The sequence below is a fragment of the Thiothrix lacustris DSM 21227 genome (genome assembly GCF_000621325.1).
Classification (GTDB): Bacteria; Pseudomonadota; Gammaproteobacteria; order Thiotrichales; family Thiotrichaceae; genus Thiothrix; species Thiothrix lacustris.
Window position 1 is genome coordinate 115344 of sequence record NZ_JHYQ01000003.1, and the last position, 57332, is coordinate 172675.

52 protein-coding genes (2 of these 52 cut by a window edge) are annotated in these 57332 nt (G+C 53.5%); 38 read left to right on the forward strand and 14 right to left on the reverse strand.

All coding sequences use genetic code 11. The features are described 5' to 3' along the window. On the forward strand, positions 1-376 hold the end of the coding sequence (locus Q394_RS21260) for a hypothetical protein (protein WP_156946722.1). 626 nt of this gene lie to the left of the window's left edge; the window shows 376 of its 1002 coding nt (coding positions 627-1002); its start codon lies off the left edge, out of view; the stop codon is at positions 374-376. Here Q394_RS21260 and xseA read toward each other — a convergent pair. Both xseA and Q394_RS0103230 read right to left on the reverse strand, forming a co-directional pair. Next, positions 369-1571: an exodeoxyribonuclease VII large subunit gene (xseA, locus tag Q394_RS0103225; RefSeq protein WP_028488012.1), complete on the reverse strand. Its 1203-nt coding sequence runs from the start codon at positions 1569-1571 to the stop codon at positions 369-371. The two genes, Q394_RS21260 and xseA, sit on opposite strands and share 8 nt — an antisense overlap. A 66-nt stretch (positions 1572-1637) precedes the next feature. Beyond that, on the reverse strand, positions 1638-2030 hold the full coding sequence (locus Q394_RS0103230; RefSeq protein WP_028488013.1) for a hypothetical protein: 393 nt from the start codon (positions 2028-2030) through the stop codon (positions 1638-1640). A gap of 146 nt (positions 2031-2176) precedes the next feature. On the opposite strand from Q394_RS0103230, the gene guaB reads away from it, so the two are divergent. The 5 genes from guaB (at position 2177) to Q394_RS18935 (ending at position 12158) form a co-directional block, all read left to right on the forward strand. After that, a complete protein-coding gene (gene guaB, locus Q394_RS0103235; RefSeq protein ID WP_028488014.1) occupies positions 2177-3637 on the forward strand; it encodes an IMP dehydrogenase in 1461 nt (486 codons plus the stop codon). A gap of 57 nt (positions 3638-3694) precedes the next feature. Next, the gene (guaA, locus tag Q394_RS0103240) at positions 3695-5272 is read left to right on the forward strand and encodes a glutamine-hydrolyzing GMP synthase (RefSeq protein WP_028488015.1); all 1578 of its coding nucleotides are present in this window, start codon (positions 3695-3697) and stop codon (positions 5270-5272) included. Between the two features lie 255 nt (positions 5273-5527). After that, positions 5528-6253, forward strand: a complete 726-nt coding sequence (locus Q394_RS18930; RefSeq protein ID WP_245606723.1) for a formylglycine-generating enzyme family protein — start codon at positions 5528-5530, stop codon at positions 6251-6253. 23 nt (positions 6254-6276) lie between these two features. Continuing rightward, a complete protein-coding gene (locus Q394_RS0103250) occupies positions 6277-7965 on the forward strand; it encodes an AAA family ATPase (protein ID WP_028488016.1) in 1689 nt (562 codons plus the stop codon). A 44-nt stretch (positions 7966-8009) separates the two neighbouring features. After that, positions 8010-12158: a heme-copper oxidase family protein gene (locus Q394_RS18935; protein ID WP_038140332.1), complete on the forward strand. Its 4149-nt coding sequence runs from the start codon at positions 8010-8012 to the stop codon at positions 12156-12158. Here the strand turns inward: Q394_RS18935 and Q394_RS0103260 are convergent. Then, positions 12127-13305, reverse strand: a complete 1179-nt coding sequence (locus Q394_RS0103260) for a glutathionylspermidine synthase family protein (RefSeq protein WP_028488017.1) — start codon at positions 13303-13305, stop codon at positions 12127-12129. The genes Q394_RS18935 and Q394_RS0103260 overlap by 32 nt on opposite strands. 3 nt (positions 13306-13308) lie before the next feature. After that, positions 13309-13953 (reverse strand): Cj0371 family chemotaxis-regulating polar lipoprotein, encoded by a 645-nt coding sequence (locus Q394_RS0103265; RefSeq protein WP_028488018.1) that lies wholly within the window; start codon positions 13951-13953, stop codon positions 13309-13311. 116 nt (positions 13954-14069) lie between these two features. On the opposite strand from Q394_RS0103265, the gene Q394_RS21265 reads away from it, so the two are divergent. From Q394_RS21265 to Q394_RS18945, 3 genes are all read left to right on the forward strand, one after another. Continuing rightward, entirely contained in the window at positions 14070-14561 is a 492-nt protein-coding gene (locus Q394_RS21265) for a ComEA family DNA-binding protein (protein ID WP_051542694.1), read from the forward strand. 67 nt (positions 14562-14628) lie between these two features. Beyond that, positions 14629-15660, forward strand: a complete 1032-nt coding sequence (galE, locus tag Q394_RS0103275; protein WP_028488019.1) for a UDP-glucose 4-epimerase GalE — start codon at positions 14629-14631, stop codon at positions 15658-15660. A gap of 184 nt (positions 15661-15844) precedes the next feature. Continuing rightward, entirely contained in the window at positions 15845-16528 is a 684-nt protein-coding gene (locus Q394_RS18945) for a polysaccharide biosynthesis/export family protein (RefSeq protein WP_051542697.1), read from the forward strand. A gap of 75 nt (positions 16529-16603) precedes the next feature. Here the strand turns inward: Q394_RS18945 and Q394_RS0103285 are convergent, their stop codons facing one another. From Q394_RS0103285 to Q394_RS0103295, 3 genes are read right to left on the reverse strand one after another with little or no spacing between them, the layout of a single operon-like run. Beyond that, positions 16604-17095 (reverse strand): DUF3465 domain-containing protein, encoded by a 492-nt coding sequence (locus Q394_RS0103285; RefSeq protein WP_028488020.1) that lies wholly within the window; start codon positions 17093-17095, stop codon positions 16604-16606. Positions 17096-17112: 17 nt separating this feature from the next. Beyond that, on the reverse strand, positions 17113-18522 hold the full coding sequence (locus tag Q394_RS18950; RefSeq protein WP_245606724.1) for a GTP-binding protein: 1410 nt from the start codon (positions 18520-18522) through the stop codon (positions 17113-17115). Continuing rightward, positions 18455-19939 (reverse strand): GTPase, encoded by a 1485-nt coding sequence (locus Q394_RS0103295; RefSeq protein ID WP_028488021.1) that lies wholly within the window; start codon positions 19937-19939, stop codon positions 18455-18457. The genes Q394_RS18950 and Q394_RS0103295 overlap by 68 nt, the downstream gene beginning before the upstream one ends. A 195-nt stretch (positions 19940-20134) precedes the next feature. On the opposite strand from Q394_RS0103295, the gene Q394_RS18955 reads away from it, so the two are divergent. From Q394_RS18955 to Q394_RS18970, 6 genes are read left to right on the forward strand one after another with little or no spacing between them, the layout of a single operon-like run. Further along, positions 20135-20758 (forward strand): DUF4395 domain-containing protein, encoded by a 624-nt coding sequence (locus Q394_RS18955; RefSeq protein ID WP_051542700.1) that lies wholly within the window; start codon positions 20135-20137, stop codon positions 20756-20758. Positions 20759-20771: 13 nt separating this feature from the next. Next, complete coding sequence (locus Q394_RS18960) at positions 20772-20972, forward strand: heavy-metal-associated domain-containing protein (RefSeq protein ID WP_038140335.1); 201 nt, start codon at positions 20772-20774, stop codon at positions 20970-20972. 4 nt (positions 20973-20976) lie between these two features. Next, a complete protein-coding gene (locus Q394_RS18965) occupies positions 20977-23229 on the forward strand; it encodes a heavy metal translocating P-type ATPase (RefSeq protein ID WP_051542704.1) in 2253 nt (750 codons plus the stop codon). Between the two features lie 35 nt (positions 23230-23264). Then, on the forward strand, positions 23265-24125 hold the full coding sequence (locus tag Q394_RS0103320; protein ID WP_245606725.1) for a D-hexose-6-phosphate mutarotase: 861 nt from the start codon (positions 23265-23267) through the stop codon (positions 24123-24125). 9 nt (positions 24126-24134) lie between these two features. Then, positions 24135-25808 carry a thiamine pyrophosphate-binding protein gene (locus tag Q394_RS0103325; protein WP_028488024.1) on the forward strand — a complete coding sequence of 558 codons (1674 nt, stop codon included), beginning with the start codon at positions 24135-24137 and terminating at the stop codon, positions 25806-25808. 9 nt (positions 25809-25817) lie between these two features. Next, positions 25818-27353, forward strand: a complete 1536-nt coding sequence (locus Q394_RS18970; protein WP_051542707.1) for a hypothetical protein — start codon at positions 25818-25820, stop codon at positions 27351-27353. 117 nt (positions 27354-27470) lie between these two features. Here the strand turns inward: Q394_RS18970 and Q394_RS18975 are convergent, their stop codons facing one another. After that, a complete protein-coding gene (locus Q394_RS18975; protein ID WP_051542710.1) occupies positions 27471-28184 on the reverse strand; it encodes a P-loop NTPase family protein in 714 nt (237 codons plus the stop codon). Positions 28185-28270: 86 nt separating this feature from the next. Continuing rightward, complete coding sequence (locus Q394_RS0103340; RefSeq protein ID WP_028488025.1) at positions 28271-29461, reverse strand: peptidoglycan-binding domain-containing protein; 1191 nt, start codon at positions 29459-29461, stop codon at positions 28271-28273. Positions 29462-29635: 174 nt separating this feature from the next. Between Q394_RS0103340 and Q394_RS0103345 the strand changes: the two genes are divergently transcribed. The 3 genes from Q394_RS0103345 to Q394_RS18980 all read left to right on the forward strand — a co-directional run bounded on the left by Q394_RS0103345 (position 29636) and on the right by Q394_RS18980 (position 33952). Next, positions 29636-30691, forward strand: a complete 1056-nt coding sequence (locus Q394_RS0103345) for an NAD(P)-dependent alcohol dehydrogenase (RefSeq protein WP_028488026.1) — start codon at positions 29636-29638, stop codon at positions 30689-30691. A gap of 96 nt (positions 30692-30787) precedes the next feature. Then, positions 30788-33631 carry an excinuclease ABC subunit UvrA gene (gene uvrA / locus Q394_RS0103350; protein ID WP_028488027.1) on the forward strand — a complete coding sequence of 948 codons (2844 nt, stop codon included), beginning with the start codon at positions 30788-30790 and terminating at the stop codon, positions 33629-33631. A 57-nt stretch (positions 33632-33688) separates the two neighbouring features. Further along, the gene (locus Q394_RS18980) at positions 33689-33952 is read left to right on the forward strand and encodes a UPF0175 family protein (RefSeq protein ID WP_038140338.1); all 264 of its coding nucleotides are present in this window, start codon (positions 33689-33691) and stop codon (positions 33950-33952) included. Between the two features lie 128 nt (positions 33953-34080). Here Q394_RS18980 and Q394_RS0103360 read toward each other — a convergent pair whose 3' ends face one another. Continuing rightward, positions 34081-34395, reverse strand: coding sequence for a BolA family protein (locus Q394_RS0103360; protein ID WP_028488028.1), 315 nt, complete (start codon positions 34393-34395; stop codon positions 34081-34083). 92 nt (positions 34396-34487) lie between these two features. On the opposite strand from Q394_RS0103360, the gene Q394_RS0103365 reads away from it, so the two are divergent. Genes Q394_RS0103365 through Q394_RS0103390 form a run of 6 tightly spaced genes read left to right on the forward strand, consistent with a single transcriptional unit; the run spans position 34488 to position 41365 of the window. Further along, complete coding sequence (locus tag Q394_RS0103365) at positions 34488-35459, forward strand: AAA family ATPase (protein WP_028488029.1); 972 nt, start codon at positions 34488-34490, stop codon at positions 35457-35459. After that, on the forward strand, positions 35459-36403 hold the full coding sequence (locus tag Q394_RS0103370) for a DUF58 domain-containing protein (RefSeq protein ID WP_028488030.1): 945 nt from the start codon (positions 35459-35461) through the stop codon (positions 36401-36403). Before Q394_RS0103365 ends, Q394_RS0103370 begins: the two co-directional genes overlap by 1 nt. After that, complete coding sequence (locus tag Q394_RS0103375) at positions 36400-36876, forward strand: DUF4381 domain-containing protein (protein WP_028488031.1); 477 nt, start codon at positions 36400-36402, stop codon at positions 36874-36876. The genes Q394_RS0103370 and Q394_RS0103375 overlap by 4 nt, the downstream gene beginning before the upstream one ends. Beyond that, a complete protein-coding gene (locus Q394_RS0103380) occupies positions 36869-37852 on the forward strand; it encodes a vWA domain-containing protein (RefSeq protein ID WP_028488032.1) in 984 nt (327 codons plus the stop codon). Before Q394_RS0103375 ends, Q394_RS0103380 begins: the two co-directional genes overlap by 8 nt. Before the next feature lie 7 nt (positions 37853-37859). After that, the gene (locus Q394_RS0103385; RefSeq protein WP_038140341.1) at positions 37860-39689 is read left to right on the forward strand and encodes a VWA domain-containing protein; all 1830 of its coding nucleotides are present in this window, start codon (positions 37860-37862) and stop codon (positions 39687-39689) included. Further along, on the forward strand, positions 39683-41365 hold the full coding sequence (locus Q394_RS0103390) for a BatD family protein (RefSeq protein WP_084260332.1): 1683 nt from the start codon (positions 39683-39685) through the stop codon (positions 41363-41365). Before Q394_RS0103385 ends, Q394_RS0103390 begins: the two co-directional genes overlap by 7 nt. Before the next feature lie 22 nt (positions 41366-41387). Here Q394_RS0103390 and rep read toward each other — a convergent pair whose 3' ends face one another. From rep to Q394_RS0103405, 3 genes are read right to left on the reverse strand one after another with little or no spacing between them, the layout of a single operon-like run. Beyond that, positions 41388-43385 carry a DNA helicase Rep gene (gene rep / locus Q394_RS0103395; protein ID WP_028488035.1) on the reverse strand — a complete coding sequence of 666 codons (1998 nt, stop codon included), beginning with the start codon at positions 43383-43385 and terminating at the stop codon, positions 41388-41390. Continuing rightward, positions 43382-44062, reverse strand: a complete 681-nt coding sequence (locus Q394_RS0103400) for a DUF3226 domain-containing protein (protein WP_028488036.1) — start codon at positions 44060-44062, stop codon at positions 43382-43384. The genes rep and Q394_RS0103400 overlap by 4 nt, the downstream gene beginning before the upstream one ends. Further along, positions 44062-44994, reverse strand: coding sequence for an AAA family ATPase (locus tag Q394_RS0103405; RefSeq protein WP_028488037.1), 933 nt, complete (start codon positions 44992-44994; stop codon positions 44062-44064). Before Q394_RS0103405 ends, Q394_RS0103400 begins: the two co-directional genes overlap by 1 nt. 83 nt (positions 44995-45077) lie before the next feature. Here Q394_RS0103405 and Q394_RS0103410 point away from each other — a divergent pair, with 83 nt between their 5' ends. The 14 genes from Q394_RS0103410 to Q394_RS0103475 all read left to right on the forward strand — a co-directional run bounded on the left by Q394_RS0103410 (position 45078) and on the right by Q394_RS0103475 (position 57139). Beyond that, entirely contained in the window at positions 45078-45422 is a 345-nt protein-coding gene (locus tag Q394_RS0103410; protein WP_038140344.1) for a thioredoxin family protein, read from the forward strand. Beyond that, a complete protein-coding gene (ampD, locus tag Q394_RS0103415) occupies positions 45419-46030 on the forward strand; it encodes a 1,6-anhydro-N-acetylmuramyl-L-alanine amidase AmpD (RefSeq protein ID WP_028488039.1) in 612 nt (203 codons plus the stop codon). The genes Q394_RS0103410 and ampD overlap by 4 nt, the downstream gene beginning before the upstream one ends. 102 nt (positions 46031-46132) lie before the next feature. After that, the gene (locus tag Q394_RS18985; RefSeq protein WP_051542715.1) at positions 46133-46741 is read left to right on the forward strand and encodes an META domain-containing protein; all 609 of its coding nucleotides are present in this window, start codon (positions 46133-46135) and stop codon (positions 46739-46741) included. A gap of 80 nt (positions 46742-46821) precedes the next feature. Further along, positions 46822-48099 carry a serine hydroxymethyltransferase gene (glyA, locus tag Q394_RS0103425; RefSeq protein ID WP_028488040.1) on the forward strand — a complete coding sequence of 426 codons (1278 nt, stop codon included), beginning with the start codon at positions 46822-46824 and terminating at the stop codon, positions 48097-48099. A gap of 6 nt (positions 48100-48105) precedes the next feature. Then, a complete protein-coding gene (nrdR, locus tag Q394_RS0103430) occupies positions 48106-48564 on the forward strand; it encodes a transcriptional regulator NrdR (protein WP_028488041.1) in 459 nt (152 codons plus the stop codon). Then, positions 48561-49676, forward strand: coding sequence for a bifunctional diaminohydroxyphosphoribosylaminopyrimidine deaminase/5-amino-6-(5-phosphoribosylamino)uracil reductase RibD (gene ribD / locus Q394_RS0103435; RefSeq protein ID WP_028488042.1), 1116 nt, complete (start codon positions 48561-48563; stop codon positions 49674-49676). The genes nrdR and ribD overlap by 4 nt, the downstream gene beginning before the upstream one ends. 6 nt (positions 49677-49682) lie before the next feature. After that, positions 49683-50345, forward strand: coding sequence for a riboflavin synthase (locus tag Q394_RS0103440; RefSeq protein WP_028488043.1), 663 nt, complete (start codon positions 49683-49685; stop codon positions 50343-50345). A gap of 6 nt (positions 50346-50351) precedes the next feature. After that, a complete protein-coding gene (ribB, locus tag Q394_RS0103445) occupies positions 50352-51458 on the forward strand; it encodes a 3,4-dihydroxy-2-butanone-4-phosphate synthase (protein ID WP_028488044.1) in 1107 nt (368 codons plus the stop codon). Between the two features lie 58 nt (positions 51459-51516). Further along, the gene (gene ribH / locus Q394_RS0103450; protein ID WP_028488045.1) at positions 51517-51999 is read left to right on the forward strand and encodes a 6,7-dimethyl-8-ribityllumazine synthase; all 483 of its coding nucleotides are present in this window, start codon (positions 51517-51519) and stop codon (positions 51997-51999) included. 1 nt (position 52000) lies between these two features. Then, positions 52001-52480 carry a transcription antitermination factor NusB gene (gene nusB / locus Q394_RS0103455; RefSeq protein WP_028488046.1) on the forward strand — a complete coding sequence of 160 codons (480 nt, stop codon included), beginning with the start codon at positions 52001-52003 and terminating at the stop codon, positions 52478-52480. 105 nt (positions 52481-52585) lie between these two features. Beyond that, positions 52586-52756 (forward strand): hypothetical protein, encoded by a 171-nt coding sequence (locus Q394_RS22250; RefSeq protein ID WP_156946723.1) that lies wholly within the window; start codon positions 52586-52588, stop codon positions 52754-52756. A gap of 125 nt (positions 52757-52881) precedes the next feature. Continuing rightward, on the forward strand, positions 52882-55119 hold the full coding sequence (gene parC, locus Q394_RS0103465) for a DNA topoisomerase IV subunit A (RefSeq protein WP_028488047.1): 2238 nt from the start codon (positions 52882-52884) through the stop codon (positions 55117-55119). Positions 55120-55192: 73 nt separating this feature from the next. After that, positions 55193-56080, forward strand: a complete 888-nt coding sequence (htpX, locus tag Q394_RS0103470) for a protease HtpX (RefSeq protein WP_028488048.1) — start codon at positions 55193-55195, stop codon at positions 56078-56080. Positions 56081-56122: 42 nt separating this feature from the next. Beyond that, the gene (locus Q394_RS0103475) at positions 56123-57139 is read left to right on the forward strand and encodes a quinone-dependent dihydroorotate dehydrogenase (RefSeq protein ID WP_028488049.1); all 1017 of its coding nucleotides are present in this window, start codon (positions 56123-56125) and stop codon (positions 57137-57139) included. 32 nt (positions 57140-57171) lie between these two features. Here the strand turns inward: Q394_RS0103475 and Q394_RS22675 are convergent, their stop codons facing one another. Beyond that, positions 57172-57332, reverse strand: partial view of a hypothetical protein gene (locus Q394_RS22675; RefSeq protein WP_028488050.1) — the final stretch only. 625 nt of this gene lie beyond the right edge of the window; 161 of the gene's 786 nt are visible here — the last part of the coding sequence; its start codon lies beyond the right edge, outside the window — the gene reads right to left on this strand; the stop codon is at positions 57172-57174.

The following is a 57332-nucleotide window of genomic DNA, read 5'->3' on the forward strand; positions in this document are numbered from 1 at the left end:
TTCACTTCCCTCTTTGCAAAAGGGAAGCTGGGGGGGATTTCTCGGCTCAAGCACAACCGCCGAAGTCATGGCTTCAGCCACTAACACCCCGTATCACCCCGTCACCACGTTCGCTGACTGTCAGGTTGACGCAGGCAACTATGCGATCATCCTCGAAGACTTACACATTCCCAGCGTTACTGATGATCTGCACCATTGGGAGCAAGCCCACGCCGAGCTGGAAGCGTACTGGTTTGCCCCAGCACTGGCGGGCATGAAATCGAGTAAGTTCGACATCAGCATCAGTGCTTGCGACGGGCGTTTGCTGCATTGCCAAGCATCACCTGCCTGGAAATTCTGGCAAACCCGTGCTGCGAATTGGGATCAGCTTATCTGACGCTGGTGACAATGCTCTCGAAACGGCCATCCTTGATTTGGGTGATAACCGTTTCGCCCAGCCGCAGGGTGTTGGTATTGCGTACCACTTGCCCAGACTCTGCCATGCGGGTAATGCCGTAACCACGCTCCAGCACCGCAAGTGGGCTGAGTGCATGAAGCTTTCCCGCCTGAATTTGCAGCTTGTCATGTCGCCGCCCAAAGTAACGTTGGATAGCCGCTTGCAAACGCATCTCCAGTTCATCCAGCCGTTGCGCTTTTTGTTGTAAGCGATTGGTAGGGCGCTGGTTTTCAAGGCGCTGCCGTAAGCGGCGCAGGTGTTCGCCCGCGAGTTGTAAACGGCGTTGCTGGTTACGCTGTAACTGGGAAAATAGCCGTTGGGTATGGGTTTGCAGCGCCGCCATATCGGGGCTGACCAATTCCGCTGCCGCTGACGGGGTAGGGGCGCGAAGATCGGCGACGAAATCGGCAATGGTGAAGTCGATTTCATGCCCGACCCCGCTGATGATCGGCAAAGAACAAGCGTGGATGGCGTGTGCAACCACTTCCTCATTAAACGACCACAGGTCTTCGATCGAACCGCCGCCGCGCGTCAAAATCAGTACATCACAACGTTGCTCGCGGTCAGCCTGGCGGATGGCGTTAACAATCTGTTCCTTGGAGCCTTCGCCTTGTACTAGCACCGGGTAAATCATCACCGGAATTTGTGGGCAACGGCGTTTCAGTACATTGAGAATGTCGCGGATCGCCGCACCAGTAGGTGAGGTAATAACCCCAATACAGCGCGGGAAGGCAGGCAGCGGCTGTTTGTGTTCGCTGGAAAATAGACCTTGCGCGTGTAATTGGCGTTTAAGTTCCTCGAACTGGCGTTGTAATACGCCCACCCCGGTATCTTCCATGTGCTCGATGATGAACTGGTATTCGCCACGGGGTTCGTAAAGGCCGACCTTGCCGCGTACCAATACTTTCAGGCCATTTTTGGGGGCAAGCTTTAAGGTTGAGGCGCGTCCCTTGAACATGGCGCAACGCACTTGGGCGCTGGCATCTTTTAGGCTGAAGTATAAATGACCAGACGAGGCACGGATAAAGTTGGAGATTTCGCCTTCCACCCACAAGGCAGGGAAGCCTTGCGAGAGCAACTGGCCAACTTCGGCGTTGAGTTGGGAAATGCTGAGGGTGATACGTTCTGTTTGCATGACATCACTGTATAAAAAAAGCCGAGACATTGCCCGGCTTTTTTGAAAGGGTCTTGTGAAAAGTGCTTAGCTTTTTGCGGCTGGTGCTTCCGGTGCGGCGACAGGGCCAGCTGTTTTGGCTTTTTCAGCTTGCTCCAGACCTTGCTTGCCTGCGGTTTCAACGGCTTTAGCGATTTTCATGGCATCTTCATTTTTGCCATCATTCGCTGCCTTGATGGCATCTTCCAGATGTGTGGAAGCTGGCTGGTCTTTCCAGAACCACTCAAAGCCCGCTTTTTTGGCAGCATCATTCGCAGCTTGAGCGGCCTCAATGGCTGCTTTTACATCAGCATCGACTTTGGCTTTCAGTTCAACTTTATCTTCTTTTGGTGCTTTATCGGCTTTTTTGTCATCAGCAGCGATAGCAGTAGCAGTCATTAGGGACAGTGCTGTAACAGCAAACAGTGTTTTTAAGTTCATCAAAATAGGTTCCTCCTCTCCTAGATTACGTCAATGAGATAAATCAAATTGCTTGAATTACTCTGAGGGGTATTGATAGCAGTTTACCGACTCAAGGTCAAACTCTATAATGAGGTGCTTCTTTCTCACAGATGGACATAAGCCCCATGCGTATCCTTCAGGAAGCTCTTACCTTCGATGACGTTCTCTTGATTCCAGCCCATTCCACCGTTTTGCCCGCTGATGCCAATTTGCGGACTCCCCTGACTCGCGAGATTACCTTGAATATTCCATTGCTGTCAGCAGCGATGGATACGGTAACAGAAGCCCGTTTGGCGATTGCACTCGCCCAGGAAGGGGGGATGGGCATCCTCCATAAAAACATGAGCATTCAGGCGCAAGCTGACCAGGTGCGTACCGTAAAAAAATACGAAAGTGGCATTATCAAAAACCCGATAACCGTTGGACCTGATGCTACCATCCGTGACGTGTTGGCCTTGACCCGTGCCAACAACATTTCTGGCGTTCCAGTGGTGATTGGTGAAGATTTGGTTGGTATCGTTACCGGACGTGACCTGCGCTTTGAAACCAAGCTGGATGAGCCTGTCAGCACGATCATGACGCCGAAAGAGCGTTTGGTGACGGTGGAAGAGGGCGCAAGCAAAGGGCAAATCCGCAAATTGCTGCACACGCACCGTATTGAAAAAGTGCTGGTGATCAATGACAAATTCCAGTTACGTGGCTTGATCACGGTAAAAGACATCCAGAAATCCACCGATTTCCCGAATGCCTGTAAGGATGACCAAGGTCAATTGCTGGTCGGTGCAGCCGTCGGTGTAGGCTATGGCACAGAAGACCGGGTACGTGCGCTGGTCGAAGCAGGCGTGGACGTGATTATCGTCGATACCGCGCACGGGCATTCCCAAGGCGTCTTGGATCGCGTGTCATGGGTAAAGCAAAACTTCCCACAAGTGCAAGTCATTGGCGGCAATATTGCCACGGGCGAAGCAGCGCTGGCGCTGGTTGCAGCGGGTGCGGATGCGGTGAAAGTCGGCATCGGCCCCGGTTCTATTTGCACCACCCGTATCGTCGCGGGCGTAGGCGTGCCGCAAATCTCTGCGGTCATGAACGTCTCGAAAGCGCTGGAAGGTACAGGCGTACCTTTGATCGCTGACGGCGGTATCCGTTATTCCGGCGACATTGCCAAAGCTTTGGCAGCGGGTGCGCATACTGTGATGTTGGGCGGCATGTTCGCGGGCACGGAAGAAGCGCCGGGCGAAGTGGAATTGTTCCAGGGGCGTTCTTACAAATCTTACCGTGGCATGGGGTCTTTGGGCGCGATGGCGAAAGGTTCCAGCGACCGTTACTTCCAGGACGGCTCTGAAAACGCTGCTGACAAATTGGTGCCGGAAGGTATCGAAGGCCGTGTGCCTTACAAAGGTCCACTGGCACCGATTATCCACCAGATGATGGGTGGGGTACGTTCCAGCATGGGTTACGTGGGCTGCAAGGATATGGAAGAAATGCGCACCAAGCCGCAATTCGTGCGTATTTCCAGCGCAGGTATGCGTGAATCCCATGTCCATGACGTGGCCATTACCAAAGAATCGCCAAACTACCGGGTGTAAGTACCCCTCACCCCCAACCCCTCTCCCTCAAGGGGCGAGGGGAGCAAGAGAGTTTTTATGACACAGAATATTCATGCGGATCGTGTATTGATCCTTGATTTCGGTTCGCAATATACCCAGTTGATTGCGCGGCGGGTGCGCGAAGTGGGCGTCTACTGCGAAATTTACCCGTGGGATGTGGAGGCGCAAGCCGTCGCCGACTTCGGTGCTAAGGGCATTATCCTTTCCGGTGGCCCTGAGTCTGTGACGGGCAATGAGTCGCCGAAAGCCCCGGCTAATGTGTTCACGCTGGGCGTGCCGGTGCTGGGCATTTGCTACGGGATGCAAACCATGGCGGTGCAACTCGGTGGCACGGTGGAAACCTCTGACCATTGCGAATTTGGCTACGCGCAAGTACGGGCGCGTGGTCACACCGAATTATTGCGCGAAATCGAAGACCACGTTTCCCCGGATGGCTTTGGCTTGCTGGATGTGTGGATGTCGCACGGCGATAAAGTTATCACGTTGCCGGACGGTTTTACGCTGATGGCGAGCACTGATTCCGCGCCGATTGCGGGGATGGCGGATGAGTCACGGCATTTCTACGCGCTGCAATTCCACCCGGAAGTGACCCATACCAAGCAAGGCAAGCGCATTTTGCAACGTTTTGTGCAGGGCATTTGCGGCTGCGCAGGTTTGTGGACGACGGCGAATATCATCGACGAAAATATCCGTCTGGTGCGCGAAAAAGTCGGTTCGGATGAAGTGGTGCTAGGCTTGTCTGGCGGGGTGGATTCGTCGGTGGTTGCGGCGTTATTGCACAAGGCGATTGGTACGCAATTGACCTGCGTGTTCGTGGATACTGGCCTGTTGCGTTACCGCGAAGGCGATCAGGTGATGGCCATGTTCGCCGAACACATGGGGGTAAAAGTCATCCGTGTGGATGCGGAGGAGCGTTTCCTGTCAGCCCTTGCGGGCGTCACTGACCCGGAGAAGAAGCGCAAAATCATTGGCGGGTTGTTCATTGATATTTTCGATGAGGAGTCTTCCAAACTGACCAATGCGAAATGGTTGGCGCAAGGCACGATTTACCCGGATGTGATCGAGTCAGCGGGCGCGAAAACCGGCAAGGCGCATTTGATCAAGTCGCACCATAACGTGGGTGGCTTGCCGGAAAACATGAAGCTGGGGCTGGTCGAGCCGTTACGCGAATTGTTCAAGGACGAAGTGCGCGTGATGGGTGTGGAACTCGGTTTGCCGCCAGAAATGGTGTATCGCCACCCGTTCCCCGGCCCCGGTTTGGGTGTGCGGATTCTGGGCGAAGTGAAGAAGGAATACGCGGATTTGCTGCGTCTGGCTGACCACATCTTCATTGAAGAACTGCGCAAGCATGACTTGTATGACAAGACTTCGCAGGCATTTGCGGTGTTTTTGCCGGTGAAATCGGTGGGTGTGACGGGCGATGGTCGCCGTTATGATTACGTGATTGCGTTGCGGGCGGTGGAGACGATTGACTTCATGACGGCGCGTTGGGCGCATTTGCCGTATGAGTTGTTGGATCTGCTTTCTCGTCGAATTATCAATGAAATACGCGGGGTTTCTCGGGTGGTTTATGATATTTCCGGGAAGCCACCGGCTACGATTGAGTGGGAGTGAAGACCCTCACCCCCCAGCCCCCTCTCCCGGAGGTAGAGGGGGAGTAAGAATCCACATCTTCTCTTAGCCCCTCTACCTCTGGGAGAGGGGTTGGGGTGAGGGTCTTCTCATGACCTACCGCAACCACCTCTCCCCCCCACCTTCCCCTACGCTTGGGCATCCGACTGGGGCGAAGACCGCTACGGCCTCTGGCAAGCCTTCACCTACAAAGACGTGCGCCACGCCTTCCGCTGGATTCCACCCGGCGAATTCGACATGGGTTCACCCACAGATGAAAAAGGTCGTTGGGGAGATGAAACTTTGCACCGAGTTACCCTCACTCACGGCTTCTGGCTCGCCGAAACCACCGTCACCCAAGTCTTGTGGCAAACCATCATGGGTGCAAACCCCCGCCACTTTAAAGGCGATAACCGTCCAGTCGAAACCGTAAGCTGGGACGATGCTCAAACCTTTCTCGACAAACTCAACCAAATCCACCCCGATTTAAGCGTGCGCCTGCCGTGGGAAGCCGAATGGGAATACGCTTGCCGAGCGGGAACACAAACCCCCTTCAACTTCGGTGAAGAATTGACGCTGGACAACGTGAATTACCGGGGAACATGGGACTACAAGGAAAACGAATGGGGTGAGGGCGCTAAAAAATCAACGGCTGACGTTAAAACTTACCCTTGCAACGCTTGGGGCTTATACGAAATGCACGGTAACGTGTGGGAATGGTGTCAGGATGTGTGGCAAGAAAAATTACCGGCTTCGCCGGTTATAGACCCGGAGGGTATCGCCGGAGGCGATAAAGCAGGCGTCGGACGCGTCGTTCGCGGCGGTTCGTGGAACAACAACGGCAGGAACGTGCGTTCTGCCATCCGTAGCAGGGACGATCCCGCTAACCGCGACGGCCGCTTAGGCTTGCGGTTTGCCCTAGGTCTTGAGCTACAGCCAGCCCAGCAGTGCCGGGAGCGGCCTTGTGCTAAACTTCCTCCATAAACGTGCAACCTCACGAGTACCCGATGAAAATCCCCTACGGCCTGAGCAATTTCAAACAAGTCATCACTGATGGCTACGCCTACGTAGACAAAACCGACTACATCGCCAAGTTGGAAGACAGCGGCCGCCACATTATTCTGTTACGCCCACGCCGCTTCGGCAAAAGCCTGCTGCTGTCCGCGATGGAATATTACTACGACACCCAGCACGCGGCTGACTTCGAGACACTGTTCGGCAATCTGTACCTCGGCAAACACCCCACCCCCCTCAAAAACAGCTACCAAGTGCTGTTCATGGAATTCAGCGGCATCGACACAGGGGAGGGTGAAGCGCGTATTCACCAGCGGTTTAATGAAAAAATCACCACCAGCTTGCAAGGTTTCCTGCGCCGCTACGGTTATGCAGAAGCGCTGGGGGCGACAATTGAGCTAAAAACCTCGCCCGCTGCCAAAATGGAATATTTTTTTGAAGTCATGAGCGGGCAGAAAATCCTGCTGCTGATCGACGAATACGACCATTTCGCCAATACCCTGCTGGCGGCTGACATGAGTCTGTTCCAGCGTGTCGTCGGCAAAGGTGGCTTCGTGCGCAGCTTCTACGAAACCCTCAAAACTGCCACCCAACGGGGTACGTTAGACCGTTTATACATCACAGGTGTTACGCCCATCATGCTCGACAGCATGACCAGTGGTTTCAATATTGGCGAGAACCTTTCGCTACACGAAGATTTCAACGAAGCCATCGGGTTCACCAAAACAGAAGTGGCTGCCTTGCTCCAGCCCTTAGTGGAGGCGTGCAACCTTGAGCCTGATGCCCTGTTGTCGGACATCACCCGCTGGTACAACGGCTACCGCTTTGCTCCCGACGCTGACACGGTGTACAACGCCAATATGGTGCTGTATTTCATCAAAAACTTCCGCCTGAAACATTGTGCTTATCCAGACCCCATGCTGGATGAAAATATCGCCTCTGATTACGGCAAAATTCTTGGCATGTTCAGCATAGGCAACCGTGACACAAACTTCGCCGTGTTGGATGAGCTGATAACAAGTGGTGAGGTGACAGCGCAACAGCGCCGCAAATTCGACTTTGAAAAAGGCTTTGACCGCGACGATTTCATCAGTTTGTTGGGGTATATGGGTTTTGTGTCGTTGCAACGCAAAACCTTGGCGGGCGAAGCGTTCAGCATTCCCAATTACGTGATACAGGAATTGTACTTCCAGTATTTCAAAGTGGAACTGGAACGCCGTAACCAAATGACGATTTCCAACCAGGCTATTGCGTTGGCTGTTCAAGCACTGGCCTTGCAGGACGACATGCAGCCCTTGATCACCGAAATGGAGCGGGCGCTACAATTGCTCTCCAACCGCGATGCGATGGGGATGGATGAAAAGCACGTCAAAGTTTTGTTGCTCACTTTGCTGTATCAAACTTCGGTGTATTTCATCCAAAGCGAGCGGGAAATGAACCGCAAATACCCCGATATTTTACTGTTGGAGCGCAGCCCGATTGTGGTGGATCACCAGCATTTAATCGAACTGAAATACAGCAAACAATCCGACGGCGTAACTGGCTGGGAAGCCAAGCGCCAAGCGGGGATTACGCAAGTGCAGGGCTATTTACAACTACCTGATATTGCCGTCTTGCCCAAACTCAGCGCGTGGCTAATGATTAGCGATGGTGTGCGGGTGGAGGTAGTGAAACTAAAGTGATAGAGGTATAATCCCCAATAATAAATAAATCCAAGGGCACTGCCATGTTATACCTCCCGCGCCTCCTGCTGCTTTGGCTGTTATTGCTCACCAGCGCACACGCCAACCCGCTTTCCCCCGACCAAGTACCCGAACCCCTCAAACCGTGGGTCGGCTGGGTGTTGGATGGTCACAAAGACCTCGCCTGCCCCTACCTCTACAACGCCGCAGAACGCCAATGCGCCTGGCCGGGCAAACTGGATTTACAACTCACCAGCACCGGCGGCACGTTCACCCAACATTGGGAAGTGTACGGCGAAACCCAAATCCGCCTGCCCGGTGATGCGCAACACTGGCCGCAACAAGTCAGCAACGCCGACACTACCCCGCTGATCGTCACCGCCAGCGATAGCTACCCGGTCGTGACCCTCGCCGCAGGCAGCCATGACATTAGCGGGCAATTCGTGTGGGACAAACTGCCCGAAGCCCTGTTCGTCGCGCCCGCCACCGGCTTGGTGCAATTAAGCGTCAACGGCACGGCCATTACCACCCCCGAATTCAATACCGCAGGCAGTTTGTGGTTAAGCCGCAGCCCGCAGGAAGCCAGCGAAGACGGCCTCGAAGTACAAGTCTTCCGCAAAGTGCTGGATTCACACCCGCTCGAAGTCACCACCACGCTCCAGCTCCGCGTCGCGGGCAAGCAGCGTCAGGCCGAATTCGCCCCGGTATTGCTGGACGGTTTCATCCCGCTGCATCTGGATAGCCCCTTACCCACGCGCATGGGGCAGGATGGCAAGCTGCAAGTGCAACTGCGCCCCGGCGAATGGACGCTCAAACTCACCGGGCGTTCCCCCGCCAACCTCACCAGTTTAGCCTTGCCCGCCAGTGCAGCACCGTGGCCGAGCGAAGAGGTCTGGGTATTTGAAGCCGATGCGAGTATGCGTCAAGTGCAAGTCGAAGGCGTCAACAGCGTCGACCCCAGCCAGACTCGCTTGCCGGAAGAATGGGCACGATTCCCCGCTTACTTGATGACCACTGGCAGCAATATGAGCCTCGCAGAACAACATCGCGGCATGGCATCCAGCCCCGCACAAGTCAGCTTGAAGCGCCAGTTGTGGCTGGATTTCGACGGCAAGGGTTACACCCTGCAAGACCAATTGAACGGCACGCTGGCGCAACAGTCACGGCTGGAAGTCTTGCCCGACATCCGTTTGGGCAGGGTCAGCATTGACGGCACACCGCAATTGATTACCCAACAAGCGCAAGGGCAGGCGGATGGTGTGGAAGTGCGCCAGCGTGCCTTGTCGTTGGAAGCCGATAGCCGCTATGTCGCCGACCGTTCCAGCCCACCCGTCAGCGGTTGGCAACAGGAATTGCAACAAGTGAACACCACCCTGCATTTGCCGCCCGGCTGGTTGCTGTTTGCCGCGAGTGGTACGGATAATCTGCCGATGACATGGTTGCAACAATGGAGTTTGCTGGACTTGTTTCTGGTGCTCTTGGTGACAGTCGCCACGGGTTATTTGTATGGCTGGCAATGGGGCAGTGTTGCGGGGCTTGCCTTGTTGTTGACATGGCATCAGCCTGCTGCACCGCGTTTCATCTGGTTGAATTTGCTGGCGGTGACGGCGTTATTGCGTTCGGTACCTGCCGGAGCCATTCAGTCTTGGCTGGGGCGTTACCGCTGGCTGAGTTTGCTGATATTGGTACTGATCGTGTTGCCGTATACCATCGACACGGTGCGCACCGCACTTTACCCACAGTTGCAGGGCGGTGGTGGACAGGTGATGAGTTATCAGCAGGCTAATGTGGCTGTCGTTGCTCCCGCTGTAGAAGAGGCAGCCCCAGCAGCGGATATGCCTATGCCAGCAGCAGCACCAGCACCCATGATGAAATCCAGAGGGGAGTATGCTGCCGATAAACTGGAAAGTGGTTTGTCTACTCTCAGTTCTGGCTCTTACAATGCGCCCCGCAATGCCAAGCAGCAAGCCAACCTGCGCGATATTGACCCCAACAGCATGATCCAGACCGGCCCCGGCCTGCCCACCTGGCAATGGCAACAGGTGCAACTGGAATGGTCAGGCGTGATTCAGCCCGATGAGCGCATGGGCTTATGGTTATTGTCGCCGCTGGTGCATTCCTTGCTGAAAGTGCTGGGTGTGCTGATTTTATTGGTACTGGCGGCGCGTTTGGCCTTGCTGTCCGGCAATCTGCAAGGCTTGTGGCAAACCGTGCGGCAACCCGGTCGCTGGTGGTCAACAGGGCTGTTGCTGGTAGCCGTACCGTGGGTCTTGGCAGTGCCACAACCCGCTTGGGCAGAAACGCCTATGCCTGTAACCCCTGAACCTGAGCTATTACAAACCTTGCAGGAACGCTTGCTGCGTGCGCCAGATTGCGTGCCGGACTGTGCGCAAATCGAACAAATGAACCTGACGCTGGGTAACGATGGTTTGGCAGTACGCTTGCGGGTACATGCTGCAACGCAAGTCGCAGTACCTTTGCCGGTAAGCCAAAGCACTTGGTTGCCGACCACGGTGCTGGTCGATAATACCCCGACCCAAGCGCTGCGCCGCGATGCTGCCCAGCAATTGTGGGTGGTATTGGCGCAAGGTCAGCACGATGTGGTGTTGCAAGGCAGCTTGCCGACCCGTAGCAGCGTGGCCTTGCCTTTGCCGCTCAAGCCGCACCGGGTGACCTGGCAGGGCGAAGGCTGGCAAGTGAACGGCATCCGCGATAACGGCGTGCCCGAAGACCAGTTACAGCTCAACCGCACCGCCGCGACCACCAGCGAAGCCAATTTGCAGGATATGCCGAATTTACCCGCCTTCGTTAAAATCGGGCGGCGGCTTGATTTGGGGCTGGACTGGTATGTGACCACCACGGTCAGCCGCGTGTCCGACAGTGCCGCACCGATCAGTTTGTCGATTCCCTTGCTGCCGGGCGAACAGCCGTTGAGTGAGCAATTCACCATCAAGGACAATGCGGTACAAATCAACCTCAAGCCACAACAGGACACGCTGGAATGGACTTCGCGCCTGCCACAGGCCGAACAACTCCAGCTTACCGCCAGCCAGAACAATGCGTGGCTGGAAGAATGGCGGGTCGCCGCCAGCCCGGTCTGGCATGTTGAAGCGAGTGGCTTGCCCGTCAATGCCTACGAAGAAGCCGACGCGCAAGGCTCGTTGCTATGGAAACCGTGGGCAGGTGAAAAGCTCACTTTAGCGATCAATCGCCCCAGTGGGGTAGAAGGGCAAACCGTCACCCTGCTCGCCAGCCAGACACAGGTGGAAGTTGGCAAACGCGCCCGTGACGTGACCTTGCGCCTGAATCTACAAAGTAGCCGGGGTTCGCAACACAGCATCAGCCTGCCGGAAGGCACGGTGGTGCAAAGCCTGACGATTGACGGCACCAAACAGGCGATTCAGCAGCAGCAAGGCAAAGTCGTGTTGCCGCTCTTGCCGCGCAAACAGGAAGCCGTGCTGGAATGGCAGGAAAGTGGCGCAATGCCCTTGCATTACACCTTCCCTGCCGTGGATTTGGGCTTGCCGAGCGTGAACAGCGAAGCGACGTTACAACTGCCGGAAGACCGCTGGATTTTGTGGACACACGGACCCTTGCTGGGGCCTGCGGTGCTGTTCTGGGGCATGTTGGTGGTCTTACTGGTGTTGTCGATTGGCTTGGGGCGGTCGCGCCTTACCCCGCTGAAAAGCTGGCAGTGGTTTTTGCTGGGCATTGGTTTGAGCCAAAGCACGTCGTTTTTGATGGTGCTGATGGCGTTCTGGCTGATTGCTTTGGCGATGCGCGGCAAACTTTCGCTGGAGGGATGGAAACGTCCGACTTGGCAATTTAATGCGATGCAGGTAGGGCTGGCATTTTTGACGTTGATTGCGCTGGTAACGTTAGTGGGGGCGGTGGCCAAAGGCTTGTTGGGTTCGCCGAATATGCAGATTGTGGGCAACGGCTCGTGGGCGCAACAGTTGCAGTGGTATCAAGATCGGGTCGCGGGTGTATTGCCGCAGCCGGGCGTCATCAGCGTGCCGATTTTGTATTACCGTTTGCTGATGCTGGCTTGGGCATTGTGGCTGGCGGTGGCGTTGTTGGGTTGGTTACGTTGGGGTTGGGCTGCCATCAACCACGGTGGGTTGTGGCAGACGGAAGAGAAAACCACGCCTCCCCCAGCGCCTACACCACCCGATGCGCCACAAACTTACTGAGATTATCGAGGATCTCGCCGCCGCGTCGGAAGCCTAGTCCACAGGCTTCCCACGCAAAGAACACGCCTGCTTGATAGCTGCGCCCTTGCGCATCTTGCGGGTAGTCGGCGAATGCTTGATAAATGGTGCGGTAGCGGTCGTATTCGCCGGGGATTGACTTGATGATATTGCCAGCCGCGTCGTAAATGACGGTGTTGGCACCTTCACGCCCGAACATTTTTTTCGCGACCTGTTTTTTGCCTTGCAAGACTTCGGTGCGGGTTTCCAGCAGGTAGGGCGAATCCGGGAACAAGTCGTACAGCACTTTCATCATGCCCTTGCTCTGGAACAGCAGGGTGTAGGCCGGGTTGAGGATTACTGTATCGGTATTGCGGGTGATGTCATCGAGAATGCCGTTGATGCCGTCGGTTTGCAGGGCAATGTCTTCCCACGGGTAGAGCTTGAACCAGTAGTCGAAGCGCGTTCCGGCAGGGTTGAAAATGCCTTCTTGTTCCAGGAAGCCCACTTCATCCATGTAACAAAAATCGGTCTGGAAACCCGCATCATTCGCCATTTGTTGCAGGAAGCGCACGGTGCGTTCGTCTTCCGGCAGGTCGCGGATGCTGGAAAACAGGATGTTCTGGTAGTTGTAGGCATCACCGAACGTTTGCGGGTCTGCCTCGCCTGTGACCAAACGCTGGAAGTTTTTCACGAGGCTGTCGTACACCGTGTTGAATTGTGCGGCTTCGTTCATGCCGTTGGCTTTGAGCAGTGCCCATTGCACGATGGCCGTTTCAAACAGGCTGGTCGGGGTGTCGGCATTGAATTCAATCAGCTTGATCGGCAGGCCGTCGACACCACCCGCAAAATCGAAGCGTCCGTAAAGGTGACGGTGGTCGTTTTCCCAACTACGCCTGATCGGGTCGATGAGGTTGTAGGGAATATCGAGCGCCAGAAACAGGTCGTTGTCGATGACGTGCTGGGCTGCTTCCACGTACATGTCGTAGAGTGCATTGGCGGCGGTGTAATAGGCTTCTGTTTCGGCTTCGGTGACTTGCACGATTTCATCGGCGATATAGGGCTGGCCGTCGAGATCGGTATGCCAGGTCATGCCCACTTCTTCCATCAATGCAGGGCTGATGGGTTGTACTTTTTCCAGTTGAATCATGATTTAACCACCGAATGCGTTGGTGCCGGAACGGTTGCTGGGGTTGGATGTGCCGCTGTTGTTGCCGAAAAAGCCCGATTTGGGTTGTTGGCCTTGATTCGGGTTGACCGCGCGGGTATCCATGCCACCACTTTTGGGGCGACTGATGGAGGTTTGCGCCCGGCTGGCTTGTTGTTGCTGGTGTTGTTGGTAATTGGAGTTGCCCATCAGCTTGTTGGCAATCATGCCGCCTAGTAAAGCGCCAGCAGCGGATGCGAGAATGGTTTCACCCAGACTCAATCCCTGATTTTCGGCTATGGGCTGTGCCAGTTTGGAGGCGCCGTCTTCAACTCTTTTGGCTTCTGCCTCCGCCATTGTTTTTAGTTCTGCGGCCGTCAGGATGCGCTCGTTGCCGTTCAGGTCTTTGAGAATGGCGCGGGTTTCGCTTGCGGGGTATTTTTCTTTCAGCTCGTAGGTGTCGGGGTTAGCGCCAGTTTGCTGGATAATCATCAGCATACCTTCGCTTTTTGCGGCGTCTGAAAGGTTGTTGGGCGGTGGGGGCGTAGGGGGCTGATCACCGCCACAACCTTGCAGGCTGGTAAGAATGGTTAACCCAAGGCTACCTACCATTGAATAAGAAAAAATGCGTTTGATGTAAGGTTTGCTCATGTTAATGGGTCTCATGCCGATTGTCTGGAAAAGCTGTGGAATGTGCAGTTTACCGCGATAATTCACGGGTGCACGCACAAACCCTAACAATAAATGAAATTTTAAGAGAGTCTGCAATGAAAAAAATAATTGCCATTACATCCCTATTGGCTTCCTTATTTGTATCACCTTTAGTGATGGCAGAAGCCATCAATATCAACACTGCGGATGTTGCCGCGTTGGATTCTTTAGAAGGTATCGGCGCGAAGAAAGCCGAAGCTATTATTGCTTATCGTACTCAACACGGTGAGTTCAAGGCATTGGAAGAGCTAAAAGAAGTACCGGGTATTGGCGATAAAATGTTTGATAAGATTAAGGAAAATATTGCCCTGACAGACGGTACAACTCAGTCTGCTGAACCAGTAGCGGAAAAAGATGTCGAAAAGGTAGTGGATGTTGCTGATAAGCCTGCCGATAAGGCGACTACTGATGCAGCAGCAAGCGCTACAGTTGAGGTGAAGGATGAGAAAGCTGCTGTAAAAGAAGAGACGGCTGATAAAAAAGCTGATGCCGCAGTAGTAACCGATAAAGTATCTAATAAAGCCGAAGTCAAAGCAGATAAATCCTGATTGATTTTTGTTATCCTAAGATAGGCGTAGTAATAGTGCTCACGCCTATCCATTCATGAGGGTAAGCATGCAAACAACTAAAAAAATTCTAGTCACTGGCGGGGCGGGTTATATCGGTTCGCATACCTGCGTGGAACTGCTGGCAGCAGGCTTTCAGGTGGTGGTGCTGGATAATCTGTGTAACAGTTCGCCGGAATCATTGCGCCGAGTCGCCGAGATTAGCGGGCAAGCCAGCATTCCATTTTACGAAGGCGATATTCGTGACCCGGTGCTGCTCGATAGGATTTTTAAGGAACAGGCTATTTATAGCGTCATCCATTTCGCCGGTTTGAAAGCGGTGGGTGAGTCTGTCGAAAAACCACTGGAATATTACGACAACAATGTTGCAGGCACAGTGTCGCTATTGCAGGCGATGCAGCGGCATGGGGTCAGGAATATTGTATTCAGCTCCTCTGCCACGGTGTATGGCGACCCGCATACCACCCCGATTCAGGAACATTTCCCGCTGTCTGCAACCAACCCGTATGGGCGTTCTAAGCTGATGATTGAGGAAATGCTCGGCGACCTTTATAAGGCAGACCCTGCTTGGAAGATTGCTTTGTTGCGTTATTTTAATCCGGTTGGGGCACATGAAAGCGGCAAGATTGGCGAAGACCCGCAAGGTGTCCCCAATAACTTGATGCCCTACATTGCTCGTGTTGCCGTGGGGCAGTATGAATACCTGTCCGTGTTTGGCGGTGATTACCCGACACAGGATGGTACGGGCGTGCGTGATTATATTCACGTGGTGGATCTGGCAAAAGGTCATGTGAAAGCGCTGGAAGCTTTTCTGCGTGGGGATGTGCCTAACCTGCTACTGATTAACCTTGGTACTGGGCAAGGCTATTCGGTGCTGGATATGGTGAAAGCCTTTGCAGAAGCGAGTGGGCGTGAGGTGCCTTACCGTATTGTCGCGCGGCGTGCTGGTGATATTGCTTGTTGTTACGCTGATCCTGCTTTGGCAGAGCAATTGATTCACTGGAAAGCCGAGAAAAATCTAGTGGAAATGTGTCAGGACACGTGGCACTGGCAGAAGCATAACCCACAGGGATATAATTAATGCTTGTGCTATATAAATAGCGATAGAGGGTGTCAACTTGGTCTATAGTCCTGTTGTCTGCATATTGTTTACGTTTAGACGATCGGGAGTCGTGAACAATTGGCAGGGCATTTAGTATTTCATACGAAGAAGGCTAACCCCTTATCCCACTAAATTGTTAAAAATATTATCAGGGAGATCCCCCATGAAAATGACTTGGAAATTAGCATTTCCGTTTCTGGCTGCAATGATTCTATCAGCTTGTTCCAATAATATTCCTCAACATGCGGCGTTGCCCGGTTCTACAGCGAGTGTGGCATCAGCCAGTTTACCAACAGGTACATCAGGCAGTGACCGGATTGCACCGCAGGATTTGCTGGAAATTGATGTCTTTAAAGTGCCAGATCTTTCTAAAGAAGTACGTGTTGATGATAACGGCAATATTACCTTAGCGTTGATTGGAACGGTACATGCGCAAGGGATGTCAGCCAGCCAGTTGGAACAGCAGATTGCTGCCCGTCTGGAAAAGGATTACATGCATAATCCACAAGTGAATGTATTAGTGAAAGAAGCCACGGCAAGCAAAATTACCGTTTCCGGTGCAGTCAATACGCCGGGTGTTTACCCATTAGCAGGTGATACTACGCTGACGCAAGCAATTGCTTTGGCTCAAGGTTTAAGCCGTTTGGCCGTTAAGGATAATGTCACTGTCTTCCGCAACGGCAAGCCTTATACGGTGCTGTTGTCTGAAGTTGAAATGGGTAAAGTGGCTGACCCGGTTGTGATTGCAGGTGATAAAATTCAAGTGCATACATCCGTAACCAAAGAAGCAGTACAGGATTACGGTGGTGTAGGTGGTTTACTGTCACCCTTCACTTTGTTTCAGTAAGTATTAGTACTCTCACGGGTAAATAGTTTTAGGGCGGCTGGTTTCAGTCGCCCTTTTTGCATGGGTTCATTCGCTTTAGTCGTAACGCTTGCCTGCGTATTCGATCCAGCCACCTCGGCGGCCTTTAGGATCATGGTGTGTCCAGTGCAGCACGCCACCTCGGTTATTCCACACGTATTCGCCGCTGACGATAGCCGCTCCCCCTTCCTGAACCGGAATGCGCTGGGCAAGGTCAATATTGTGCGCCACCAGCAAGGTGATGTCGGGGGTCAGTGCCAGCAGGAAACGTTGATGTTGGCTGCCGTCGCGGTCATCTTGCAGCACTTTGACAACCTTGCCTTGTACCGTTGTCCAAAACTTAGCATTCGGGTCGTTTTGTGAACGGCTAATTTGATCAATGGCTTGGCGATAGTCATTGCTGCCGCCTGTGCTGGTACGGGTTTCTGCTGCAACGGCTGTTGACGATCGAGCGCTTTGCGAATTATTTGGCGCTTGATAGTATTGATAAAGCGCCAAGATGGCAGCACTGGCTAGGAAGACTAGCCCTTTCATAAGTTTTTGTTGCATGGGTTACTGTTGTTTTATCAGGTGCTGGGATTATTCTTAGCCGTTTTGTGCAAATAGGTGAGAATTTCTTCGCGTGCTTCGGTGAGTACCGAATCTCGATCCAGCGACTCTAGAATCCGCGCTACGGTGAGCTTGGGTCCAGAATCACCCCATGATTTACCATTTGCCAGCCATTCTTCAGCCACTCGGCCAACGACCAGGGTGCTATACCACGCGACAGCCCCTTGAGCAGCCCCTGTTAGGATAGTGGAAATACCACCCGTACCGAGTTTTAGAGCAGCAGAAACCAGATGCACCGCCCACACTGTACCTGCCAGCAATAGCATTTGCCCCAGTATGGTACGGATCAACTCACTGGCTTCATTGCGAGAAATGGGCAACCCGTACAGTTTTGACAGGTGAATGATCATGCTGGCATCAATTGCTGCGGCAGCGAGCAGGTCGGCAACGGGAATGGGGTTAAGAGCGACAGCAACACCTTTACCAAGGCAATACATGCGGATGGTTTTTTCGCCGAGTTCGCGTTTAATCGCAAGAATACGTTGTCCCACTTCCTTGCTGAGATGTCCAGCAAACAGGGAGGCATTGAGAGCGGAAAGGGTTTTGCCTTCTGCTTCGACAATATCCCACAAACGGGTTTTAAGGGCGCTAATATTGATTGGTCGTTCGCGTACCGTTTCCTGCTCTTCGCCATTTTCATCCACATAAATGACCGTTTGACGGTGAGCTTGAGCTGTCGTGAACACCAGATTTTCCGGGGCAATCAGGCCTTGGGTACGGGTACGCATAATACTACGTAACTGTTGTTGTTCTTTCTCTGTATAACGATCAACTTTATTGACGATTAACAGGGTAGGGCGATGTGTGCTGGTGACGGTTTTAAGTGCTTGAAACTCAACATCTGTCAGGTCGCCATCCACCACGAACAATACTAAGTCAGCACGATTGGCGACTTCATGTGCCATTTTTTCGCGGGATTCGCCGTCTATCTCATTGATGCCGGGAGTATCGATGAGGAAAATACCACCGTCACTGTATTCCTGCCATTGCTGCATATTGACACTGCGGGTTTCACCATGCAGAACGCTGACACTGAAAACCGATTTACCCAGCAAGGCATTGAGTAAGGATGATTTGCCAACACTCACACGCCCAAATACAGCAAGGTGTAAATGCCCGTGTTCTAGCTTATCAAGCATTCCTCGTACCTGAGTGTAATCGTCACGCAGGCTCTCACGAATATCGTCGGGAATGCGTTTGTCATCAAGTAACTGGCGTAAACTTTCGGTGGCGAGCTGTAAATGTGTATCGCCCGTTGTAGAAGCAGAGGTTGTCTCCGCTGGTACAGTCGCTTCTTCCTTACTTGCCCCGATACTGTTCAATAACCAATCTGGCAAATGTTTTTGTACGTTCTTCCAGATTTCCACTGAGCATCTCCTGAAATGTTGCTGCGGCAGGTGCTACTTTGAGCGTGCCACGTTGTTCGAGTGTATGGGCGACGGCATGACCGAGCGCATCAAAAATTAGCCCGTAAGCGACGGCATGTACTAAGCCTCCCGCAACTGTACCAATGCCGGGAAAGGCTTTTAAACCATTGCCAGCAACGGCCATGAGTAGCGGAATGCTTTTTTTCAGTTGTCCCTGACTGAAATTTAAAAACTGATCAATGTCGAGCGTACTGATTGGGCTATCGTACAGTTTGCATAATTCTTGAATCATGCGTGTGCCGATGACACCCTGAATCACCAAATCAGTACCTGGGCTGACAGAAGCCAGTGCACCCAGTATGGCTTTATGCGTAGAGCTACGCACGATTTTTTCAGCTTGTGAGCGGCGGTAATCGTCTCGAGTGGTATCAAGCTTTTCTTGTACCAAATTCAGTACGCTGGTATCGCGTTGCTGCGAAAGCCATTCCAGACGTTGGTCAATTTCGGTTTGCAAATGGGTGGATAGTGCAGAAATGTCCATTTTGCGGGGGCGTTGCACCATTTCTTCGCGCCCGTCGGGGTAAATGCGGAGAATTTCTTCTACACCACCAGACTGAATGAATACAATATTGGGTGATGCAACTTCACCGAAACGTGAGCGGATGCGTTGGGCGAGCTGTGTTTGTTCTTCTTTTGTGTATTGGTCACGTTTGTTGATGGCGATCAACATGGGCTTACCAAACGCGGCGAGTTCTAGTACGTCCTGATATTGGCTGCGGGTCAGATCGGAATCCGTGACATAGACTACGATTTGGGCGCGGATAGCTTCATCGCGTGCAGCGGCATCCAGTGTGCCTTCGGCTTCGTTGCGTCCTGGTAGGTCGGTCAACATCAGGTCATCGCCTGCAATGGTCTGCCAAGTGTATTCGCGGATGTCGCGGGTAGAGCCACCCCGTAGGTTGATTTCAACCCCTGCCTCTGGTAGCAATGCCTTGATAATGGAGGATTTTCCCGTGCTAACATCACCGAAAAACGCGATATGTACTTGTCCAGCGGCTTTGCGTGCATGTAGGCGGTCAAGTTCGACTTGCAGGTTGGCGGTATCCATGCCTGCCGTTTTGATCTGCTCGATTTCTTGAGTCAGGTTGGCTTCAGTGACAGGTTTGGGCGGCTGACGGGGAATGGTTTTTGCGCTTGGACCACCAAAGACAAGCTTAACAATAACCCAGCCGCTGAATAACACCACCGCCACAATCAGGGCGCTATAAGTGTAAAACAGCCATATCGGTAACTGTTGCAGGCGATCCCAGAGATCGAGAAAGTTCTTGGTGGCAAAAAACAGGAATAACAGGAATAACAGTGTCAGCAGCAACATGCCGCCTGCCAGTAGCCAGCGTAAGCGTTGGGTAATCTTCATGGTTGGTAAGGTTCTTCCAGTTCCTTGCGTTGACGATGGTTTTATCAATTATGGCGAGAATATCAGGGTCTGCTGGGTTCTCCAAATCCGTTGTGCGCATCGTACCTTTTGCACGTGCAAGATGCTTCTGCTAGGGTCGATGTTTTTGCGTAAACGCATGATCATAGCTTGGCCTATGCTACTGGATAAAAAAACATGAAAGAGCAAATAAATAAATATTTCCACTTTGGAGAGGTCGTCGCTGGTTACGACGTGCGAGTGTTGAATGAGCGTGAAGCACGTGCCGCAGCCGGTCTGCTGTTTGTGTGTGCGTTTATGTCATTTTTGTATGCGTATCGAACGATGGATTTCCGCTACACCAGTATTTTTATTATCTTTTTTTTGGTGGATTTCTTTATCCGCGTTTTGATTAACCCCAAATATGCACCTAGCCTGATTGTGGGGCGTTTTTTTGTATCACATCAAAAGCCAGAATACGTCGGCGCGGCGCAAAAGCGGTTTGCGTGGAGCATTGGTTTGATTCTCGCCATCGTCATGTTTCGCTGGGTTGTCCTGCTGGAAGTGATGACTCCGCTCAAAATCTACGTTTGCCTCGCCTGTTTAACCTTGCTTTTCAGTGAGGCCGCCTTTGGTATTTGCATTGGCTGTAGTATCTACAATCTGTTCAACCGCGCAAAAGCCAGGCATTGCCCCGGTGGTGTGTGTGAAATCAGGGTGAAAGAACCCATTCAAATGATCAATTGGGTGCAAGCCATCATCGCGGTAGTGGCGTTAGGTGTCGCCGGAACCGCGCTGTACAATAACTGGATTCAAACCTGAAACGGAGATAACTATGAAATTCAAAGTTGAAAAAATGATGTGCGGCGGTTGCGTCAGCAACGTGCAGTCCAAGCTGGAAGCATTGGAGGGTGTTACCAAAGCCACGGTTGATCTGGCCTCCGCCAGTGCCGAAGTCGAAGGTAGCGTTGAGGCTCAACAGGTTATCGACACCCTGAGTGCAGCCGGTTATCCCACTAGCCTGCAAAGCGATTAAGGCCATGTCAGCACCCACCATCCGCCTTTCCGTCACTGGCATGATGTGTGCCGGGTGCGTCGGCGCGGTCGAAAAAGCCCTGCAAGCGGTTGCCGGTGTCACTCAAGCCAACGTCAACCTGGCGGAACGCACTGCGATGGTCACGGGCGATGTTGACCCTGCCGCTGTAGTAAAAGCCGTCAAAGATGCCGGTTTCACCGCCGCCGTCATGCAAGGCCGTGCCGCCGAAGCTGAAAAGGAAGCGCACGAACAGCAGCAATACCAACACTTGTGGAAACGGGTGTGGGTTGCCGGGGTTCCGGGGGCTTTCCTGATGCTGGCGGGCATGATTCCGGGTTTCCTGCCCGGTATTGAGGGTGCAGGTCGCTGGTTTTGGCTGATTGCCGGGCTGGTGACGCTGGTGGTGATGGTCTATTCCGGCGGGCATTTCTACAAAGGCGCATGGCAGCAACTCAAGCACCGCAGCAGCAATATGGATACGCTGATCGCGCTCGGCACGGGCACGGCTTGGTTTTACTCGATGTTGGTGGTGCTGTTCCCGACGGTTGTCCCCTCGCTGGCGCGGCACGCTTACTTCGAGGCCGCGCTGGTGATCATCGCCTTGGTCAGTGTTGGTAATGCGCTGGAAATGCGGGCGCGGGGGCGCACGTCTGCCGCGATTAAAAGCTTGATGAAACTGCAACCGCCGATTGCCCACGTTATCCGCAACGGCGAAGATCTGGATTTGCCGTTGGAAGAGGTGGGGCTGGAAGAAACCCTGCGGGTGCGGGCGGGCGAAACCATTCCGTTGGACGGCAAGCTGCTGGAAGGCCAGTCGTATGTGGATGAATCCATGCTCACTGGCGAATCCGTGCCGGTTGCCAAAGTGGCGGGCGACAGCGTTACGGGTGGCACGATGAACGGTTCCGGCAGCTTTCTGATGCAGGTCAGTCATATCGGCGCGGATACGGTGTTGGCGCAAATCATCGACATGATCCGCCAAGCGCAAAGTTCCAAACCGGCGATTGCGCGGCTGGTGGATAAAGTGGCTTCGGTGTTTGTGCCGGTGGTGGTTTCCATCGCCATCCTTACCTTCATGCTGTGGTACTGGCTGGGGCCGGAACCTTCCTTGAGTTACGCGCTAGTCACGTCCATGACGGTGCTGGTGATTGCTTGCCCGTGTGCGCTGGGTTTGGCTACGCCGATTTCGATCATTGCCGGGGTCGGGCGGGCGGCGCAGTCCGGTATCCTGATCCGTAACGGTGATGCGTTGCAACAGGCCGCCAAACTGGACACCATCGTGCTGGATAAAACCGGCACCATTACCCAAGGCAAGCCTAGCCTCAACACGACCTACGTGGCGGACGGGCAGGATGCTGAACGTTTACTGCAAATGGCCGCCAGTCTGGAACGTGGTTCGGAACATCCCTTGGGCGAAACCATTCGTGCCGCCGCCAAGGGCAAAGGTTTGCAGGATTTGCCAGTTAAGGACTTCAACGCCATCGCCGGGCACGGTGTGCAAGCGACGGTCGACGGGCAAACGTATTTCATCGGTAATACCCGCCTGATGCAGCAGCAACATTTGGCGCTGGAACCTTGGCAAGCCCGCTTGCACGCGCTGGATGCGCAAGGCCAAACCCCGGTGTTTCTGGCCGATTCACAGCAAATCCTGATGCTGCTCGGCATTGCGGATGCCATCAAGGATGATGCAAAATCCAGCATTCAACGCCTGCAAGCTCAAGGGCTGAATGTCATTATGCTGACCGGCGACCGTCGGGAAGTGGCGGAACACATTGCGCAACAGGTTGGTATTCTCACGCTGCACGCCGACGTGCTGCCCGCCGACAAGTCACAGGTCATTGCGGACTTGCAACAGCAAGGCCACCGCGTTGCGATGGTGGGTGATGGGGTGAATGATGCCCCGGCACTGGCGCGGGCAGACATCGGCATCGCCATCGGGGCAGGCACGGATGTGGCGATTGCCGCCGCCGACATTACCCTGATGGGATCATCCCTGCGCGGGATTGCGGATGCGATTGCCATCTCCAAGGCCACCAACCGCACGATTTGGCAGAACCTGTTGGGTGCATTCGTCTACAACTCGTTGGGTATTCCGATAGCAGCAGGGGTGCTGTATCCCTTCATGGGGTTGTTGCTGAACCCGATGATTGCCGGGGCGGCGATGGCGTTGTCTTCCGTCACGGTTGTCACCAATGCCAATCGTTTGGCTAAAGCAAAGCTTCGCACGGCTGCACCTTCGCTGGGTGATACGGTATGATTGGCGCCGATTTAAACCATAAACAGGAATGCACCATGACCATTACCCATGTAGAAGGCAACGGCGGTTTGCCCTTTATCAACGTTAGCAATGACCATGCCAATGCCGTGATTTCGGTATACGCTGGGCAAGTGCTGTCTTTCCAGCTCAAAGGTGCGGCGGATGTATTGTTTGTCAGCGACAATGCTTATTACGCAGCAGGCAAGGCGATCAAGGGCGGCGTACCGATTTGCTGGCCGTGGTTTGGCGCTGACCCAGAAGGCAAAGGCCGCCCAGCACACGGTTTCATGCGTAACCGGATGTGGGAAGTGTGGGGCAGCAGCGAAAATGCCGACGGTTCCACCACCGTGACGCTGGGCGTGGCGTCTTCCCCGGAAACGCTGGCAATCTGGCCTCATGCGTTCAAGTTGGCCATGGAAATTACTGTCGGTAAAACCTTGCAGTTGGCATTGGTCACGCAGAATACCGGCGATCAGGCGTTCACTATTACCCAAGCACTGCACACCTATTTTGCCGTGGGCGATATTGCCAAAACGACTGTCACCGGGCTGGAAGGGACGCAATACCTCGACAAAGCCGCTGACGGTAACGGTGCAACCAAGCAGCAAACTGGCGCAATCAGCATCAACAGCGAAGTTGACCGCATTTACCTTGGCGTTCCGGCAGAATTGGCGATTGTCGATGGTGCACAGAACCGTACCATCCGTATCACTTCCAGCGGCAACAAAACCGCCGTGGTGTGGAACCCGTGGGCAAAAATCGCGGCAGGCATGGCAGATTTGCAGGATGACGATTACACCCGTTTCGTTTGCGTCGAAACCACCAATGCGGCGGACGACGTGGTAAACGTTCCGGCAGGCGGGGAATTCCGTTTGGTGGCGGAATACGGGGTATAATCCTACCCCATGAAAATTCAGGTCAGCGAACTCCTCGTCAAATTTTTGCACCGTTTGGGTGTCGATACCCTTTTTGGGATGCCCGGTGCACATATTTTGCCGGTTTACGATGACCTGTATGGGTCTGGTATCCAGACAGTGTTGGTCAAGCACGAACAAGGTGCGGCGTTCATGGCGGGTGGTTATGCCCGTGTGAGCGGCCGCATCGGTGCTTGCATCACCACCGCTGGCCCCGGTGCCAGTAACCTGATTACCGGCATTGCTAACGCCTATGCTGACAAATTGCCGGTGCTGGTGATTACTGGCGAAGCGCCCACCTACATTTTTGGGCGCGGCGGCTTGCAGGAAAGTTCGGGCGAAGGCGGCAGCATCGACCAAACCGCGCTGTTTTCCGGCGTGACCCGCTACCACAAGCTGATCGAACGTACCGATTATCTCGTCAATGTGCTCAATCAAGCGGCACGGCAACTGGTGTCGGATGTCCCCGGCCCCGTGGTCTTAAGCATTCCGGTGAATGTGCAAAAAGAACTGGTGGATGCGTCGATTCTCGACAAGCTGCCCGATTTACACCCTTTGCCAAAGCTGAAAATTGCCCCGCAAACGCTGGAACAGTGCGGTGACATGATCCGTAGCGCCAAGCGCCCCGTGGTGTTGGCAGGTTATGGCTGCATCCAGTCCGCTACCGCCCATGATGCCTTGTGCGAATTCAGTCAGCGTTTGAATATTCCAGTCGCTTCCAGTTTGAAAGGCAAGGGCGCGATTGATGAGCGTTCGGCACTCTCACTCGGCAGTTTAGGGGTGACTTCTAGTGGTCATGCCATGCACTATTTTATGCATGAAGCTGACCTGATTATTTTGCTGGGTGCGGGTTTTAATGAACGCACCAGTTATGTGTGGAATGCCGCGTTATTAAACGGCAAAAAGATTATTCAAGTCGACCGCAATGTGACGCAACTGGAAAAGGTCTTCAAGGCTGATTTGGCGATTCAATCCGACCTTGGGGATTTTTTACAGTCGATTAATGGTTGGTGCGCTCAGCAGGTTATTGAGCCGAAAATTTGCCCGGATTTGGCTGCCTTCAAACGTGGCATCGACCAGCAAATGGAAGCAGACGGCACGGTGATTTTCGGTGAACAGTTTGATTTGGTAAAAACCTTTTTCGCCTTACTGGAACAGCAGTTTAACGATGGCATCGTTTTGGTGGACGATAATATTATTTTTGCGCAGAATTTTTATCGCGTCACCCCTCAAGATCATTTTGTACCGAATACCGGGGTTTCATCGCTGGGTCATGCTATCCCAGCAGCGATTGGTTCACGCTTTACGGTAGACAAGCCAACTTTTGCGGTGATTGGCGATGGTGGTTTTCAAATGTGCTGCATGGAGATCATGACAGCGGTGAATTACCACATTCCCTTAAACATTGTGTTGTTCAATAACCAGACTTTGGGATTGATCCGTAAAAACCAGCATCAGCAGTATGAACAGCGTTTTCTGGATTGCGATTTTAAAAACCCGGATTATGCTTTGTTGGCGCAATCGTTCGGGATTAACCATTTTAAAATAGAAACAGATGCCGATTGCGAACAGGTGTTTGCACAAGCCGATTTTCATCACGGGATTAACCTGATCGAACTGATGATTGATCAGGATGCTTACCCGAATTATTCCTCACGCCGCTAAGGGTTGCTTATGTCGGGTGTTACTGACTTTTACCGCTTCATTATCAGCATTCCGGTGGCTGATCGCCCGCCGCATTTGCGCAATTGCTTGGAAAGCATTTACCAGCTGGGTGAGCGTTATGCTTATCGCGGCGGTATAACGATCGTGGTTGCGGAAGACAGTCGTGAACCGCCGCATATTGACGCGCACAAGGCGTTAGTAGCGGAGTATTGCGCGAAAGGCTTGGACGTTATTCATTTCGATTTGCCCGAACAATATCAGGTATTGCAAAGCATCCCGGCAGCGCAGCGCCAGCAGTTAGGCAGGGTGCTGACCACGCAACCGGCTGAACGCTTTTACCGTAAGGGGCAGGCCGCCAACCGCAACCTCAGCTACCTGAAAATGCTGCAACTCACTGAGGATAAAGAGCGCACCCTGTATTATCTGGTGGATAGCGACCAGTTGTTTTTGCCGGAACTGGATTATTTTCACCACATCAACCAGATTTTCCAAACCAATGACATTGCGATGCTGACCGGGAAACTGGTGGGCGACCCGCCGGTATCGCCTGCGGTGATGGCGGCTAATTTTCTGGATGACGTGACGGCTTTTCTGCATGAAATCGCTGGGCTTGAGCCACAGTCTGATTGTCAGTTTCACCGTGACACGCCCTTGCCGGGGGATGCGGCTTATCACGACATGGCGAACATGTTTGGCTTTAAGCAGCAGGTAGAGCATTTTGACTACCGTTGTCCGTTAACGGGGGCGCATGACCATACGGCTTGTTTGGCGACCTTTGCCGGGCGTTTGCAGGCGTTCTTTTTTGGGGAACACCTGACCCGCAAAACGGCGTTTCAGCCTGATAGCGCTGTGACGGCACTGGCTCCGGCACGCACGATTTACCCCGGTAATTACATCGTCAATTTTGAGGGGCTGAAGTACATTATTCCGTTTGGGCATTTGCGGTTGCGCATGTCGGGGCCAACAGCGGGGCGCTTGATTCAGGCTGAAATCGGCGCACGTTTTGTGTCGGCCAACTTGCCGATGTTGCACAAGCGCACGACCGCTGAGGACGAAGGATTCCGCCCCGGTGTGGAACAGCAGCATGATGCCGCGATGGATATTTCAGACGAGTTTGAACGTCAGTTTTTTGGCGATTTAATGCTGTTTTCGGTGGTGGAATGGTTTAAGCACTACGACCTGACGCAATTAGCGGATGGCGAACGTTTGCAGCAGGTGGTGGATAAGGTTGAAGCCGACATGCTGGCTTTGTATCGGGCGAAGCATCAGGCGGTGAATAGCCGTCGCCGCGAGCTTGAAACGTGGGTCAAGGCGCAACAAGGCTGGGCTGGAACGCCTGCGCTGCACCAGATTGCGCAATTCCTGCGCAATATTGAGCTGAATTTTGGGGATGAGGCCAAGGCGTGGCAGCAGATACAATCTGCCGCACACAGGCAGGGACGTAAGCAACAGATTGTTGATGCGTTGTTGCATTATCGGGCTGAGCGAGGGGTGTGGGCAGCCACTATTTCTGGTGGTGTAGATCGAGCGGTTTGCGGGCTTTAGCACCCGCAAACCGGCAAAAAAGATTAATGATCGTTGCGGAAATGCCGCTTAAACATAGTTTGTAGGCGCTTGGGTAAACGGGATAGCACCTGTAGCAGCAGCTCCTTCAGTGGAGGGCTATAATGTCTCTCCCAGCCGATGTGACTCCATAGATAGAAATTGATCGAATTGGGTGTAGTTACTATCCAACCAAACGCCAACGCGCTTGCGTTCAGCAATGCTCATCAGATCGCGGTTGTTGGCTGCTGCCCAGAAACTTAAGTTGCTGAAATCAACTTTCTGCATCAGGTTGGGTTGCAGCTTTTTCAGGGTGACAAAGTGAGCACCTTGTTCTTGCGCTTTGCGATAAGTCGCTGATTGTTCAAAGTTACTGAAGTCTTCACCGCGCCCATGGTTCTGCACGATAACGACTTGCACACCTTTCGGTTGCTGTTCCAGTAGCTTGTTCAGCAGGAACATGGAGTCTGCGCCATCATCCATAACATGCCAAAGGTAAGCCGGGCGATTCAGTTCAGCAAAAATGCCAAATACATCGCTTTCTTCGATCCATTGATTCAGGTGTTTGCCCGTTTGGGCGGCAAGGTCTACCAGAATGTGGGTGTCTGGGTACGTTTCTGCTGTTTCAAGGATAGCGTCCAAACTATCGTATTTTTCTACATTCAGTGGTGCGGTGAATTCAGTGTAAAAGCGCGAAAATGTGCCATGTGACTGGTCGGTGTCAAAACCAGCAAAGGCGACACCTCTATCAATGAAATATTGCGCCAGTAAACGGGTGGTAAGGGATTTACCGACGCCGCCTTTTTCGCCTCCGATGAAATGGATGCTGCTCATTGTTTTCTCCGTATTGGTAGTATCGAAAGAGTTATTGCTTATCGTGAAATGAATGATTGATTGATCAAATTGTGGGATACCTTACCTTAAGCCCAGCGTCCGATAAACAACTTACCACCTGATTTTTGCTCCATTACGGTGGTGCGGGCGCTGTAACGGGTTTTGACGATGTAGTCGGGTTCGGATGACCAACTGACTACCGAGTTGCTAATGCGCCCATTGGTATCGAACGTCACGGTGACTTCTTCCGCATAGGTATTAATCAGCCCAAGGCTGGTAGGTTCTGTGTCTGAGGAATTGTCACGTACATCATCAAACGAACCCACAGCCAATATTAGCTTACGGGTACGATTAGTATTGTCGCGTTCAACCTTAATGACACTGACCGTATGGTCAAAGCTACCATTACCAGTGTGGTCAATGAAAATGAGGTGGCCAGGTTGTAAGAGGTTGATGGGTATTTCGGGTTTGCTGGTATCGCCGCCATTGGTGAAGGTGGGGTTCCAGTCCCAGATGCGGGTACAGGTGCGTGCTACTTGATGGGCACTGATTTCGGGGTAATGTACTGCTACACCGAATAACATCGATTGTTGTGGATCAAGTTTTTCCAGTGCTTTCACCACCTCATAGCCCGCCCGATCTGCTGGAATGCCATTGTCAGATCGGCTAAAAAACCCGCGTGATTTGTCACGAGTCGCCACAATCCAAGGCGTTTCGGTTGCACCACGTAACACAGGGTGTGGCAGATTAATGAAGCGGTCTTGCTTTATCTGCTTACGAAATTGATCCATCAGAAATAAGGCCATGCCCTTACAGTCGGCTTCGACACGGTTCTGTTTGATCACCTCCCAATACGAACCAACCCAATGACCGTAAGCTAGCTGAATTTCTTGGCTTGCCCAACTATAGATTTCGCGTGTACCAGTGATACGGATTTCGGGTATCCGTAAACCGCGAAAGTCAGATAAATACGCCAATGGATCAGTGACCTGTGTAGCAGGCGTGCGGGGGTTCAGTCGGGAAACCGCTATATCCAGCAGCGTTAGCAGGATAGCGGTCACCTGACCACTCGCCGGTATGCCTACGGATACTTGAAAGGCTTTGACCGCGTTCTCAGTATTGCCCCCAAACTTGCCATCACACAGATCATGTAAGTAACCCAGTCGCCCTAACGCATACTGCACCGCTACTACGCTCGTACCACTTGCGCCACGGGTTAAGTCTCCCTGTAAGTCGTTTGGAAATGCCTTGCGTAATGCTACGTCTTGAAACGCCATCTTGGTGATCCTTTTTTTCTGTCATGAAAATGGTATGGTGATACAACTTGGCATGACAGCTATTATCAATTGGCTTGGACAATCAGGCAAGAAAATAGGCAGAATTGGCTAGCTGCTGTTGCCATCAACAGTAGGCTTTTTCCATCGACACAGCGAAATTTGGAGTGAATGACAATGAGCACACCTATTCTTGGTTATGCAGCACAATCCGCGCAGGATAATCTGGAACCTTATCGTTTTGAACGGCGTGAGCCGCGTGCCGACGATGTGGTAATCGACATCCTTTTTTGTGGGGTATGTCATTCGGATTTGCATCAAGCCCGTAATGACTGGGCTAACAGTGTTTATCCTGTTGTACCCGGTCACGAAATCATTGGACGGGTTATCAGTGTCGGCTCATCTGTCACTCGCTTCAAGGCAGGTGATCAGGTTGGCGTCGGCTGTATGGTGGATTCCTGCCAGCATTGCGAGCCTTGTCATCATGGGCTAGAACAATATTGCGTGGAATTCCCTACGTTTACGTATAACGGTACTGACCGGCACGACCACGCGCCTACTTACGGTGGGTATTCCGAGAAAATCATCGTTTCTGACAAGTTTGTGCTGAAAGTGCCTGATGGTTTGGATCTGGCAGGTGCAGCGCCTTTACTGTGTGCAGGTATTACCACTTACTCGCCCTTACGCCATTGGAAAGTAGGGAAGGGTAGCAAAGTCGCTGTTGTGGGTTTGGGTGGTCTCGGGCATATGGCGCTGAAACTGGCCAAAGCACTGGGTGCTGAAGTGACGCTGTTCACCCGTTCGGCTGACAAGGAGCAAGACGCTCGTCGTCTAGGTGCGGACAATATCGTCATCTCAACGGATGACGCTCAGATGGCTGCGGTCAACAGCCGCTTCGACCTGATCATCGACACCGTGCCCTATGTGCATGATATTAACCCTTACATGCCGACCTTGAACATCAGCGGTACATTGGTACTCGTTGGCTATTTGGGGCCTTTGGATCCCTTCCTGAATTCAGCACCTTTGGTGTTGGGGCGCAAATCTGTGGCAGGTTCTTTGATTGGTGGTATTGCTGAAACGCAGGAAATGTTGGATTTCTGTGGTGAACACGGCATTACTTCCGACATCGAAGTTATTAAGATTCAAGAGATTAATGAAGCTTACGAACGCATGTTGAAAAGTGATGTGAAATACCGCTTCGTGATCGATATGGCATCGTTGAAAGCCTGATATTCGGTAAGATTCAGCCCGTTTAGTGGGGAAATCTCGTTTCCTCACTAAACCTGCTAAACTTCGTTTTTTGTTCGGCACGAGCTTGCAAACCCCATGGAAAAATTCATCCGCATTCGCGGCGCACGTACCCACAACCTGAAAAACATCGACCTCGACCTGCCGCGTGACAAGCTGATCGTGATCACCGGGCTGTCGGGTTCGGGCAAGTCGTCGCTGGCGTTCGACACGATCTTTGCGGAAGGGCAGCGGCGCTACGTCGAGTCGCTGTCGGCCTATGCCCGCCAGTTCCTGTCGATGATGGAAAAGCCGGACATTGACCACATCGAAGGGCTTTCCCCAGCGATTTCCATCGAGCAGAAAACCACCTCGCACAACCCGCGTTCCACCGTCGGCACAATCACCGAGATTTACGACTACCTGCGCCTGCTCTACGCCCGTGCAGGCAAGCCGCGTTGCCCGACCCACGCAATCGACCTCGAAGTGCAAACCGTCAGCCAGATGGTCGATCAAGTATTGTCCTTGCCCGAAGGCAGCAAGCTGATGTTGCTTGCCCCCGTGGTGCGTGATCGCAAGGGCGAACACCTGCAACTGTTTGAATCGCTGCGGGCGCAAGGCTACTTACGGGCGCGGATCAATGGCGAAGTCTACGATCTGGACAATGTGCCCACGCTGGAATTGCGCAAGAAACACACCATCGAAGTTGTAGTCGACCGTTTCAAGGTACGTGACGACATGCAGCTACGCCTCGCGGAATCGTTTGAAACCGCGTTGAAACTCGCCAACGGCATTGCGCGGGTCGCGCCGATGGACGACCGTTCCCTGAGCGAAGTCGAAGGGAATATCCCCGAAATGGTGTTTTCCGCCAACTACGCCTGCCCGCATTGTGGCTGGGCGCTGGCGGAACTCGAACCGCGCCTGTTTTCCTTCAACGCGCCCGCCGGAGCGTGCCAGACCTGCGACGGTTTGGGCGTGGAACAATTTTTCGACCCGCAACGGGTGGTGGTAAATCCATCCATGAGCCTTGCGGGTGGCGCAGTGCGCGGCTGGGATCGGCGCAACGCCTACTACTTCCAGATGCTGACGTCTTTGGCCGACCATTTCCATTTTGATGTGGAACAGCCGTGGGATGAATTGCCCGCCGCTGTCCACAAACTGATCCTGAGCGGTAGCGGTTTGGAGGAGGTGGAATTCACCTACGTCGGGCAAAAAGGCCAGGTCTACCAGCGTTCGCACACCTTTGAAGGCGTATTGAACAACCTCAAACGCCGTTACCGCGAAACCGATTCCAACGCGGTGCGCGAAGAATTGTCGAAATACCTTGCCAGCCGTGCCTGCCCCGATTGCGGCGGCACGCGCCTCAACGAACAAGCCCGCAACGTGTTTATCGCGGGCAAAAACCTGCCATCCACCACCCACATGGCGATTGGCGAAAGCCATGCATTTTTCCGCGACCTGCAATTGCCCGGCACGCAAGGCAAGATTGCCGAAAAGATCGTGCGTGAAATCACCTTGCGGCTGGCGTTTCTGGTCAACGTGGGGCTGGATTATTTGACCCTGAGCCGCAGTTCGGAAACCTTGTCCGGCGGTGAAGCGCAACGCATCCGCCTTGCCTCGCAAATCGGCGCGGGGCTGGTCGGGGTGATGTACGTGCTGGATGAGCCATCCATCGGCCTGCACCAGCGCGACAACGAACGCTTGCTGAAAACGCTGTTCCACCTGCGTGACCTCGGCAATACCGTGATCGTGGTGGAACACGACGAAGACGCGATCCGTTCCGCCGATTACGTGCTGGATATTGGCCCCGGTGCGGGCGTGCATGGCGGCTACATTATCGCGCAAGGTACGCCGGACGAAGTGTTTGCCACCCCGGCTTCGGTCACGGGGCAATTCATGTCCGGGCGGCGCAGCATTGCCATCCCTGCCCAGCGTACCCCGTTCGACCCGGAACGCACCCTCAAAGTGATCGGCGCGACCGGCAATAACTTGAATGATGTGACGCTGGAAATTCCGCTGGGTTTGTTGACCTGCATCACGGGTGTGTCGGGTTCGGGCAAATCGACGCTGATCAACCGCACGCTTTTCCCGTTTCTGGCGCGGCATCTGCACGACAGCAGCGTGGACGTTGCCCCAGTGCGTGAAGTGTTGGGCGCGGATCAGATTGATAAGATCATCGACATCGACCAAAGCCCGATTGGGCGCACTCCGCGTTCTAATCCAGCCACTTACACCGGGGTGTTCACCGCGATTCGCGACATGTTCGCGGCCACGCAGGAAGCGCGTTCACGCGGCTACCAGCCCGGCAGGTTCTCATTCAACGTCAAGGGCGGGCGCTGCGAAGCCTGTTCCGGCGACGGTTTGATCAAGGTGGAGATGCACTTCCTGCCCGATGTTTATGTGACGTGTGAAGTGTGCGAAGGCAAGCGTTACAACCGCGAAACGCTGGACGTGCGCTACAAGGGCAAGAACATCAGCGAAGTGCTGGCGATGACGGTGGAAGATGCCTGCGAATTCTTCGCCGCTGTGCCGTCGATCAACACCAAACTGCAAACGTTGATGGACGTGGGGTTGTCGTACATTACCTTGGGGCAGAACGCTACCACGCTCTCCGGTGGTGAAGCGCAGCGCGTCAAGCTGGCGAAAGAGCTGTCCAAACGCGGCACGGGCAAGACGATTTACATTCTGGACGAGCCGACCACCGGGCTGCATTTCCACGACGTTGACCAGTTGTTGAAAGTGCTGCACCGCTTGCGCGATGGCGGCAATACCGTGGTGGTGATCGAGCACAATCTGGATGTGATCAAGACGACGGATTGGGTGGTGGATTTGGGGCCCGAGGGCGGCAGTCGCGGCGGGAATATCATTGCAGTCGGTACGCCGGAACAGGTGGCGGAGGTGGAAGGGTCGTTTACCGGGCATTTCCTCAAACGGATGTTGTGATACAGTATCAGGAAAAGCATCCTCTCCCCTATCAATTGCTGGATAAGGATTAGCACCATGCAACTGACACTCGATATTCCTGAAAAATACTTTATCTACCAATCACCTGTAGAGCTGGTGCGTTTGCTCAAACTCAACACCGCTATAGACCTTTATCGACGCGGACGATTCTCTGTAGGAGCGGCGGTAGAATTTGTTGGCAGCATGGATCGTTACGAATTCCTGTATGAATGCCGTAAGCGGGGCATTGAGCCTCAAACCTATGAGAGCAAAGAAGAGCTACAGTCTGAAATTGATATGCTGGCAAAGGAAGCGTTCTGATCGAAGCCAAGCGAAAGGGGATTATCCCTTTGCTCAAGCCTCATGTTGAAATATTGCGCTTATCTAAAGCCCATTTTAGCGATGATTTGCTGGATTATGCGTTGACTGCCGTTGGCGAATAGCAAAAATCAACCTTTTCCGCCACCCGCGCACAACGGCGAATCCGCCACTTTACCCCCCTTGGCAAAATGCTCTTCCGGCGTCAGGGTATGCAGTGCCAGCGCGTGAATCTTGCCGTTGAGTTCTTCCACCAGAATGCCATTGATCTGGCGGTGGCGTGCAATCAGCATTTTCCCCTTGAACTGCTCACTCACAACCGTCACTTTGAAGTGCGATTCAGAACCGGCAGGCACGTTGTGCATATGGCTTTCGTTGACGACTTCGAGGTAGTCAGGTTGCATGGCTTGCTGGATTTTTTGTTCAATTTCGGTTTGTATAGTCATGGTCTTTGCACTTGGATTAACGATGATTAACTTGAAACAACGGGAACGGGGCGCGTATATTCCGCCCTACACCCACACAATGATCGGCTAACATGAACCAAAAAGAAAACTTTGACAAGTTGTCCCAGTATTTGCAAAGCAAAATCATTGGGCAAAAAACCCTGATCAACCGCCTGATGATGGCGTTGTTGGCGGATGGGCATTTGCTGGTGGAAGGTGCGCCGGGCTTGGCCAAAACCCGCGCTATCCAGATGCTGGGGCAGGGCATAGAGGGGGATTTTCACCGCGTCCAGTTCACCCCGGATTTGCTGCCCGCCGATATTACCGGCACGGAAGTGTTCCACCCCAATGATGGCTCGTTCCATTTCCAGAAAGGCCCCTTGTTCCACAACCTGATCCTCGCGGATGAAATCAACCGTGCGCCTGCCAAAGTGCAATCGGCACTGCTGGAAGCGATGGCAGAACGCCAGATCACGGTCGCGGGGACAACCTGGAAGCTGCCCGAACCTTTTCTGGTCATGGCAACCCAGAACCCGATTGAGCAGGAAGGCACTTACCATTTGCCGGAAGCGCAGCTCGACCGTTTCCTGATGCACGTGATTGTGGATTACCCAACGCCTGCGGAAGAAAAGGTCATCCTGCACTTGGGGCGCAAGGAAGCCATGCAGCAAGTGCGCCACGAAAAAGAAGAGGTTGCCCCGCTAGTCAGCCGCGAAGATGTGCTGATGGCGCGTCAGGATGTGCTGAATGTTTACATGTCCGACAAGGTGGAAACCTACCTGCTGCAACTGGTGCTGGCGACCCGCAACCCGGAACGCTACGGCAAATCTCTCGCAGGTAGCATTGCCTACGGCGGCAGCCCGCGTGCCACGCTGTCGATGGACCGTTGCGCCCGCGCTCACGCATGGCTGGCAGGCCGCGATTTCGTCAGCCCCGAAGACGTACAAGCCGTGGCGCACGATGTATTACGTCACCGTTTGCTGCTGACCTTTGAAGCAGAGGCCGACGGCATGACCGCCAACCATATTATTGACGAACTGCTGGCATTGGTGGCTGTTCCCTGATGGCGACGGTCGCTGAGCGTAACCGAAGTGAGCGCAGTGGCGAAGGCATCGTCTTCCGTTCCCTGCAAGCGCTGTTAAGTTTGCAGGGGCAGGTACGTACTTTGCGTTTGGCGAAAAAGCATATCCGTTCCCGCCATGCTGGCTTGCACCGTTCCGTACACAAAGGTCGGGGGATGGATTTCGCCGAATCACGCATGTACCAGCCCGGTGATGACATCCGCAGCATTGACTGGCGGGTGACGGCGCGTAGTGGGCGCGTCCACACCAAGGTGTTTGAGGAAGAGCGCGAAAAGCCGGTGCTGCTGTGGGTGGATTTACGCCCGTCGATGTTTTTTGCGACCCGTGGGCGTTTTAAGTCGGTGGTGGCGGCGGATGTGGCGAGCTTGTTGCTCTGGAAAACCCTCGACGATGGCGACCGTATTGGTGGCTTGCTGCAAAACGGCGAACACGTCGAGTTCAAGCCTTCGCGTAGCCGTTCGGCGGCGCTGCATTTCTTGCGTGAGTTGAGCGATATGACACGCGGGAAGCCGGTTGTTGAGCGTAGTCGCAGCGACTTGCAGGCAAGCTGGACACGTTTGCGTCGTGTGACTCAACCGGGCAGTCAGGTGTTTGTGTTGAGCGATTTTCGCCAAGCAAACCCGGCAGCCTTGCGCCAGTTGGCGATGATTGCGGAACATTCGCAGCTTACCTTGATTGCTATCCACGACCCGTTTGAGGAAAACTTGCCCGCTACTAGCGGCAGCCTGCGTTTGACGGATGGCAAGCGCAATTTGTTGCTCAATCTGGGGCTGCGTTTATGGCGGGATCGCTATGCCAAGCGCGTGGAGCAAACCGCGAAAACCTTACAGGACTTCAGCCGTAGCCACCGCATTCCGCTGGTGCAATTGTCGACGGCAGATAGCGATAACGAACGCTTGCTGAAATTGTCGCGGGGGTTACGATGAACCCGGAAGAATTACCACTACGCGATATTCATTTGCCTGCCCCGGTGGGTTGGTGGCCGCCTGCCCCCGGTTGGTGGTTATTGGCTGGCTTGATGTTGGCGGTGATTATCTGGCTATTCTGGCGCTGGCAGCAGCAACGGCGTAGTGAGCAGGGTCTGGAATTGGCGCTGTCCGAGCTGGAGCGCTTACAAGGCAAGCACGGCAAAAATACCAAGGAATTGTTGCAGGAACTGTCCGTTCTGTTGCGCCGCATTGCCATGACGCAATACGGGCGGCAGGCGGTGTCTGGCTTGACGGGTGAGGCATGGGTCAAGTTTCTGGATGATAAAGCGGGCAAGCCGTTATTTTCTGGCAAGCTGGCGCATTTGTTGACCGAAATACCTTATCGCCCGGAAACACAGGCGGAAACCACGGCGCTGCTGCAAGCGATTCGCCAGTGGATCAAGTTGCAACGGGGAAAAAGCCATGTATGAATTCCTCTGGTGGTGGCTATTTGCGCTGTTGCCGCTGCCGTTACTGATACGTTGGTGGTTGAAACCCGCTGAACAAGCCGAGGGCGTTGCGCTGAAAGTGCCGTTTCTGGAAGATTTTCAGCAAGGCAAGCAGTTGTTGGGCAGTTCGTGGTATGGCCTGTTAGCTTTGCTGCTGGCCAGTGTGGCGTGGGTGATGCTGGTGGCGGCTGCGGCTCGTCCGGTATGGATTGGCGATACGGTGGCAATGCCGGTGTCGGGGCGTGACCTGATGCTGGCGGTAGACCTTTCCGGCAGTATGCAGGAGCAGGATTTTATCCTCAACGGGCAAGTGGTGGATCGCTTGGTGGCAACCAAAGCGGTAGCGGGCGAGTTTGTCCGCAAGCGTACTGGCGACCGAGTGGGTATGGTGTTATTCGGGGATCAGGCGTACTTGCAAGTGCCACTGACCTTTGATCGCCAGACGGTGCTGCAATTGCTGAATGAGTCCCAGATTGGTCTGGCGGGTGAACGTACTGCGATTGGTGATGCGATTGGCTTGGCGCTCAAGCGTTTACAGGCTAGCCCGGAGAAAAACCGCGTGCTGATTCTGATGACCGATGGCGCGAATACCGCTGGCAGTGTCAGCCCACTGGAAGCAGCGGATATGGCGGCAGCGGCGGGTTTGAAGATCTACACCGTCGGTATCGGTTCTGAAAGTGACCAAATGCGCAGCGTTTTCGGTTTCCAGTTGATGAACCCGACGGCGGATCTGGATGAGAAGACCCTCAAGTCCATTGCTGAACGTACCGGGGGCGCGTATTTCCGCGCCCGTGACACCGAGGAGTTTCACAATATTTATGCCGAATTGGATCGGTTGGAACCTGCTGAAAAAGAAGCGCAACAATGGCGTCCACAGCAGGAATTGTTCCGTTGGCCGTTGCTGGCAGCCTTTGTGCTGAGCATGGCGGCGGCAGTGCTGCGGCTGAATCGGGAGTGATTGTGTGATGTTGAACGACCTGCATTTCCTGCACCCTGAATGGCTTTGGTTGTTGGTGTTGATCCCCGCCGTGTGGGGGATGAAGTTATTGCGCGCCCGTCAAAATGGCGGCTGGGAACAGGTGGTGGACAAACACCTGATGCCGTTTGTGTTGAGTGGCAAGGCGGGGAGCATGGGGTTCCTGCCCCTGTTGCTATTATCGGCGGCCTTGTTGGTAGCGGTGCTGGCGATGGCGGGGCCTGCGTGGGAAAAACGCGAAGTGCCGGTGTTCCGTAACCAGCAGGCATTGGTGGTGGCGATGGATTTTTCCGCCTCGATGTACGCGGAAGATGAAAAGCCCAACCGGATTACGCTGGCACGTTTCAAATTGCTCGACATCCTGAACGCACGCAAGGATGCCCAGAACGGGTTGGTGGTGTTCGCGGGCGATGCCTTTACGGTGACGCCGCTGACCGATGATGTGGATACCATTGAAGAGCAGGTGAAAAACCTTTCGCCAGAAATCATGCCTGCACCCGGCAGTTTGTTGTCGCCTGCGATCCAACGTTCGGTGGAATTGCTCCAGCAATCGGGGATGAAACAGGGCAATGTTTTGCTGATTACTGATGGTGCTTCCGACCCAGAGGCGGCGGTTTCAGCGGCTGAAATAGCGCTCAGTCAGGGCTATCGTGTGTCCGTGTTGTCGCTCGGTACGGCTGAGGGTGCGCCGGTAGCGCGTGCACAGGGCGGTTTCTTGCTCGACAGTTCCGGTAAAACGGTGGTTGCCAAGGTTAATTTGGATGATTTGCAACGCATTGCCAAAGCCGGTGATGGTGCGTTTGCCCGTGCTGCCTTGGGCGATGCTGACCTGAATACACTCACTGCGCAATGGCAAGCAACCGCTGCCAATCAGTTGAGTGCTGTGCAAGGGCGGCAAACCGATACGTGGGTAAACGAAGGCTACTGGTTGGTATTGTTGCTGTTACCGCTGGCAGTACTGTCGTTTCGACGTGGTTGGCTTAGCGTCATGCTGGTGTGTGTTTTGCTGCCGCAACAACAACCTGCTCACGCTTTCAGTTGGGATGAGTTATGGAAAACCCCCGATCAGCGGGGAGAAGCCGCCTTCGAGAGCGGCGAAGCAGCACGCGCTACGGAACTGTTCCAGAATCCTGAGTGGAAAGGTGCGGCCGCCTATAAAAGCAAGGATTACACCACTGCCGCTGAGCAGTATGCGAGTCAGGCCAGCGTTAACGGCCAGTACAATTACGGCAATGCTTTGGCGAAGGAAGGCAAGTTCAAGGAAGCGATAGCGGCTTACCAACAGGTGCTGGCAGCCGACCCCAAGCATGAAGATGCGGCTTATAACCTAAAAGTTCTTGAAGATGCGATGAAAAATCAGGATAAGCAGCAGGGCAAAAACGACTCGCAACAACAGAAGCCAGAACAAGACCAGCAAAAAGATCAGCAGCAAAACCAGTCAGGTCAGCAGCAACAGCCCCAGTCCGGCGCAGACCAGCAAAAACAACAGGATCAGCAAGGTCAGCAAGGCAAAGATCAACAGCAACAGGATGCTCAGGCACAGCAAGATGCCGAGAAGGCCAAAGCCGCTGAAGAGAAAGCCAAACAGCAAGAACAGCAGGCCAAACAAGGCGAGCAGGACAAGGATAAGCAAGAGTCCAAAGACGAAGGCGAGCAGGGTGAGCAGGACGCGAAGGATGACCTGCAACAGCGTGAGCAGAAACAGGCTGCTGAACAATGGTTGCGGCGTATTCCTGATGACCCCTCTGGCTTGTGGCGGCGTAAATTCCAGTACCAATACCAGCAACGGGGTGGTCAGGCGCGAGGTGAAGAATGGTAAGGTTACTCTTGATGGCAGTGTTGTGGTTCCTGCCATTTTGGGCGCAGGCAGCTGCCATCGTTGCCCAGATTGACCGTAATCCGGTGGCCTTGGGTGACCCTGTTGTCCTGACCTTTAAGGCGAATGGTATGGTGTCCGCCGACCCTGATTTTTCCCCGCTGGAACAGGACTTTGAAGTGCGGGGGCGTTCCCAAAGCAACAGTTTCAGCATGATCAACGGTGTTAGTACCATTAGCACCACATGGGAATTACGGCTTTACCCGCGTAAAACCGGGACAGTGACCATTCCGGTCATCCAGTTTGGCAGCGATAAAAGCCAGTCGCTGGATGTGCAAGTGCTAGACCAGCCACAGCCCACTGCTGGTGGCACACCCGATATTTTCATCGAACTGAGTGCTGAGCCGCAGCAGCCGTTTGTGCAGCAACAAACCATCGTGACCCAGCGCATGTTTCACGTCACGCCGTTGGAGCAGCAAGCCAGCTTGAGCCATCCGCCGATTGAAAGCGGCAAGGGTGATATCGAACAGGTTGGCAATACCCGTAACACCACGATGATGCGTAATGGGCGTAATTATCAGGTGATCGAGCGCCGCTATGCCTTGACCCCGCAGCAAAGCGGCAAGTTGACGTTGGGGCGTACCACCTTTGAAGGGATTCTTGCCAAACCAGGGTCGAACAACTTTGACCCGTTTGGTTTGAGTGGCAAGCGTATCCGGCGTTTTTCCGAACCGTTAACCCTGCAAGTGCAAGGGCAACCCGCCAGTTATACCGGCAAGCAATGGCTGCCCGCCAACAGCCTTACCCTGAATGCTCACTGGCAAATCCCCCCGGCTAAACTCAAAGCGGGTGAACCCGTTACCCTGACTTTGGCCATCGTTGCGGACGGGCTGGCAGCGGAACAATTACCCAAACTTGATATTCCGATTCCGGCAGGCATCAAGGCATACACCGATAAGCCAGAATTGCGTAATGACGCGGGAAATAATGGCGTCGTCGGCGTGCGTCAGGAAAAGTGGGTAGTGGTTGCGCCTTACAATGGCCAATACGATTTCCCCGGCATTGCGGTCGATTGGTGGAATACTAGCACCGGCAAGCAAGAAACGGCCAAGGTTGAGCCAGCCAAGCTGGTGGTAACAGGTGGGGAGGCCACGCCAGCATCACCTGCCACGAGCAGCCAGCCACAAGCTGCTTCAACACACGACAAGCAAGCCCTTAGTGCTGCACCTGAGCCGGATGAATCATGGTTTTCGTGGGGCAGATTTGCAGCAAGTGTACTGTTGATTTGGGTGGTGGCAACGCTTGCTTGGTTGGTGTGGCGTTGGTGGCAAACATCCCGTAGCCCTGCCGCTCCGTTGCTCCTTAAACCTGCGGATGCTAAAACGGTGTGGAAGCAGCTTGAGCAGGCTTGCCAACAAAACAAAGCGCAGGCAAGCCATGATGCGTTGGTGCAGTGGATTGGTGTGGGGTTGAATATTCGCCCAGCCTTGCTTGCTTCGCTGCGTGAACAAGCGCCGCCCCGTTTACAAGCTGAAATTGATGCGTTGAATGCAGTGCTTTACGGGCGCAGTAGTGGCGGCTGGCAAGGTGCTGCTTTGCTACAGGCACTTCAGGACTTCAAGCCAGCGGGTGCGGCACACGCCAAGGATTCAGGGCTGACGGCACTTTACCCGGATTGATACGATGAAACGTATTCTTGGCTTAATCCCCTAATAATGCTTGTAAATTAGCTACATAAGCACTGGCAGTTGCTTGCCGCTCTTCGGGTGTGACCACTTTTTTGTCTTCCCATTCCAGATGTTCTGGCGGTAATTCGTCAAGGAAACGGCTGGGTTCGACAGTGGAGGCTTCGCCGTAGCGCGAACGGGTTTTGGCGTAGCTGATGGTGAGGTTTTTCTGGGCGCGGGTAATGCCGACGTAGGCGAGGCGGCGTTCTTCCTGAATGCTTTGTTCGTCGACGCTGTTGGCGTGGGGCAGGAGTTCTTCTTCAACACCGACCAGAAACACGCTGGGGAATTCCAGCCCTTTGGCAGCGTGTAAGGTCATCAGGCTGACCGCATCCTGTTCTTTTTCTTCATTATTACGCTCCAGCATGTCGACCAAACTCATGTGGGCGATGATGTCGCTGAGGGTTTCTTTGCCTGCGCCATCGTCGTGGAGTTTGCGGATCCATTCGACGATTTCCCAGACGTTTTTCATGCGCGATTCGGCTTGTTTGGGGGTATTGCAGGTGTTTTTTAGCCAGTCTTCGTAGCCAATGTCGTTGATGACTTGTTGGGTGATTTTGGTGGGGTCGGCATTTTCGGCGGCACGGGTGACTTCGTGCAGCCAGCCGCAGAACGTTTCGATGCGCTGGGTGGCTTTGGCAGACACGCGCTGGGCAAAGCCGAGTTCTTGGGCGGCAGTGAGCAGGCTGGTTTTGCGTTCGTGGGCGTATTCACCGAGCTTTTCCAGTGTGGACGTGCCGATTTCGCGTTTGGGTGTGTTGATGATGCGCAGGAAGGCGGCATCGTCGTCGGGATTGCTGATCAGGCGCAGGTAGGCGAGGATGTCTTTGACTTCGGCGCGTGAGAAAAACGAGGTGCCACCGCTGATTTTGTAGGCGATATTGTTTTCGCGCAGGGCTTTTTCAAACAAGCGGCTTTGGTGATTGCCTCGGTAGAGGATGGCGAAATCCTTGAACTCAGCGCGGTCGCGGAAGCGGGATTTGAGGATTTCTCCGACGACTTTTTCGACTTCGTGTTCGGGGGTGCGGGCGGGCATGATGCGGATCGGGTCGCCTTCGCCGAGGGTGCTCCACAGATTTTTCTCGAATAAATGTGGGTTATTGCCGATGAGTTTGTTGGCACTTTGCAGGATGCGGCTGGTGGAACGGTAGTTTTGTTCCAGCTTGACGACCTTGAGCATGGGGTAATCTTGCTGTAATTGCGCAATGTTTTCCGGGCGTGCGCCGCGCCAAGCGTAGATGGATTGGTCGTCGTCGCCAACGGCAGTCAGTGCGCCGCGAACGCCAGAGAGTAAGCGGATCAGGCGGTATTGGCAGGCGTTGGTGTCTTGGTATTCGTCGACTAGCAAGTAGCGTAATTTATTTTGCCAGTGTTGCAGGGCGTCGGGGTGTTGCTCGAACAGTTGCACCGGTAGCACGATGAGGTCGTCAAAGTCGACGGCGTTATAGGCTTTGATTTGACGCTGGTATTTTTCGTATAAAATCGCGGCGAGTTTTTCGTCGGTGGTATTAGCGAGCAGGGCGGCTTGCTCGATTGAGATGAAGTCGTTTTTCCAGCGGGAAATGATCCAGCGCAGGTTATCGGCTTCCTCCACATCTTCTTTGTGGGCGAGTTCTTTGAGGATGGCGGCACTGTCTTGCGCGTCGAGGATGCTGAAATTCTTTTTGTAGCCGAGGCGTTTGGCTTCGCGCTTGATGATATTGAGGCCAAGGGTATGGAAGGTGGAAACGGTCAACCCTTTGGCTTCTTCCTTGGTCAAAAGTTGCGTGGCACGTTCGCGCATTTCGCGGGCGGCCTTGTTGGTGAAGGTGATCGCGGCGATTTGGTCGGCAGAATGCACGCCTTTGCGGATCATCCAGGCGATTTTCTGGGTGATCACACGGGTTTTGCCACTGCCAGCGCCCGCGAGGACGAGGAGGGGAGAGCCGAGGTGCGTGACCGCAGCTTGTTGTTCAGGGTTGAGTCCGTTCATGGGGTTGGATTGAATACTTTTTGTAGCCAAGTAATTAGGGCAATAAAATTGGGGTGATCCTTTTCAAACAAGCCTTGGTGATAAGCATATGAGGGGGATATACCGGGTTCTTTTTGCCATGCGAGCCAGGTGGATAGGTGAGCTTTTGAATCGTGGTGGTCAGCAAAAGTTTTGAGTTCGCCAAGATTACCAATTGTAGTTTTGGCGTGGTTCAGTAGGTCATTCTGACTTGGTTTTGTGGTACTGATGAACAAGTCTTCGATCATTCCGTCAGAAAAGTGATTTGGCATGATCCAAATGCCAATTTTTGCCCCTGATGGGTGTGAAAAAATTTCACCGTTACCTTCTTGGAGAGGCATATCAGTGATAATAAAACCCTTGTCAGATAAAAGTGATGTAAGTTGATCTCGGCGATTGTTAAAGCCATTCAGCTCTTGAGTAGAGTGGTCAGCATCGACAATGACACCTAATGTTGAGACTTGCCCACGAATTAATAAATCAACTTGCAGTTTGAGTTGCTTGTATAGAGGCTGAAGCCCATTTCTATAAATCTGGGCATCAACATCACGGGGTATTTTAGGTTCGATTTCAACTTGACTGGGAAGATCAGCTAATAATTGATTAAAAAATTTCTGATCGCTGGCTCCTTCGACCAATAGGATGTTTTTTGTTTGCATCAGCGTACTTCCATCCCTGTCTCAGCAATCAGTTTGATGTCATCTTCGTTGTACGTTAGTGCAGTGATTTTGCCTTTATCAATCGCCCGTTCGTTACGCCCCAATGAGATGAGGCGGCCTTCCTCTTCAGACTGAAGCGCAATTTTGCTGAATGCCCTGATCGTATCTTGGCTATGAGTCGTTGCAAATACCTGAATATCAAGCTCCTTTGCTAACTTGAATAGCTTCTCCCACACATCTTCCTGAATCGAATAGTGCAAGCCATTCTCGAACTCGTCGATCATCAGATAGCCACCTTTGGCTTGATAAGCGTACAGGAATATTTGCAGTAGACGACTCATGCCTTCACCCATAGATTTTATAGAGCGAGCTTCTTCTTCGCCTGCAACAGAAACCATAGTCACTTGGTTTGTTGTGTAAAAAACATCGTCAATATTTTTATCTATAATCTGTAAGGCATTTTTTAGTAGCTGGTCTTTTTTTTGTATTCTTATTTTATCCCATGCCTTAGCTAATTCTTTTTCTGGATATATGGTTGTTTTGATGAAGGAAAATGTATGATTATCTTCGGGGAATAGTTGTTCGTGTACATGCTTTTCTGTAAGGTTCTTGTCGTTTATCACTACACTAACATCCACACGACCATTTTGTGAGTGATGTTTATATTGAATATAGTTTTTTTTAGATGAATCCCCAATATAGGAATCTCCTTCTAAAATACTTAGGGTGTTTTTTGAAAATACTTCACCCCTCATTTTTGCAATATCCTTTAAAGCCTGTGAATGACCATGCTGTGAAAAAAGTGCAATAGCCTCCAACAACGTACTCTTCCCGCTATTGTTCTTCCCCACGATTAGGTTCACCCGCCCCAGCGAGGGGATGGTGAGGTCTTCAAAGCAGCGGAAATTCTTGATGTGCAGGCTGTCGAGCATGGTGGTTGTCCTTCATCCATAAGTCTCCGAACTATAGCAAATTCCGGCTAGAGGCGTGAACAAGTGCATGTATAATCCCCATCATGATAACGATTGCAAGCCTTACCGATCTCAATTTTCACCATGTGCTGACAGAAACGCCCGGCGCTGCACTGGTATTTTTCACCGCGCCCAACTGCGGGGCGTGCCGCAACCTCAAGATTGCACTGGAAAAATACCGGCGTGAGTTTCTACCCTTACCCGTCTTCGAGGTGGATGCCGTCCACAATGGCGGGCTGGTGAACGCGCTGGAGATTTTCCATTTGCCCGCAATGTACCTGTATGTGGATGGGCATTATCACTGTGAACTCCATTCCGAACCACTGCCCACGCGGATTCACGTAGCCATTCAGGCCGCACTGCAATTACCCGCCGAGGATGAGCCATGATCATTGATGCAGAAACCGGCCTGCTGGACATTGCCCGCCAGTGCCCATCCCCCAACCACGATGAACGCCCGAATGGCTGTGTGCCGGAACTGATCGTGTTGCACAATATCAGCTTGCCGCCTTATGAGTTTGGCGGGAATTGGATCGACCAGCTCTTCACCAATCAACTCGACCCGACGGCGCACCCGTTTTTTGCCGATATTTGCCATTTACGGGTTGCCAGTCACTTGCTGATCCGACGTGAAGGTGAAATCGTGCAATACGTGCCGTTCCATTTACGGGCATTTCACGCGGGCGTGTCGCAGTGGCGCGGGCGGGAGCGTTGCAATGACTTTTCCATCGGTATCGAAATCGAAGGCACTGATTTTGAAGTTTTCACCGAAGCTCAGTACCAACAGTTGGCGCAATTGCTGCCTGCGCTGGTGGCTGCCTATCCGGGTTTGAGTTTGCAGCACATTACCGGGCACGAACATATTGCACCAGGGCGCAAAACAGATCCTGGTCCATTTTTCGATTGGCAACGTTTGAGTGGGGTGTTAGCGGTGGACTTACCCGCTTCTGCAAGCAGTGAATATCCGCTTGTTGTAGAAATACCACTGCCAGCATAAAAAAGATTCAATCGGCAAAGTTTTCATACTGCCCTATACTCTGTGTATGTTGTTTGAATAAGACAGTTGATACATCGCCATACACAAACGAGGGAGTGTTTCATGAGTATGCAAAAACCGATATCCAAATCATTCATGCAGACACGCAGGGATTTGCTGTTATTGCCATTAATGTTGATGGCTGAACGCGTGCTTGCTGTGTCAGTACCTGAGTTACCCGCTGGCTCTTGCCCGTTAAACAGTGGTGGCCCATCATTATTGGGGACAAAATGGCGTTTATATTCTGTCTATGACAATAAAGTGCCGCCAGAACTGGATGTCACGATGGAAGTGGGTGATAACGCACTGAAGGGTTTTGCAGGTTGTAATGATTATACGGCTGTCTTTCAAAGAGTTGGGCACACAGGGTTTAAGATGGCCAAGATTGAGCGAGGTGAAAAGGGTTGCCCGGTATTATCGACGGGTGCTGGTTTACCAACGATCAATGTGGGGAGTTGGGAAGGCAGTTACTTGCGAACCTTAGGGCGTGCGGGAAGTGTTCAGCAGGAAGGTAGTCTGTTGCAATTTTTCAACATGAATGGCGCACCATCAGTGGTATTTACCAAACATTACGGGGATGCTGGTGTGGAAAATGCCGCACCAGAAACCCCGCCAGCAGAGGGTACAGTACCCGCGCCTGCACCAGAACCGGCACCTCCTGCGACTTCCTGATGAAAACACGCTAGATTGAGGTTAAAAGGGTGGTATGATACAAGGCTTTTTTAGCTTCTAACGCGCAGGAGAAAAGCGGCATGTTTTCTAGCCAGATGAAAATCGCAGGTTATGACGATGAATTGTGGGATGCGATGCAGTCCGAAGTGCGTCGTCAAGAAGAGCACATTGAACTGATAGCTTCTGAAAACTACGCTAGCCCGCGTGTGATGGAAGCTCAGGGTTCTGTGTTGACCAATAAATACGCGGAAGGCTACCCGGCCAAGCGTTATTATGGTGGTTGCGAATACGTCGATAAAGCCGAGCAGCTTGCCATTGACCGCGTTAAACAATTGTTTGGCGCGGATTATGCCAACGTGCAACCGCATTCCGGCTCACAGGCCAACGCAGCCGTTTACATGGCGCTGTTGAACCCCGGTGATACTGTACTGGGCATGAGCCTGGCACACGGTGGTCACTTGACCCACGGTGCCAAAGTCAACTTCTCCGGCAAAATCTACAACGCAGTGCAATACGGCATCACCGATGATGGCTACATTGACTATGCTGAAGTTGAGCGCCTGGCGGTTGAACACAAGCCCAAAATGATCGTGGCAGGTTTTTCGGCTTACTCCCGCGTCATTGACTGGAGCAAGTTCCGCGAAATCGCCGATAAAGTTGGTGCGTACCTGATGGTAGACATGGCACACGTTGCCGGTTTGGTGGCCGCAGGCGTGTACCCCAGCCCGGTGCAAATTGCTGACGTGACCACGTCCACGACGCACAAAACCTTGCGTGGTCCGCGTGGTGGTATCATTTTGGCGAAATCCAATCCTGATTTGGAAAAGAAGTTCAACTCACTGGTATTTCCCGGTATTCAAGGCGGCCCCTTGATGCACGTCATTGCTGCCAAAGCGGTGGCTTTCAAGGAAGCCCTCGAACCTGAATTTACCGTTTACCAGCAGCAAGTCGCCAAGAATGCCAAAGTCATGGCAGAAACCCTGATTGCACGCGGTTACAAGATCGTTTCCGGTGGAACGGATAATCACCTGATGCTGGTTGACCTGATTGCCAAAGGCATTACCGGCAAGGCTGCGGATGCGGCGCTGGGTGCTGCGAACATCACCGTTAACAAGAACTCCGTGCCGAATGACCCGCAATCGCCTTTCGTTACCAGCGGTATCCGCGTGGGTACGCCTGCAATTACCACCCGTGGTTTCAAGGAAGCAGAATCCGCGCAACTGGCTAACTGGATGGCAGACGTGTTGGACAATGTGGAAGACACTGCCACGATCGAACGGGTGAAAGAGCAAGTGCTGGACATTTGCGCGCGATTCCCGGTCTACAAGTCTACCTCGTTTGGCGATCACCCGGCGTAAGGCGTCATGCGATGCCCTTTTTGCGGTGCCGATGACACGCGGGTAGTCGATTCACGCTTGGCGAACGAAGGCGATCAAGTGCGCCGTCGTCGCCGTTGCGTGGTATGCGATGAGCGCTTTACCACCTATGAAGTGGCAGAGTTGACTCTGCCACGTGTGATCAAATCCAATGCCGCCCGCGAACCGTTTAACGACGACAAATTGCGTGGCGGCATTATGCGTGCGCTGGAAAAACGCCCGGTATCCATTGAAAGTATCGAGGCCGCTCTCAGCCATATTCGCAAAACCATCCTGATTAGCGGCGAACGCGAAGTGCCATCCTCCATGATTGGCGAGCTGGTGATGCATGAGTTGCGGCGACTAGATGAAGTTGCCTACATTCGTTTCGCTTCCGTTTACCGGCGTTTTGACGATATTGAAGAATTCCGCAGCATGATCGAACATCTGGAAAATGATCAGGCATGAATTTTACCCCCGACGACCACCGTTACATGGCACGGGCGCTGCAACTGGCGCGACGCGGGCTTTACACGACCCAACCTAACCCACGCGTGGGTTGTGTGATCGTGCGTGATGGGCAAATCGTCGGCGAAGGCTGGCACGAACGTGCTGGCGAACCACACGCCGAAGTCCACGCCTTACGCATGGCGGGTGAAGCCGCTTGCGGAGCCACTGCTTATGTAACCCTAGAACCCTGTTCCCATTACGGGCGCACGCCGCCGTGTGCCAATGCTTTGGTGCAAGCAGGTGTGGCACGGGTCGTTGCCGCAATGGTTGACCCCAACCCGCTGGTGGCTGGCAAAGGTTTACAGATGCTGCAACAGGCTGGTATTACCACCGCTGCGGGATTGCTGGAAAGTGAAGCACGCGCCCTCAACCCCGGTTTCATTTCGCGCATGGAACGCAACCGCCCCTACATCCGCCTGAAAATGGCGATGAGCCTTGACGGACGTACCGCGATGGAATCCGGCGAAAGCGTGTGGATCACGGGTGAAGCTGCGCGGCGGGATGTGCAATTTCTACGGGCGCAAGCAGGCGCAATCCTCACAGGTATCGGCACAGTGCTGGCGGATAACCCTTCGCTCAACGTGCGCCTGAGTGCCGATGAGTTGGGGATTAGCGGTGAAGTGCGCCAGCCTACACGGGTAGTGCTCGACTCTGCGTTACAATTCCCCTTGAACGCTGTCATGCTCACCTTACCGGGTGACATTCTCCTGTACACCTGTAGCGCTGATGTGCAAAAAATAGCGCAACTGGAACAAGCTGGGGCAAAAGTCCGGCATTTTTCCGGCAACACCTTGCAACTGTCCGACGTCATGAGTGCTTTGGTGGAGGATGGCATTAGCGAAGTTCACGTGGAAGCGGGGGCAACCCTCGGCGGTGCGCTGGTCGAACAGGGTTTTGCTGACGAGTTGGTGATTTACCTTGCGCCGCATTTGATGGGTTCCAGCGCCCGTGCTTTGTTTAATTTGCCGCATATTGCGCAGATGAGTGAGCGCATTCCGTTGGAAATTCGTGATATTCGCGCAGTAGGGCAAGATTGGCGTATTATTGCCAGCCTGCAAACCAGAGGTTAAAAACGGATGTTTACCGGCATTATCGAATCCATTGGCACGATCCGCGACATGCAGCCCAAAGGCGGCGACATGCGCTTGACCCTTGCGACCGGCAAATTGGACATGAGTGATGTTGCCCTCGGCGACAGCATTGCGGTGAATGGCGTGTGTTTGACGGCGATTGCCTTTGATAGCAGCAGTTTCAGCGCTGACGTTTCCCGCGAAACCTTATCCCTGACCAGCCTTGGCAATCTGTCACGTGGCTCGAAAGTGAATCTGGAAAAAGCCCTGACCCTGCAAACCCGTCTCGGTGGGCATCTGGTCAGTGGTCACGTCGATGGTTTGGGTGAAATCATCAGCCGTCACGACGATGCGCGTTCGGTGCGTTTCAGCATCCGCGCCCCGGATAGCCTCGCCAAATACATTTCGGCGAAAGGCTCGATCACGGTCGATGGCACCAGCCTCACCGTCAACAAGGTCGATGGCAGCACTTTTGAACTCAATATCGTCCCGCACACGCTGGAAGAAACCATCATTGCCGACTACCGCAGCGGCACGAAGGTCAATCTGGAAGTCGATGTCATTGCCCGTTACCTTGAGCGCCTGCTGCTGGGCGACAAAGCTGCATATCCGACCACGGGTGGCGGTATTACTGAAGCATTCCTCGCCGAACACGGCTTTATGAAGTGAGAAACCATGCAATTCAACACCACAGAAGAGATTCTTAAAGACCTCGCAGAAGGCAAAATGGTCGTTATCGTTGACGACGAAGACCGCGAAAACGAAGGCGACCTGTTGATGGTGGCCTCCCTGACACGCCCGGAAGACATCAACTTCATGGCTAAGGAAGGGCGTGGTCTGGTGTGCCTGACCCTGACTCGTGAACGCTGCAAGCAGTTGAATTTGCCGCTGATGATTTCCGGGACAGATGAAGCACACAGCACCAACTTCACCATTTCGATTGAAGCGGCGGAAGGTGTCACCACCGGCATTTCAGCTTACGACCGTGCCCACACCATCCGCACTGCTGTTGCGCCGAATGCCTTGCCTGCCGATATTGAGCAGCCGGGGCATATTTTCCCGCTGATGGCGCAACCCGGCGGGGTGCTCACCCGCGCAGGCCATACCGAAGCCGGTTGTGATTATGCGCGTTTGGCAGGTTTCGAGCCTGCGGCGACGATTGTGGAAATCCTCAACGAAGACGGTACGATGGCTCGCCGCCCTGATCTGGAAATTTTCGCCGAAAAGCACGGCCTGAAAATGGGCAGCATCGAAGACCTGATCCGTTATCGGGTACAGCACGAAAAAAGCATCGAGCGCGTGTTTGAAAAAGAAGTGCAAACCGAATACGGCCCTTTCCATCTGGTGGCTTATAAGGAATTGGCTAAGCAAGATATTCATCTGGCATTGGTCAAGGGCGAAATCGGCGCTGATGATACCGTGATGGTGCGGGTGCATCTGGAAAATGAATTATGTGATCTGTTGGCCTTGACCGAACCGGGCTGCGGTTGGCCGTTACGCGGGGTTATGCAGCGTATTCAGGAAGAAGGCAAAGGCGTTATTGTCATCCTGCGCGAGCCTATTCAGCCACAAGATGTATTAAATCGCTTGAAAGGGTTTGAATCTCAACCAGTTGTACAGGACAATACTCGTTCTTCTCCGGCTGAATTAAAAACCTACGGGATCGGGGCGCAAATCCTCTCTGACCTCGGTGTCCACCGGATGCTTGTGATGAGTGCTCCACGGCGTTTGCATGGCATTGCCGGTTTTGGTCTGGAAATTGTTGATTATATTCAGGATTAAGTAACTCCTTACCCCAGGGTTACGTGATTGTTCTTTAAAATGAATTTAGGATGGTTCAATGAGCTTCAATGTCATCGAAGGTGATTTTGCCCCACAGGAAGCCAAATACGGCATCGTCGTTGCGCGTTTCAATGGTTTTATCGTCGAAAGCCTGCTGTCAGGCGCGATTGATGCCCTCAAGCGTCATGGTGGCGTGAAAGAGGAAGACATCGACGTGGTGCGCGTTCCGGGCGCTTATGAATTGCCACTGGTGGCACAAGCGATGGCGGCCAATGGTGATTACGATGCCATTATTGCACTGGGTGCAGTGATTCGTGGTAGCACGCCGCATTTCGACTTCGTGGCAGGCGAAGCCTCCAAAGGTCTGGCGCAAGTGGGTTTGAGCCATGAACTGCCCGTCATTTTCGGCGTTTTGACGACCGATACCATCGAACAATCCATCGAACGGGCAGGCACTAAAGCAGGTAACAAAGGCGCAGAAGCCGCTTTGTCAGCACTGGAAATGGTGTCCTTGTTACGTAAGATCAGGAAAACAGCATAACATGGCAGGACACAAACCCCTTTCGGAGTCCCAGCAACTGATTGCCCGTCGTCGCGTTTCGCGGCGGCTGGCCATGCAAGGCGCTTACCAGTGGTTGATTACGGGCAACAGTTTTCAGGAAATTTACCTGTATTTTCAGGAAGAGTTGGAGCTGGCGGCGGATTTCCGCAAGTCTGACACGGCTTTTTTCCACAAGTTGCTACGTTGTGCGATTGAAGGGGGCGCAGAACTGGAAGCCCGCATTTCCCCGCATCTTGACCGTTCCTTGGCGCAAGTTGACCCGATTGAACACGCTGTTTTGCGGGTAGCGACCTGTGAATTGCTCAATCACCTCGAAACACCTTACAAGGTGGTGGTGAACGAGTACGTCAATCTGGCGAAAAAGTACGGCGCGGAACAGGCGCACAAGTTTATCAATGGTGTGCTGGATAAGGTGGCAACCGAAATCCGCCCGCTTGAGTCCCAAGCCAACCGCAAATAAGCGTTACTGCAAAAACCTTCCATCGGCTCTACACACTTTCTGCACATCTGCACGTTATGCTTATCAGGGCATTTAAATAAACGATAAACAGGAGTGTGGCGCAATATGAGCCTTAAAACAGAAACGATTAAACACGATAACAAGCTCTCCCTGCTATTCCGGCAGGGTGTGCGTTCGCGGCGTGCCTGCGGGTGTGCCCCGGAAATGCCGCGCGAAGAGCGGATGCAGCGCTGGCAACATCGGTTGGAAAAGCTGTTTGCGCGGCAGGTGTATTGATCTGGTCTTTTTTTCTTTGGATGACATGGGGCAATATTAGTTAGGGGATCTAGTTACCACAAGAGTAAAAGGGCGTATACAATACGCCCCTACAGGTAGTACTCGCAAAAGAATAAAGGACCCCCATGAACTACGAAGGCATCGAAACCCTCCCTCTCCAGGCATACACCGAAAAGGCGTACCTCGATTATTCCATGTACGTCATCCTCGATCGCGCCCTCCCGCACCTTGGCGATGGCCTCAAGCCCGTACAGCGACGCATCGTCTACGCCATGTCGGAACTCGGCCTGACCGCCGCTTCAAAGCATAAAAAATCGGCGCGTACCGTCGGTGACGTGCTCGGTAAATTCCACCCGCACGGCGACTCGGCTTGTTACGAAGCGATGGTGTTGATGGCGCAACCATTTTCCTACCGTTACCCGCTGGTGGATGGGCAGGGCAACTGGGGTTCGCAGGATGACCCGAAATCGTTCGCGGCGATGCGTTACACTGAATCGCGCCTCACGCCTTACGCCAAAGTGTTGCTGCAAGAGCTGGGGCAGGGCACGGCGAGCTGGCAACCCAATTTCGACGGCACGTTGGAAGAACCGACTATCCTGCCTGCGCGTTTGCCCAATATCCTGCTCAACGGCGGCAGCGGCATTGCGGTCGGCATGGCCACCGACATTCCACCGCACAACCTGCGCGAAGTGGTGAATGCCTGCATCCACCTGCTCGATCACCCCAACGCTACGCTGACGGATGTGTGCCACTACATCCCCGCGCCCGATTTGCCCACCGAAGCGGAAATCATCACCCCGGCGGCAGATTTCCTCAGCCTCTATGAAAAGGGCAATGGCAGCTACAGGATGCGGGCGCGGTATGAGGTCGAAGATGGCGACATTATCATCACCGCCTTGCCCTATCAGGTGTCCGGCAGCAAGATTCTCGAACAGATTGCCGCGCAAATGCAGGCGAAAAAACTCCCGCTGGTGGAAGACTTGCGCGACGAATCCGACCACGAACAGCCGGTGCGTCTGGTGATCGTGCCGCGTTCCAACCGTGTCGATATCGACATGCTGATGTCGCACCTGTTCGCCAGTACCGATCTGGAACGCAGCTACCGCGTCAATATGAACATGATCGGCACGGATGGGCGGCCACGGGTCAAGGGCTTGCTCACCATCCTCAACGAATGGCTGAGTTTCCGCCGCCAGACTGTGACCCGTCGCCTGCAATGGCGTCTCGATAAAGTGGAAAAACGTCTGCACCTGTTGGCAGGTTTGCTCACCGCTTTCCTCAATATCGACGAAGTGATCCACATTATCCGCACCGAGGACGAGCCGAAAGCGGTGCTGATGCAACGTTTCGACCTCACTGAGATTCAGGCCGATTACATTCTCGACACCAAGCTGCGCCAATTGGCACGGCTGGAAGAAATGAAAATCCGGGGCGAACTGGATGAGCTGGAAAAAGAGCGCGAACACCTGCTCTCCCTGCTCGGTTCCGACACCAAGCTCACCAGCCTGATCCGCAAGGAACTCAAGGAAGACGCCAAGCTCTACGGCGACGAGCGCCGTTCGCCGCTCAAAGAACGTGCCGCTGCGCAAGTGCTGGATGAAACTGCGCTGACGCCTTCCGAGCCTGTCACCGTGGTGGTCTCGAAAATGGGCTGGATACGTTCTGCCAAAGGCCACGACATTGACCCGCCTTCACTCAGTTACAAGCAGGGCGATGAATTCCTCACTTCGGTACGCGGGCGTTCCAGTCAGCAAGTGGTGCTGCTCGACAGTAGTGGGCGCACTTATTCGCTACCAGCCAACGGCTTGCCATCGGCACGCGGGCAAGGCGAACCGCTGACCGGCAAACTCTCACCACCTGCTGGCGCGAAATTCCAGTACGCGCTGATGGGGAAGGATAGCGATGCTTATTTGCTGTATTCGGGCGAAGGCTACGGTTTCCTCTGCACCCTCGGCGATATGCAAAGCCGCGTCAAAGCGGGCAAGGTGACCTTGACCACCGGCGAGGGTGTGGATATTTTGCCACCGTTGCAGGTGTCGAATATTGCCACCGACGCGCTGGTGCTGGTGTCATCGTCTGGTTACGTGCTGGTGATCGGCTTGGCGGATGTCCCGCAGCTTTCCAAGGGTAAGGGCAACAAGTTGATCAGCCTGAAAAAAGGTGGCTTGGATGTTGCCGATGAGTCCTTGGTGTTTGCTGCGATTCTGCCGCAAGCGGGTAGCTTGATGATCCATGCAGGCAAGCAATTCAAAACCATCAAGGGTCATGAACTGGATGAATACCGCAGTGAACGCGCCAAACGCGGCAAATTGTTACCAAAAGGTTACCAAAATGTCACTGGTCTGGAGATCAGCAGCAATTAGTAGGGATAACTTGAATCCCGGTGCAGCTAACCTACTATTCACGGCATAACACCTAACACAGAGGTTAATAGACATGATGCGAATTATTTTACTGGCGATGACCAACTTTGCGGTTATGGCAGTGTTGTTTGTGTCGATGAGCATCATCGGCAAATTGTTTGGTATTAATATGAGTGCTGGCAGCATGGGCGGCATTCTGACCATGGCGGTCATTTTCGGTTTCGGCGGCTCCTTCGTGAGCTTGCTGATGTCCAAATGGATGGCGAAGCGCAGCATGGGCGTGCAAATCATTGAAAACCCGCAGACCGCGCAAGAGCGTTGGTTGGTGGAAACCGTGCGTCGACAGGCTGAAAAGTCCGGTATCGGTATGCCTGAGGTCGGTATTTTCCATTCCCCTGACCCGAATGCGTTTGCCACAGGTGCGAGCCGTAACAATGCACTGGTTGCCGTCAGCCAAGGCTTGCTCGACCACATGACGGCGGATGAAGTGGAAGCGGTTTTGGGTCATGAAATCGGGCACGTTGCCAACGGTGACATGGTGACGCAAACCTTATTGCAGGGTGTGTTGAATACCTTCGTCATTATCTTTGCGCGTCTGATTGGCATGGTGGTCGACAACTTCTTCCGTAGTAGCAATGATGAAAACAGCGGGGTAGGTTGGGGTTATTACATCGGTTCGATGGTGGCTGAAATTTTCCTGAGTTTTGCCGCGACCGCGATTGTCATGTGGTTCTCACGTTACCGCGAATTCAAAGCTGACATTGCCGGTGCTGATTTGGCAGGCCGCCAGAAGATGATCAATGCGCTGAAGCGTTTGCAGCAAGGCCATGCAACACAGGATTTACCCGGTGAAATGGCGGCGTTTGGTATCGCGGGTGGTTTGGGAACAGGTCTGCGCAAGATCTTCATGACCCACCCACCGCTGGAAGATCGTATTGCTGCGCTGGAAAACGCTCGCTAAACCTTTATAATCCCCGGTTTCATCCTGAATCGGGGATTTTTTGTGTACAAGCTCCTACGCGACCTGTTATTTCTCCTTCCCACCGAAACCTCCCACCACCTTGCGCTCGATTCCCTAAAACTGGCGGGTAAAACCGGCCTGTTGGGTAAACCGGTGGCTTTGCCGGGCAAAGCTGTGACGGTGATGGGCATTGAGTTCCCCAATCCGATTGGTCTGGCGGCAGGGCTGGACAAGAACGGCGACTACATGGATGCGCTGGCAGCCTTGGGTTTCGGTTTTGTCGAAATCGGCACAGTCACACCACGCTCGCAACCGGGCAACCCCAAGCCGCGTTTGTTCCGGCTTCCCGAAGCACAGGCTATTATCAACCGCATGGGTTTCAATAACCACGGGATTGATTACCTGCTGGAACAGGTCAGCAAAGCGCGTTATCAAGGCATTCTTGGGATTAACATCGGCAAGAACTTTGATACGGCGGTGGAAAACGCGGCGGATGATTACCTGATCGGCTTGCGTAAGGCTTACCCACACGCGCATTACGTCACCATCAATATTTCTTCCCCAAACACCCCCGGTTTACGCAGCTTGCAATACGGCGATGAGCTGAAGCGTTTACTGGTGACACTGCGTGAAGAACAGGCAAAACTGGCGCAGGAACACGGGCGTTACGTGCCGGTGGCGATCAAGGTTGCGCCCGATCTGAATGAGGCGGAAATCCGTGACATGGCGGAGGTGTTTTCGTCAGTAGGGATTGATGGCCTGATTGCGACCAATACCACGCTGGATAAAGCGGCGGTGCAAGGTTTGCCACACGGTGAAGAGCAAGGCGGTTTGAGTGGTAAGCCGTTGACGCAGCATTCGACCGAAGTGATCCGTCAGTTCCGTGCTGACATGGCCAGCCAGATTCCGATTATCGGGGTAGGGGGGATTTTGTCGGGTGCGGATGCGCAGGCAAAACTGGCAGCGGGTGCGAGTCTGGTGCAGGTTTACAGCGGTTTCATTTACCGTGGGCCAGCGCTGGTACGTGAATGTGTGGAGGCCACAAAAAAGGCCGGTTAAGACCGGCCTTTTTCTTCAGATGTTAAATCTGATTATTTTGCAGCAGCAGGAGCAGCAGGAGTAGTTGCTGTTACAGCAGCGGCAGGTGCTGGAGTAGTTGCGGTTGCAGCAGCGGCAGGCGCTGGAGTAGTTGCAGTCGCAGCAGGTGCAGCAGCTTTGGCAGCTTCAGCGGCTTTTTGCTGTTGTGCAGCCA

Bases quoted from the DNA above. Each gene is read 5' to 3' on its own strand.
- Q394_RS0103385 (WP_038140341.1), top strand. From the start codon at position 37,860: ATGTTGAACGACCTGCATTTCCTGCACCCTGAATGGCTTTGGTTGTTG.
- Q394_RS0103380 (WP_028488032.1), top strand. From the start codon at position 36,869: ATGTATGAATTCCTCTGGTGGTGGCTATTTGCGCTGTTGCCGCTGCCG.
- Q394_RS0103295 (WP_028488021.1), bottom strand. From the start codon at position 19,939: ATGAAGATTACCCAACGCTTACGCTGGCTACTGGCAGGCGGCATGTTG.
- Q394_RS18975 (WP_051542710.1), bottom strand. From the start codon at position 28,184: ATGAGCAGCATCCATTTCATCGGAGGCGAAAAAGGCGGCGTCGGTAAA.
- nusB (WP_028488046.1), top strand. From the start codon at position 52,001: ATGGCAGGACACAAACCCCTTTCGGAGTCCCAGCAACTGATTGCCCGT.
- guaA (WP_028488015.1), top strand. From the start codon at position 3,695: ATGACACAGAATATTCATGCGGATCGTGTATTGATCCTTGATTTCGGT.
- xseA (WP_028488012.1), bottom strand. From the start codon at position 1,571: ATGCAAACAGAACGTATCACCCTCAGCATTTCCCAACTCAACGCCGAA.
- Q394_RS0103375 (WP_028488031.1), top strand. From the start codon at position 36,400: ATGAACCCGGAAGAATTACCACTACGCGATATTCATTTGCCTGCCCCG.
- rep (WP_028488035.1), bottom strand. From the start codon at position 43,385: ATGAACGGACTCAACCCTGAACAACAAGCTGCGGTCACGCACCTCGGC.
- Q394_RS18985 (WP_051542715.1), top strand. From the start codon at position 46,133: ATGAGTATGCAAAAACCGATATCCAAATCATTCATGCAGACACGCAGG.
- Q394_RS0103285 (WP_028488020.1), bottom strand. From the start codon at position 17,095: ATGCAACAAAAACTTATGAAAGGGCTAGTCTTCCTAGCCAGTGCTGCC.
- ribD (WP_028488042.1), top strand. From the start codon at position 48,561: ATGAATTTTACCCCCGACGACCACCGTTACATGGCACGGGCGCTGCAA.
- Q394_RS21265 (WP_051542694.1), top strand. From the start codon at position 14,070: ATGAAAAAAATAATTGCCATTACATCCCTATTGGCTTCCTTATTTGTA.
- parC (WP_028488047.1), top strand. From the start codon at position 52,882: ATGAACTACGAAGGCATCGAAACCCTCCCTCTCCAGGCATACACCGAA.
- Q394_RS18970 (WP_051542707.1), top strand. From the start codon at position 25,818: ATGTCGGGTGTTACTGACTTTTACCGCTTCATTATCAGCATTCCGGTG.
- Q394_RS22250 (WP_156946723.1), top strand. From the start codon at position 52,586: ATGAGCCTTAAAACAGAAACGATTAAACACGATAACAAGCTCTCCCTG.
- Q394_RS18960 (WP_038140335.1), top strand. From the start codon at position 20,772: ATGAAATTCAAAGTTGAAAAAATGATGTGCGGCGGTTGCGTCAGCAAC.
- Q394_RS18930 (WP_245606723.1), top strand. From the start codon at position 5,528: ATGGGTTCACCCACAGATGAAAAAGGTCGTTGGGGAGATGAAACTTTG.
- Q394_RS18965 (WP_051542704.1), top strand. From the start codon at position 20,977: ATGTCAGCACCCACCATCCGCCTTTCCGTCACTGGCATGATGTGTGCC.
- Q394_RS0103325 (WP_028488024.1), top strand. From the start codon at position 24,135: ATGAAAATTCAGGTCAGCGAACTCCTCGTCAAATTTTTGCACCGTTTG.
- ribH (WP_028488045.1), top strand. From the start codon at position 51,517: ATGAGCTTCAATGTCATCGAAGGTGATTTTGCCCCACAGGAAGCCAAA.
- ampD (WP_028488039.1), top strand. From the start codon at position 45,419: ATGATCATTGATGCAGAAACCGGCCTGCTGGACATTGCCCGCCAGTGC.
- Q394_RS0103345 (WP_028488026.1), top strand. From the start codon at position 29,636: ATGAGCACACCTATTCTTGGTTATGCAGCACAATCCGCGCAGGATAAT.
- Q394_RS0103230 (WP_028488013.1), bottom strand. From the start codon at position 2,030: ATGAACTTAAAAACACTGTTTGCTGTTACAGCACTGTCCCTAATGACT.
- Q394_RS18980 (WP_038140338.1), top strand. From the start codon at position 33,689: ATGCAACTGACACTCGATATTCCTGAAAAATACTTTATCTACCAATCA.
- Q394_RS18935 (WP_038140332.1), top strand. From the start codon at position 8,010: ATGTTATACCTCCCGCGCCTCCTGCTGCTTTGGCTGTTATTGCTCACC.
- Q394_RS0103440 (WP_028488043.1), top strand. From the start codon at position 49,683: ATGTTTACCGGCATTATCGAATCCATTGGCACGATCCGCGACATGCAG.
- uvrA (WP_028488027.1), top strand. From the start codon at position 30,788: ATGGAAAAATTCATCCGCATTCGCGGCGCACGTACCCACAACCTGAAA.
- htpX (WP_028488048.1), top strand. From the start codon at position 55,193: ATGATGCGAATTATTTTACTGGCGATGACCAACTTTGCGGTTATGGCA.
- nrdR (WP_028488041.1), top strand. From the start codon at position 48,106: ATGCGATGCCCTTTTTGCGGTGCCGATGACACGCGGGTAGTCGATTCA.
- Q394_RS18945 (WP_051542697.1), top strand. From the start codon at position 15,845: ATGAAAATGACTTGGAAATTAGCATTTCCGTTTCTGGCTGCAATGATT.
- Q394_RS0103405 (WP_028488037.1), bottom strand. From the start codon at position 44,994: ATGCTCGACAGCCTGCACATCAAGAATTTCCGCTGCTTTGAAGACCTC.
- galE (WP_028488019.1), top strand. From the start codon at position 14,629: ATGCAAACAACTAAAAAAATTCTAGTCACTGGCGGGGCGGGTTATATC.
- Q394_RS0103365 (WP_028488029.1), top strand. From the start codon at position 34,488: ATGAACCAAAAAGAAAACTTTGACAAGTTGTCCCAGTATTTGCAAAGC.
- Q394_RS0103265 (WP_028488018.1), bottom strand. From the start codon at position 13,953: ATGAGCAAACCTTACATCAAACGCATTTTTTCTTATTCAATGGTAGGT.
- Q394_RS0103250 (WP_028488016.1), top strand. From the start codon at position 6,277: ATGAAAATCCCCTACGGCCTGAGCAATTTCAAACAAGTCATCACTGAT.
- glyA (WP_028488040.1), top strand. From the start codon at position 46,822: ATGTTTTCTAGCCAGATGAAAATCGCAGGTTATGACGATGAATTGTGG.
- guaB (WP_028488014.1), top strand. From the start codon at position 2,177: ATGCGTATCCTTCAGGAAGCTCTTACCTTCGATGACGTTCTCTTGATT.
- Q394_RS0103260 (WP_028488017.1), bottom strand. From the start codon at position 13,305: ATGATTCAACTGGAAAAAGTACAACCCATCAGCCCTGCATTGATGGAA.
- Q394_RS0103340 (WP_028488025.1), bottom strand. From the start codon at position 29,461: ATGGCGTTTCAAGACGTAGCATTACGCAAGGCATTTCCAAACGACTTA.
- Q394_RS0103360 (WP_028488028.1), bottom strand. From the start codon at position 34,395: ATGACTATACAAACCGAAATTGAACAAAAAATCCAGCAAGCCATGCAA.
- Q394_RS0103410 (WP_038140344.1), top strand. From the start codon at position 45,078: ATGATAACGATTGCAAGCCTTACCGATCTCAATTTTCACCATGTGCTG.
- Q394_RS0103320 (WP_245606725.1), top strand. From the start codon at position 23,265: ATGACCATTACCCATGTAGAAGGCAACGGCGGTTTGCCCTTTATCAAC.
- Q394_RS0103370 (WP_028488030.1), top strand. From the start codon at position 35,459: ATGGCGACGGTCGCTGAGCGTAACCGAAGTGAGCGCAGTGGCGAAGGC.
- ribB (WP_028488044.1), top strand. From the start codon at position 50,352: ATGCAATTCAACACCACAGAAGAGATTCTTAAAGACCTCGCAGAAGGC.
- Q394_RS0103400 (WP_028488036.1), bottom strand. From the start codon at position 44,062: ATGCAAACAAAAAACATCCTATTGGTCGAAGGAGCCAGCGATCAGAAA.
- Q394_RS0103390 (WP_084260332.1), top strand. From the start codon at position 39,683: ATGGTAAGGTTACTCTTGATGGCAGTGTTGTGGTTCCTGCCATTTTGG.
- Q394_RS18955 (WP_051542700.1), top strand. From the start codon at position 20,135: ATGAAAGAGCAAATAAATAAATATTTCCACTTTGGAGAGGTCGTCGCT.